This window comes from Arthrobacter sp. B10-11, assembly GCF_033142195.1.
GTDB classification, from domain to species: domain Bacteria; phylum Actinomycetota; class Actinomycetes; order Actinomycetales; family Micrococcaceae; genus Arthrobacter; species Arthrobacter oryzae_C.
In genome coordinates this window covers 793,930-851,600 of sequence record NZ_JAWMTH010000002.1, presented here as the reverse complement: position 1 = coordinate 851,600, position 57,671 = coordinate 793,930, and the positions used below count along the sequence as shown (strand labels likewise).

The following is a 57,671-nucleotide window of genomic DNA, read 5'->3' as shown; positions in this document are numbered from 1 at the left end:
CCGGTGCGCCGAAGCCCGCGAGGGATTCCAGCAGGGCGCCAAAGCAGAAGGCGATCAGGATGGACAGGATGCGGAGGTCGTTTGAGATGGAGCGGATGGTCCGTCCCAGCACCTCGAACCACGGAGTGGCCACGGTGAGCCGGTAGATCCACAGCGCGTTCACCAGGATCCACAGGATCGGGAACAGGCCGTAGAAAATGCCGGCCGCGGTGGCGCTCAAAGCCTGGTTGACCGGCATCTGCCAGCCGGCAATCGCCAGCACCAGGGACAAGGCAAGGCTCGCGAGGGCGGCCTTGGGTGCCTTGACCTTGAAGACGCCCAGGAGGACGAAGAGCAGGACGAGGGGGAGCGCTGCGCAGAGCGCCGAAAGCACAAGGGACCCGGCGATCGGGTCAAGGATCTGCTGAAACATGTGTCTCCAGATTGTGTTAGGCGTCACAACACCGTGGCGCCCTACGATTGTCTAACAAGTACACATGATGGTCAAGGCCTCCATGCTGACTTGTCTGGCAAGATGGGGACTGAATCTAGTGTCCTTGGCGGGAATGGAGCTCCGGTGGCCGGCCGAATTACAGCAGTTTCGATCGTGGACGCGATCGCCGCGGACCTCCGGAGCCGGATCTTTTCCGGTGAACTCGGTCCCGGCCATACCCTCACCGAAACAGACGTGGCCACGTCCTACGAGGTGGCGCGTCCCACGGCGAAGGCGTCCATTGAGAAGGTCGTCGCCGAAGGGCTGCTGGACCGCGGGACCCACAAGACCGCACGCGTGGTGGAACTCGGACCTGATTCTGTGCGGGATATTTATCTGGCCCGCGCCTACTTGGAAAGCGAAGTGCTCCGGCGGCTCGCACGCACCAAGGAGGTGCCGGAAGCAGCCCGGCAGGCCAACCGGGACATCGCCGCGCTGCGGACCGGAGCCCCGCTGGACGTCATTGAACCGGACATGCGGTTCCACACCAGTCTGATCGACGCCGTGGGCAACGAGCGCATCAGCAGGATGTACCGCTCGCTCGTGGGCGAGGTGAAACTGTGCATGGTCCGCATCCAGTCCCTGCACCTGCTGGACACCGCGCTGATCCAGGCGGAACACCAGAAAATCCTCGAACTGATCGAGGCAGGCCAGGGGGAAGCCGCTGCCGACCTGCTGGACGAGCACCTGGGGCGCGCCCGCGAACGCCTTGTCTCCGCCATGGGCGGAACTGCCGGACCGGAGGCCGAGGTCCCCTCCGGACTGCTGCCCGAGTAACGTGTCCCGCCGTTAGCGGGCGCGCTCCACCCGCTTCTCATCCCAGACCGGTTCCGCGGATTCATACACCCTGCCGTCGGAGCCGAAGACCAGGAAGCGGTCGAAGGTCCGGGCGAACCAGCGGTCGTGGGTGACAGCCAGGACCGTCCCCTCGAAGTGGTCGATGGCGCGCTCCAGGGCCTCGGCCGAGTGCAGGTCCAGGTTGTCGGTGGGCTCGTCGAGGAGCAGCAGCGTGGCACCGGAGAGCTGCAGCAGCAGGATCTGGAAACGCGCCTGCTGCCCGCCGGAGAGGGACTCGTACTTCTGCTCCGACTGTGCGGCCAATCCGTAGCCGTCCAGGGCACCGGCAGCGGCCTCGCGTCCCAGCCCGGAGCGGTGCTCGTCGCCGCGGTGCAAAATTTCCAGCAGGGTCTTGCCCAGCAGATCCGGACGGACGTGCGTCTGTGCGAAGAATCCGGGCCGGATGCGGGCGCCGAGTTTCACGGTGCCTTCATGTGGCACTTCTGCGATGTCGACGTCGGACACCGGCAGGTGCTCCCGCTCCGGATCCGTTCCCCCGGTGGCCAGCAGGCGCAGGAAGTGGCTCTTGCCGGAGCCGTTAGAGCCCAGCACGCCCACACGGTCGCCGAACCACACTTCGGTGGAGAACGGCTTCATCAGCCCGGTCAGCTCCAGCTTTTCGGCAACAATCGCGCGCTTGGCGGTACGGCCGCCCTTCAGCCGCATCTGCACGTTCTGTTCGATCGGCAGTGCCTCGGGCGGGCCGGCTTCCAGGAACTTCGCCAGCCGGGTCTGGGCGGCGTGGTACCGGTTGGCCATGTCGGAGCGGAACGCAGCCTTGTTCTTGTACATGTTGACGAGTTCCTTGAGCTTTACGTGCTCCTCGTCCCAGCGTTTGCGCAGCTCCTCGAAGCGGGCGTTGCGGTCCGCGCGGGCGTCGACGTAGGAGCCGAAGCCGCCGCCGTGGATCCACGCACCGGCGCCGTTGATGCCCGGTTCAAGGGTCACGATGCGGCCTGCGGCGTTGTTCAGCAGCTCACGGTCGTGGCTGATGAAGAACACGGTCTTCCTGGACTCGTTGAGCTTGGCCTCGAGCCAGCGCTTGCCCGGCACGTCAAGGTAGTTGTCCGGTTCGTCGAGGAGCAGGAGTTCGTCGGGGCCGGCGAACAGTGCCTCCAGCACCAGCCGCTTTTGCTCGCCGCCGGAAAGGCTCGACGCCGGGCGGTGCTGCGCGCGGTCGAACGGAAGTCCCAGCGCTGCCATGCAGACTTCGTCCCAGACGGTCTCGACGTCATAGCCTCCGGCGTCTCCCCAGTCCACGATCGCCTGGGCATACTGCATCTGGGTGGGCTCGTCGTCGTGCTCCATCATGGCCAGCTCGGCGTCGTCGACGGCACGAGCGGCGGCGGCCAGGGCCGGCGGGGCGGCGGACACCAGGAGGTCGCGGACAGTGGAATCATCCCGGACCTGGCCCACGAACTGTCGCATGATGCCCATGTTGCCGGACCGGCCGATCACGCCTTCATCGGGGACCAGGTCGCCGGAAATGATGCGGAACAGCGTGGTTTTGCCTGTTCCGTTGGGTCCGATCAGCGCAGTCTTGGTGCCGTCCGGGACCTTGAAGGTCACCCCGTTCAGCAGCTGGGTGCCGTCGGAGAGGAAGTAGTCGATGCCGGAAACGTCAATATGGGCCACGTATTCAATCTTCCCACGGCTGCCCGTGCAGGAGTTTTACTCCGGGCTAACCCGCTGCGACCAGGAACTCCTTGAGCAGCGGACCGGATGTTGTGGCTCCCAGGCCCCCTTCTTCGACAAAGACGGCCACGGCGAGGTCGCCGTGTACGGCCACGATCCAGGCATGCGTCTTCGGCGGGTTCTCCGTGCCGAATTCAGCCGTGCCTGTCTTGGCCCCCACGGGTTCCCCCGGCACGGAGGCCAGGAACCCTGCGTGCCCGGAAGTGACCACGGCCCGCATCATGTCCGCCAGGGCGGCGGCCTCCGCTGCCGTGACCGGCTTCTCCGCGGCCTTCGCGGGGGCAGGAGCAGTGGAGGACAACGACGGCGCCGTTCCCTCCGCCGTCGCGGTTCCGGACCCTTCCGTGGCTGCCGTTCCAGTGGCAGAGCCGTTGCCGGCGTCGGCGTCGGCGTTCAGCACGAGAGTGGGCGACACGGGGGAGCCCTTGGCCACGGATCCGGCCATCACCGCAGCCGCCAGCGGGGAGAGCAGCACCTTGCCTTGTCCGATCATGGACGCGGCGTGCTCGGTGCCCTCGGCCTCCCCCGGCACTGACCCGAGGAACGCGTCTGCCCCGAGCGCCGGCGCCTCGACCGCAACGCCGAGAGAGGTGGCCGCGGATTCAAGCTGGGCCTGGCTGACGGACTCGCGGGCTGCGATGAACGCAGTGTTGCAGGAGTGCGCGAACGCGTCCCTCAGGGTGACGGATCCCAGCGAGCCTTCCGGATAGCCCTCGGCGTTCTTGAACGTTCGTCCGTCCACGGTGAGCGTCGGCGTGCATTCGACTTTCGAATCCGGCGTCAGGCCGTTGCGGATCATGGCCAGCGCGTCCACCATCTTGAAGGTCGAGCCGGGAGCGTACTGGCCCAGCAGCGCCGTGTTGTAGCCGTTGCTGCCCGGTCCCGAGGCTGCGGCGAGGACGGCGCCGCTGGAGGGGCGCAGGGCAACGATGGCAGATGCCGGGCCGACATCCGCCAGGACGTCTTCGGCGAGCTGCTGCAGCTTCGGGTCCAGCGTGGTCTTCACCGGGGTTCCCGGCTTCATCTCAACCTGGAACAGGATCCGGCGGCCCTGGTTCGGCAACGCCTGCTTCTCCTCGGCGGTGAGGCCTTCCTTGACGGCAAAGACCTGGACGCCGTTGGTGCCGCGGAGCTGAGCGTCGTACTGCTGCTGGAGCCCGCCGGTGCCGGTGGTGTCCCCGGCCTTGAGCGCCCCGCCTGATTTTTCGATCTGTTCGGCATTTGCCTCGGCGGCCGTGCCCAGGAGAGCGCGGGCGAAAGTCCGGGTAAGTGCCAGCGGCAGGAGGTCGGGGACGGACCGGGCGCCGGGAATCTGGGCGATCTGCTCGTCCGTGACGGTCCGGCCGTCCTGGCGCAGCGTGATGGCGGCGACGAATGCCTCGGGGCCGGCCGCCTCGACCTGCTGCGTGTAGGCGGCCGGATCCACCCCCACCAGCTGGGCGAGTTTCGTAGCGGACGCGGCGGGGTCGGCGGACACCAGGCGCGGCTTGTCGATGCCGACGTACACCACGGGCCGGTAGGTGACGAGTTTCGCGTCGCCGGCACCCAGGATTTCCGCCCGCTGCGGGGACTGGTTCGCGGTTCCAATGACTTCACCGTCGGCCAACTCAGGGGCCAGCAAGGCGGGCGTCCACACGGTCAGCCATTTGTCACCGGACTTCTTCAGCTCAGCAGAGGCGGTGTATTTCCACTCGCCGGAGCCGATCTTCCAGCTGTAGTTCAGCGGAACGGTTGCGGTGTCTTTCTCCAGTTTCAGCTCTCCGGCCTCGACCGCCGGCTTGGCGGGATCGAGCGCCTGGAACACTTCCTTCAGCTGTTCGTTGGCTGCTGCGGCATCCTTGCCCTCGAAGGCGACGGACCCGACGTCCAGCGCCGCGACCCCGGCAGCGAGCTGCTTCGCGGCGTCCTGCGCGCCGGCACGGCCGTCGTCGCAGGCCACCAGCGATCCGCCGATAATGAGTCCGACAAGGGCAAGCGAAAGTTTCTGAAAGTTCCCCACGGCGCCATTATGCCCGCAAGCCCGGACAAAGTACTTGTCACATGGCGGCCGGCGTCAATCAGGACGTCGATCAGGCCAACGTCTGTCAGGCGGGGCGGATGATCCGGCGCTGCGTTGCCACTGAAATCGCGGCAGTGCGGTTGTCCACGCCGAGTTTCCCGTAGATGTGCACCAGGTGGGTCTTGACGGTGGCTTCGGAGATGAAGAGCTGGCGGGCGATGGCACGGTTCGGCAGTCCGGTAGCGAGGAGCTGCAGCAACTGGATTTCCCGGGCCGACAGTGCCGGTTCCGGATCGCGGATCCTGCCCATCAGCCGCGCGGCAACCTCCGGAGCAAGCGCCGTCCCGCCGGCGGCTGCGGAGAGCACGGCCTGGCGGATGTGCTCGGGCGGCGCATCCTTGAGCATGTACCCGCTTGCCCCGGCTTCGACGGCGGCGAGGATATCGGCGTCGGAATCATAGGTGGTGAGGATCAGCACCGGCGGGGCGGGCGTGCCTGCCTCACCGGCCTTGATCTTTCGCGTGGCGGTGACGCCGTCCATGCCTGTGCCCATCTGCAGGTCCATGAGGACCACGTCCACGGGCTCGCCGAGGGTGCGGAGCCGGGACAGCTGGGCCAGCGCGTCGGCGCCGTCGCCGGCTTCGGCGGCCACCGTGATGCCCTCGAAGTCGCTGAGCATGGCACGGAGCCCGGCGCGGACCACGGGGTGGTCGTCCACCAGCAGGATACGGACTCCGGTCATTGCGGTTCCTGACTGTCCACCAGCGGGAGCCGGATGGCCACCACCGTTCCCTCGCCCGGGGCGGACTCGATGTCCAGCGTTCCGGAGAGCGCCGCCACGCGTTCCCGCAGGGATTGGAGGCCATAACCGGAACCGTCCTTTCGCTGGGGACCGCCCCCTGCCCCCGCCGCCTCCGGGCGGAACCCGACGCCGTCGTCGTAAATATCCATGGCCACTTCGGTGTCCATAAAGGACAGGGTCACGACGGCGGTGCTTGCCTTCGCGTGGACCCAGACGTTCGCAAGGCTCGCCTGTGCTGCGCGGAGGAGGGTGGTGGAGTACGGGTTGGGTAGCTCGACGGGGGTGCCTTCGAGGTCGAAGCGGCACCGCAGCCCTGCCCCGCGGGCCGCCGCCTCGGCCTCGGTCTTTTCGCAGAGCCGGCGGAGGCTGCCGGCGAGGGACACGTGCTCGAGCTCCGGGGATTGCAGGCCGCGGACGAAGTTGCGTGCCTCGGCGAGGTTGGCGGACGCCGTCTCCTGAACGGTCCGGAGCCTGGCCCGGGCCGTGTGCGTGTCGCCGTTGTCGAGGGCTTTTTCGGCCGAGCGGCCCATCAGCACAATGCTGGAAAAGCCCTGGGCCAGGGTGTCGTGGATTTCGCGGGCCAGCCGCGCCCGCTCGGTCAGCGTTCCGGCGTCGTGCTGGCTGCGGGCGAGTTCCCCGCGTGTGCGGCGCAATTCCTCGGCTGCAAGCCGCTGGTTCTCCGCTTCGAGGTAGAGCGCCCGGTAGGCAAGGCCGGTGACCACGGCGAAGGCCGCGCCGAAGACCGGCCCCAGGACCATCGGCAGCTCCAGGCCTTGGCCTGCTGCCCCCCGGTTGTGGAACCAGAGCGCCACCACCACCAGCGCCGTGGACGTCGCAATCACGGGCAGCGCCACGCGCCGGGGAAGCACGTGCAGTTGGAGGAAGAACAGCGGAAAGGCCAGCCAGACGAAGTCCGCACTGGACCAGATCAGCACCAGCCACAGGACCGAGACGGCACCGAGCCACCATTTGGCATAGGGCCGCGGATCAAAGCGGTTCGTGTCAGTGGAGTGGCGCTTCTCCAGGACGGTGCCGGTGAGGTAGACGGCGGCGAGCAGTGCGGCGAGGACCAGCGGCAGCCAGCCGGACGGCGCCGGAGCGGCCATCAGGACGCGGGCCATGGCCACCGCCAGCAGGACGGCGAAGCCGACGTGGAGGCAGGTCCTCAGGAGCCGCAGGATTATGGCGGAACCGCTGGGTTCACCCTGTATCAACGCGTGCCTCGCATCAACCCAGCGTATCCTCCGGAGCCCCTGTTTCCGGGCGAAACGAGGCAGGCCGGCCGGAGATCAACCATTTGGTTGATCCGCTGCTGCACCCCCTGTCTGCAGACGGCCCACCGGGCGGCCGATGTGCGTTGTGGCGTACGGCGGAAGAGTGGAAAGGAGCCACCTCCCACGAAAGGAACCCCGTGTTTCTCGCCATTCGCGATCTCCGCTTTGCCAAAGGACGCTTCGCCCTCATGGCATCCGTCATCGCCCTGATCACCCTCCTGCTTGTCATGCTCTCGGGGCTGACGGCAGGCCTCGGAAACCAGTCGACGTCGGCCATCGCCGGGCTGCCGGCCGACCAGATCGTGTTCGGCGCCCCCGCGGGGACTCCGGCCAAGGCATCCTTCACGGAATCCGAGGTGACCCGGGACCACGTGGCAGCCTGGTCCGGACAGGAAGGCGTGTCCGGTGTAGAGGTGCTCGGCATCAGCCAGGTCCGTGCGCAGGCCGCCGGAACATCCGGCGCGCCCGGAGGCTCGGCGAACGTGGCTGTCTTTGGAGGTGGCAGCGGACTGTCCGCTGCGGACGACGGAACCGTCGTTGTCGGCGAGACCCTCGCCGCGGATCTGCACCTCAGCCGCGGCAGCCTCCTGGATGTGGGCGGCACTGAACTTGCAGTTGTGGACATCGTTCCCGACCAGTGGTATTCACACACGGGTGTCGTCTGGACATCGCTGGACGACTGGCGGCAGCTGGCCCGCTCAGGCAGCGAATCTGTCGGCACCGTGCTGGCAGTAACGTTCGACGCCGGTTCACAGGTTGACGTGGACGCTGCCAATGCGGCGGCCGGATCAGTCAGCGCCACCAGGGACGGTTCCTTCCAGGCCCTGGGGTCCTTCAAAAGTGAAAACGGGTCGCTGGTGCTGATGCAGGCCTTCCTCTACGGCATCTCTGCCCTCGTCATCGTCGCGTTCCTGACGGTGTGGACCGTCCAGCGCACCCGTGACATCGCCGTGGTCAAGGCAATGGGCGGGTCCGCGGGCTACGTGCTCCGGGACGCGTTGGGGCAGGCCGCCGTGGTCCTGGCCGCCGGCACCATCGCCGGCGGCGGACTGGGCCTGGCGGGCGGCTTCTTCGCTTCCCGGGCTGCCCCGTTCCTGCTCACCCCGGCCACCACGCTGGTACCCATGGCCGGCATCCTGCTCCTGGGCCTCGGAGGAGCGGCGGTGGCGGTCCGCGGCGTCACCCGGGTGGACCCGCTGCTTGCTCTCGGTGGCAACTAATTCTTAACCTTCACGGCCCTACATTCCTCGAAAGGAATATTCAATGAATGCTCCGCTCAACCTCGTCAACGTGACCCTCGAATACCCGGACGGAGGCACCAGCCTCAAGGCCCTGGACCGGGTCAGCCTGGCGCTCGGCGCCGGCGAATTCCTCGCGTTGGTGGGCCCCTCGGGTTCCGGAAAATCCTCCTTGCTGGCAGTTGCCGCGGCGCTCATCCGTCCCACGTCTGGTGTGGTGAGCATCGACGGGCATGAAGCCACTGGCCTGCCGGACGCCGAGCTGACGGCGCTGCGGAGGAAGAGGATCGGCATCATTTTCCAGCAACCGAATCTCCTCCCGTCCCTGACGGCGTTGGAACAGCTGCTCCTGGCGGACCACCTGCGCGGCAAGCCGTTGGCTGCTGCCCGCCGCCGTGCAGCGGAGCTCCTGGACGTCGTCGGACTCGGGCCGGTGCAGGACAAACGCCCGCATCAGCTCTCCGGCGGGCAACGTCAGCGCGTCAACATTGCGCGCGCCCTGATGGGCCTGCCGAAGGTACTGCTCGTAGATGAACCGACGGCGGCCCTTGACCAGGAACGAAGCGGCGGCATCGTCCGGCTGCTGCGCGAGGTCACGGACGAATTCAGCGTGGCCACGGTGATGGTTACCCACGACACGGAATTCGTCCCGCTGACAGATGCCGTAGCCAGCATGCGCGACGGGCGGCTCTCGGCTCTTCAGCCCTCCGGCAACGCCGCTTCCCGGGCGTCGTCGTAGGCATCCCTGGCGTCCAGGATGCTGGGGACATTCGATTCGGCCCATTCCCGGAGGACTGAGAGCGGGCGGAGCAGGGACAGGCCCAGACCGGTCAACTCGTAGTCGACCCGGGGAGGGACTTGGGCATAGACGGTCCGGGTGACCAGGCCGTCCCGTTCCAGCGTCCTCAGTGTCTGGGTCAGGACTTTGGGCGTGATGACGTGGACGTGTTGGCGCAGTTCGGAGAATCGCACGGGTCCGTTGGCCAGCACCTGCACCACCAGGGACGCCCATTTGTCTCCGATCCGCTGGAAAACAACCCGGGACGGGCACTGCGGATCCATGATGTCGGCACCGGCCGTGGCGGCAGTCAGAACGGTATCCATTCAACCCCTCGTTTCTTCTGGCTCCTAGGTATCCTCAAGATACTATGAGCTCCTACGGTACCCAATATGAGGGACGGCGTGAAAATCGCGGTGTACGGCGCCACCGGGATGGTGGGCGCCCAGATCGTCAAGGAATCACTGCAGCGCGGCCACGAAGTCACGGCTGTTTCACGGTCTGGCGCATGAAAGCAGCCTTCGAAAGCGCCGGATCGACGCGCCTGGTGGTGGTGGGAGGGGCCGGCGGGCTCGTCCATCACCATCCCCGACTTCGCCGTGGCGCTTCTCGACGAGCTGGAATCACCGGCCCACCGCCGGACGCGCTTCACGGTGGCGAACCCGGACATGGGCACGGACACCGCCGCGGGTCCCCACTGAGGAGGTGCGCTACAGGCCCAGTTCCGGCAACGGAAGCCCGAATATGTCCCTGAGGGCATATCTTGCGGCGTGGAAGCCTGGCATGCCGGTAACCCCGGGCCCCGGGGGTGTCGAGGAGGAACACAAGTACACACCGGCAATTGGCGTCCGCCAGGGCACGGGGCTGATCACTGGCCGCTGGATCAGTCCGCGGAGGTCCATGAGTCCTGCAGCGAAGTCGCCGCCGACGTAGTTCTGGTTGTACTCCGCCAGGCCGGCCGCCGTCGTCACGTGCACTTGCATCACAATGTCCCGGAATCCCGGCGCAAAACGTTCCAGCTGCGCCGTCACAGCCTCGGCCATATCCACCGTTGACCCGGCCGGCACATGGCAGTAGGTCCAGAGGATGTGCCGGCCTCCCGGGGCGCGGGAATCATCGAAGCGCGACGGCTGGGACACCAGGACGTAGGGCCGTTCCGGGTGCTTTCCCGCGGCCACCTGGTTTTCGGCATGGGCCATCTCGGCCCGGGTGCCGCCCACATGGACAGTTCCGGCGTCGGCCAGTCCTGCCGCAGCCCATGGAACGGGCCCGGACAGGATGAAGTCCACTTTGCAGGCGGCATTTCCAAACCGGAACGAAGCCAGGGACCGGCGGTATCCGGCCGGCAGCCTGTCCCCGCCCAGCCTGAGCAGTGCCGGCGGGGCAATATCCAGGAGTGTCGCCTTGGCTGCCGGCAGCTCCGCCAGTGACTCGATCCGCCGCCCGGTTTCCACCGTCCCGCCGTGCGCTTCAATGTCACGGACCATGGCACGGGCGATCGACGCCGAACCGCCGACCGGAATGGGCCAGCCCTGCGCATGGGCCAGGGTCCCGAGCATCAGCCCGGCCCCGGCGGGTGCCAGCGACGGCAGCCCTCCCACGGAATGGGCGGCAACGCCGGTGAGGAGGGCCGGTGCCAGCTCGTCCCTGAACCTTGCGTTCCACGCCGGAGAACCCTGCTCCAGTGCCCGCAGACCGAACAGGACTGCGGCAAGGGGGTCGCGGGGGATCCGGAGCAGCTGGTTGAGGGTGAAATCCGCAACGCCGGCGGCCCGGCGCACGAGGGGCGCCATCAGGCGGCGGTAGGCGGGACCGTCCCGTCCGAGCCCTGCGGCAGTGCGGTCCAGCGAACGGTACGCCAGGGCCGCCCGGCCGCCGTCCAGCGGCGAGCCGAACGAGAGCTCCGGCGTGATGAGATCGATGCGCCGCGACAGCTCGAAGGCCTGGAAGAACGGTGAGGCAAGGGCCATCGGCTGGACTGCCGAGCAAATGTCGTGAAGATGGCCGGGCTGCATCAGCTCCGATGTGCGCAGGCCACCGCCCGGGCTGGCCGCCGCCTCGAACACATGAACCTCAAGGCCGGCGCGGGCCATCGTCACCGCAGCGGCCAGGCCGTTGGGCCCCGAACCGACGACGGCAACGTCAGGCATCGCTGGCCGTCCGCCGCCAGGGGAGTACTGAAGCCGCGGGGTCTCCCGGGTTGATCCGCAACCGGTCCCGTGCGCCGTCGAACGGCCCGCCCTGCGGATCATCCATGGCGTGCCGGCGGATGACGTCGTAGCCCGGGTCCCAGATATCCCAGCCCACGCGGACCATCAGGTACGCCGTGGCGATCATGTGCAGGCCCACCGCCAGTACGTAGTAGGGCATATCGATATTGTGCTGCGTCGGGCCGCCGCTGGTCACCTGTCCGAGGTACATCCACACGGCCGCCCAGTGCATGCCCTCTATGCCTTGCCAGATGAGGAAGTCACGCCAGCGCGGGCGAGCCAGGGCAAGGAGGGGGATGAGCCAGATGACGAACTGGGGTGAGTACACCTTGTTGGTCAGGATAAACGCCGCCACGATCAGGAACGCCAGCTGGGCCAGCCTGGGGCGGCGCGGTGCCGTCAGCGCCAGCACGGCGATGAGAACGCAGCTGATGAGGAACAGGTTGAGCGCGAGGGTGTTGATCGCTTCAGGTCCCAGGGCAGGCCATTGCAGGCGCCCGGCCACCAGGTTGTAGGCGAACCAGGGGGAGCTGTAGCCGGCCGGGCGGTCCTCCGTGAATTGGTAGAAGTACTTCCAGCCCGAGGGGTTCATGGCGGCAATCGGGAGGTTCACGGCCAGCCAGGCCGCGGCGGCCGCTGCAGCGGTAACCAGCAGGGGTCTGATCTTTCCGGACCGGAGCGCCAGCAGGAGAATGGCCCCGAACACGAGCACGGGGTACAGCTTGGTGGCCGTGCCCAAACCGATGAACACCCCGGCCAGCACCAGCCGGTTGCGGGAGAAGAAATACATGCCGACGGCGAGCAGGCCCACCGCCCACATGTCCCAGTTGATCACTCCTGCCAAGACGATGCCGGGAGCTACGGCCACCATGGCGGCGTCCCACGGCCGGCGGCGGCTCATGCGGGCCGTCGCGAGTACCGTGACGACCCAGACGGCGGCGATGAGGGTGGCGTTGACGTCAAAGTAGCCCAGAATGCGCGCGTCGGTGGCACCTTCTCCGGGGACCATCATGGCCGTCAGGCCGGCGATGATGCCCATCAGGACGGGATATTCGAAGAAGCTGCCTTCGCTGAAGAAGGGGAAGGTGCCGTCGCCAAGCCCGCGGTTGCGGAAGAGTTCCGGGAAATCCGAGTAGCAGGTGGAATAGAACTGGCCCGGTGAATCCCAGCCGTTTGCGCGGCAGTAGTTCTTGGCCACGATGCTTGCCAGGGCAGCCAGCACCGTGAGGATGATGAGGACGCGTTCAACGGTGAAGATCCCGGGTGAGACGATGCCCGGCGCTGCCCGGTGTCCCATGGGGCCGCCGATCAGCTCGGTGAAGTTCCTGAGCAGGAGATCACTTCGGCTGGGGATAACCAGGCGGGACCGTTTTCGGTGGGCCGGCGGCATTGTCTCCTGCATCCCTCGAGCTTACCGTCGCCCCCTGTAGTATCGGGCCCCGCCGTCCGGGGACGGTGTATCGTCAAACGTGTGCGCCGTGTGGATCTTTCCCACGATGGCCCCTTCCGCTCTTTCGTTCAGGAGCAGACTCGAGGTCGGTCTGTTCCGCCGCAACCATCAGGCCTCAGGGGGCATCCTGTTGTGAATCAGCTTTCCCGCGTCCGCGACCGGCAGCGCCTACGGCAGGCTGCGCCGTCGGACGGTGCGCAGCTTCCCTGGGCGGGCCGGTGGCCGGCGCCTGCCGGCATTGGAGTGCTGGCCCTCCTCATCGCGTTTGTCGGTTCCTGGAATCCGTCTTTCTGGGACGACGAAATAGCCACGATTTCGGCAGCCGGACGTTCGCCGGCCGACCTGGTGGAACTGTTGCGGTCAGTGGATGCCGTTCACGGCTTTTACTACTTCTTCATGCATGCCTGGACGTCTGTTTTCGGGTTCTCCGAAGTGGCCATGCGCTTGCCTTCGGCGCTGGCCGTGGGGCTCGCCTGCGCCGGAACCGTCATCATTGGACGAAAACTCGGCTCGGAGTCCATCGGCGTTGCCTCCGGACTGGTCCTGGCCGTTCTTCCACGCATGGTGTGGGCAGGAACGGAGGCCCGGCAGTCCGCGTTCACCGCGCTGTTGGCCGTGGGGCTCACCCTTCTGCTCATCAGGGCCTGGGAATCGAACCGCCCCATCGACTGGGTGCTGTACGGCCTCTGTGCGGTGGCCGGCGTGTGCATGTTCATGTTCTTTGCGCTGGCCGTCGCCTCGCACGCCTTGGCCGCCATCATCCTTCGCAAGCGGCCCCTCGCGGTGCTCATCACGTGTGCGGCAGCCGGGGCGGCCGTCCTGCCCTTTCTGCTCTTTGCCATGACCCAAAAAGCCCAGGTCGAATGGATCCAGAACCGCTCGCTGCTGGAAAACCTCACGATTGCCGCCGTCAAGCAGTTCTTCTATGGGGACGACCGTCCCACGGGCAATCTCCCGCCGCAGTGGGTTCTCGCTTTTGTCCTGGTCCTCGGCCTCACCCAGGTCGGCCTCGTCGCCTGGGGGCTGTGGTCTGTGCGCAGCATGTCCTCCTACCGTCCCCTGGTGGTCCTCAGCCTGACGGGCGTGGCGCTTCCCATGCTTGGCCTTCTCCTGGTGAGTGTGGCCCTGCAGCCCGTTTATGTTGCCCGCTACCTGACATTCACGGCTCCGCTGTTCGCCCTTCTGGTGGGCCTGGGCCTTGACCGGCTCCGCGCAGGCCGCAGGTGGCTCCTGCCGATCGCCGCCACCCTGGTTGTCCTGGGCAGCCTCGTTCCCCAGCTCACGATCAAGAGCTTCGTTAACGAACCAGTGGACACAGAACGGCAGATTGCAGGCCTGATCGCCTCGCAAACAAGCAAGCCGGCCAGCATCGTGTACCTCCACCCCGAACTGCGGGACATGGCCCTTGCCTATCCGCAGGATTTCCGGCTCATCACCGACCTTTCGCTTGCTGAAAGCCCGGCGGATTCGGGCACCCTCTGGGGCACGAATGCAGCAGTCACGGCTGACCAGCTGAGGAGCCGCGGAGACGTCTGGTTCGTTGGTGCCGGGGGCGGAGCTCCCAATGATCTGTCCGCCTTCGAAGCGGCGGGATGCCGGCAGACGCAGAACGTGACCTTCCAGCGGATGGCCCTGATCTCGTTCACCTGCCCCTGACGGGACGTCAACCTGGCGTCCGCTCACATCCCGGCGGAACCGCGCCAACAAAAAGCCCACGCGTCGCCGCGTGGGCTTTTTGTGGAGATATTCCTTGTGCCTGGATGTCGGTTGTCGCCACCGGGTCCTCCTCGATATTTCCGTTGCCGGCTGCAGCGCGGCGTGGACAGGACGGAGAGAAGGTCCCGGGTCAGCGGATGACGCCGCCCATCTGGTGCAGTACGACGTACACGTCTTCACGGTTCTGGTCGAGGAGCTGGCCGTTGAACAGCGTCCTGTCCTTCAGGGCCGGCTGCCAGCCGAGGCGTAGAACCCTCGCAAGCCTTTTCATCATGGGTACCTCCTCTCGCGGTGTTGCCGGGCGGCGTGTTTGCCGGTGGTCTGTTTGCCGGCGTCGGTCACGGTCGGCCTGTTGCGCGGTGCTGGCGGTGATGCTCACTCTGGTTCCTTTGATGGTGTTTTCGCCCGAAATTGGGCACGACAAATAGAGCCGCTAATTTGAAAGAATTAATTGCGGTAATTAGGGCATAGGAATGCCCGGTGAATATGCCCCGGTTATTAAATCCAAAGCAAGGGGTGGATTTCGCCAGGCGAAGGGTGGCCCCGGACGCAGCAACGCCGCTCTCCCCAACAAGAAGCCGGGTTCCGAACTATGGGGGTGTTGCGTCACCGCGAGGGGGCCGCGTGGACAGCCGACCGCCGGTAGCTTCCCCGATAGGGAAGGCGGTCACCGTGGGTTCCGGCTGCAAAAGCCGGAAATCAGCAGGTTAGGAGGCAGTCACTCCGCGAAAAGGGCGCGAGGCAGCAACGGAGGCCGGGGTGGCGGTGATGGTCATCTTCCATCCGCTAGTCAAAGTAATCATTTTCCCAACCTCCTTTTCTGCTATGCCGCTGAGCAGTTGACTAACTGAGCAGCGCGCGCCGACGACCCTGGCAAATCGCACTGGAGTCAGGAATAAAATTACACTACCCAAAGGGCATTTGACTACTGAATTTAGAAGATTCCCCGAAGTATTTTATAAATCGTCTTTATAGTCCCCAGCGGACCACTGCGGGGGTTTTCTTGTCCCAGCCCAGCGTGCAGACTTTCGCTGTCCCCAGGATGAAATGCCGGCCTTCGTGCGGATCCAGTCCCAGCCAGCGCGCAGTCAGGATCCTGGAGAAGTGTCCGTGGGCCACAATGAGCACGTTGTCCAGTCCGGATTCCAGCACCCGGGCCACTATTTTGTCCGCCCGGCCGGCTACTTCCTCCAACGCTTCGCCGTTGGGGACGCCGTGGGTCCAGATCAGGTACTCCGGGTTGTCCTTGCGGATCAGGTCGGAGCTGATCCCTTCGTAGTCGCCGTAGTTCCATTCCACGGCGAGGGGTTCCTGTTCGGCGTCGGGAAAACCCGCCAGCTCCGCCGTCCGGCGTGCCCGCCGCAGCGGTGAGGTCAACACCAGGTCGAAGTCGACGGCGTCAAGGACCTTCCGTGCCTCAACGGACTGCTGCTCGCCCTCCACCGTCAGGGGAAGATCGGTGAGCCCGGTGTACTGGCCGCTCTTGGACCATTCGGTTTCGCCGTGGCGCAGGATCCAGAGCTGGGGGCGGGCGTTGCTGTTCAGTGAAACCACTTAGGACTCCTCGGTAGTGGAAAGTTCGACGCCGGCGGCTGGCTGGGGTTCGGCGGCCTCGGGCTGCTGCGCCCACCACTCGCGCAGCCTGGCCTCAGCCACGTCGCGGTCGAGCGGGCCGTGCTCCATGCGCTGGTCAAGCAGGAATTTATAGGCCTTGCCCACCACCGGCCCCGGCTTCAGTCCCAGCAGGGCCATGATCTGGCCCCCGTCCAGGTCCGGCCGGACCGCTTCGAGCGATTCCTGCTCCCGCAATGACGCGATGCGTGCTTCAAGATCGTCATAGGCGAAGGACAGCCGGTCCGCCTTGCGCTGGTTGCGGGTTGTCACATCGGACCGGGTCAGCCGGTGCAGCCGCTCCAGGACGGGTCCGGCGTCCGTCACATAGCGGCGAACCGCGGAGTCGCTCCAGCCGGCCTCCCCATAGCCGTAGAAACGCATGTGCAACTCGACCAGGCGTGCCACGGCCTTGATGGTGTCGTTGTCGAAGCGGAGGGCCTTCATCCGTTTCTTGGTCAGTTTGGAGCCCACCATGTCGTGATGGCGGAAGCTCACCGCACCGCCCGGTTCAAAACGGCGCGTGGCCGGCTTGCCGACGTCGTGCATGAGCGCTGCAAAGCGCAGGACAAAATCGGGGCCGGGCACGGCGCCGTCGGAATCCGTTTCGAGGGCTGCGGCCTGCTCCAGCACCTGGAGGGAGTGCTGGTAAACATCCTTGTGGCGGTGGTGTTCGTCGGCTTCCAGGCGCAGCGCGGACACCTCCGGCAGGACGAATTCGGCCAAGCCGGTGTCCACCAGGAGGTCAATGCCCACCCGCGGGTGCGTGCCGCAGATGAGCTTCACCAGTTCCTCGCGGATGCGCTCCGCCGAAATGATGGTGATCCGTTCCGCCATCTGCTCCATTGCCTGCTTAACGTCCTCGCGAACCGCCACGCCAAGCTGCGAGGCAAAGCGGGCCGCCCGCATCATGCGCAGCGGGTCATCGGAAAAGGACGTCTCCGGCGCGCCGGGAGTAGCCAGCACGGAGGCATGGAGGTCGCGGACACCGCCGAACGGGTCCACGAGCTCCATCGAGGGCAGCCGCAGCGCCATGGCGTTGATGGTGAAGTCCCGGCGCAGGAGGTCATCCGTCAGCGACGACCCGAAGGCCACCATGGGCTTCCGCGACTCGGGATCATACGCTTCGGCGCGGTAGGTGGTGATTTCAATCTGGAAGCCTGACTTCCGCATCCCGATGGTGCCGAATGCCCTGCCGATTTCCCAGAAGTTGTCCGCCCACTTACGGATCAACGCGAGGGTCTGCTCCGGCGTGGCGTCCGTGGTGAAGTCAAGGTCAGGGGAGAGCCTGCCGAGGAAGAGGTCACGCACAGGCCCGCCCACCAGCGACAATTCATGTCCGGCGTCGACGAAGCGCTGCCCGAGCTCAAGGACCACCGGGTCCACCTTGAAATCGACGGTGTGCGGGTCGGACTTTTGATGTGCGTGCGCCATAGTTACTTAAGCTTGTCAGAAAACCACGCCAACAAGCACCAATAGCGGCCGCCGAACCGCGCCGTTACGCCGGTGGTTCGGGAATCCACGTCACACGCAGTCCACTTTCTTGTCATGTTCCGGTCATCAGGAACGGGCAAGAGTCGTTAGAGTGGACTTCATGGCCCATCCCGTACCGAGTGCTCCTGGCAGGAGGACAAACCCACCGTTGCCGTCGGCAATCGGTGCCCATGTCGCGCCCGCCCCGCACCCGGGGCCTGCCTCGCTGCCCACCGTCGAGGAAATCTCCGCCGGCGGCGTTGTTGTTGATACGTCCGACGGCGAACTCAGGGTTGCGATCATCGCCCGCCTTAACCGCGGAGGCCGCCTCGAATGGTGCCTCCCGAAGGGCCACCCGGAGGGCAAGGAAAAGAACGAGGAAGCGGCCGTCCGCGAGATCGCCGAGGAAACCGGCATCAGCGGAAACATCCTGGCCCCGCTGGGCAGCATCGACTACTGGTTCACCGTCAGCGGGCACCGGGTCCACAAGACTGTGCACCACTACCTGCTCCGGGCCACGGGCGGCGAGCTGACCATCGAGAACGATCCCGACCAGGAGGCAGTGGATGTCGCCTGGGTGCCCATCCACGAGCTCGCCCGCAAGCTGTCCTTTCCGAATGAGCGCCGCATCGCCGACCTCGCCAGAGAAGTCCTGCCGGAACATCTCTGAGGTCCTGTGACTGAATCCAAAACTGTCCAGCAAGGCGAGGCCCGTTCCAGTGCGATCATGGCTGCCGGAACGCTGGTCTCCCGTTTCCTCGGCTTTGGCAAAACGTGGATGCTGGGGGCGGCCCTTGGCCTGGGCTCCACGGTCAATGACACGTTTATCAATGCCAACAACCTGCCGAACCTGATCTTCCTGCTGGTGGCCGGCGGCGTGTTCAACGCTGTCCTGGTTCCCCAGATCATCAAGGCCAGTAAAGCGCCGGACAGGGGATCGGACTACATCAGCCGGCTGCTCACGCTGGCTGTCCTGGTGCTTCTCACCCTGACGCTGCTGGTGACGCTCCTGGCTCCCTGGGTCATCGAACTCACCACCCAGGGATACTCGCCGGAACAGAAATCCCTCGCGGTCTCCTTTGCCTTCTGGTGCCTGCCCCAGATCTTCTTCTATGGCCTCTATGCCCTGCTGACGCAAGTACTGAACGCCAACGGGGCATTCGGGCCGGCCATGTGGGCTCCCATCCTGAACAACATCGTGGCCATCGCCGGGCTGGGCGTGTTCATCTGGATCCTCGGACCCAACCTCACGAATCCCCATACGCTGGACAACTGGGGACCCACCCAGACGTTCCTGGTGGCCGGATTCTCCACCATCGGTGTGGTTGCGCAGACGGCCATCCTGCTGATTCCGGTGTTCCGGCTCAAGCTGGGTCTCCGACCGAAGTTCGGGTGGCGCGGGGTGGGCCTGGGACAGGCAGCCAAACTCAGCGTGTGGACGCTGCTGACCGCCGCCGTCGGACAGCTGGCCTTCCTTTACGTCATGCGTATTGCCACCATTCCGGGTACCGAGCGGCTGCGGCTGGAACGGGCAGGGGATCCGGCGGCCGATTTCCTCCCGGGCAACGCCGTGCTGGAAGTGGCCAGCCAGCTGTACCTGCTGCCGCATTCCATCATCGCGCTCTCGCTGGCCACTGTGCTCTTTAACCGCATGACCCGCGCCTCCCAGGACGGTGACCGGGCCGGGCTGCGCGACGCCCTGTCCCACGGCCTCCGCACCATGGCGGTGGCCACGGTCTTCGGGGCACTGGCCCTGTTCGCGCTGGCCGGCCCGCTGGGCATGTTCTTCTCCGGTGGCAAGGTGCAGGACGGCGTGATGCTGGCCCAAACGCTCACCATCCTGGCCCTCAGCACCCCGTTCATGAGCGCCAATTTCATGATGTCCAGGGTCTTCTACGCCAATGAGGACGCCCGCACGCCGTTCTATATCCAATTGGTATTGGCGATCGTCAACGTCGTGGCGGCCTTCGCCATCCAGTTCCTGCCCTTCGACCAGATCATCTTTGCCATTGCCATCCTCTACACAGGCGGCAACATCCTCTCGGTGGTGGTGAGCGCGTTCTTCCTCCGCCGCCTGCTGGGACACCTGGATGGTCCCCGTGTTGCCAATTCCTATATACGGATGGGCTACGCAGCGCTCGGCTCCGCACTGGCGGGTGCCGGCGCGCTGTGGTTCATGGGCAGCTACAGTGCCGACGGTTTCGCCTGGAGCGGCAGGATCGAAGCCCTGGTGACCATCGTCGTCGTCGGTCCTGTGATGCTGGTGGCGTACCTGTTCCTGCTGAAGCTATTCCGCGTCACGGAACTGCGGGACCTGCTGCAACCGCTTCTCGGCCGGCTGGGCCGCAGCTCGGCTCCCACCGCACCGGCGGAAGCCGCCGGTGGCGCGGCTGGCGGCACCGGGCCGGCCACCGCTACTGGCCGGGAACGCACGACGCCGGAACGCGCCACCGTTTCCGTGGACACCGGCCTGATCCCCAGGATTTCCGGCGAATTCGACGCCGCCTCGTTCCGCGCGGGACCGCAGGTTGAGGAGCCAGCAGCCCGTGCCGAAGCGCAGCCAACCAATTCCCCGGGCGGTTACCTCCCGGCTGAAGACCAGCCCAGCACGGCACGGGGGAGCATCATGCGCGAGGAAATCCCGCTCCCGGGACGCCGGACCTTCCAGGGAACAGCCGGCCGGAACCCGTACTTCAGCAGGCGGTCCGATAGGGCCCGGCGCAGGAAGAAAAGGTGACATCACCCCGGTTTCCCTGTGCCTGTCTCCCGCGGCCGTCACACACCATCGGCTAGGATCAGAAGCTAACTAGGGTAGTAGTAACAGACCAGAAATTAACCGGCTAACCGGCGTATCCGCTTTGGCATGATTGAGGCGGCGATTCCCCGGACAGTCTAGGAGGAACCCGTGTCCCACCCGATCGATGTTGGATCAGTGCTCGGCGGCCGCTACAAGGTCACCGCCACCGTATTGACCTCACACGACCATGATCTGGTGCTGGACGGTGTTGACCAGGTCCTCAACCGTCCGGTGAGCATCCTGGTTGCGGGTCCTGACAACACGGAGCAGGTGGCCCAGAGCGCCCGCGAGGTTGCCACCGGGGAACGTCCCGGCCATGTGCAGATCCTGGACCTGGGCGTCAGCGAATCCACCACCTACCTGATCACCAACCACACGTCGGCTGCCGATCTCCTGGACCTCGTGGTTGCCTCCAATCCGCCGTATGTGGAGCCCTTTTTCACGGACACCCTGGGCAGCGAAATTTTCGGGCAGGCACGGTCCCACGAGCCGGAAACCTATGACGGCCAGTACGACGAAGAAGAAGTCGAAGCCGGTTACATCAATTACGGCAACAACCAGCAGGCCGGCCAGGACCGCAAAGCGTCGTCCCCGCCGGCAGTGCCCCCTGTGGTGCCGCCCCGTGCCGCACCCGTGCGCCCGGCGTCGGCCCCCTCCGTCGGCTCCTCCGGAGCCGGTACCGCCGGTTCACGCGGAGCCGGGGCTGGTTCTGGGGCTGGTGCAGCCGCTGCCGCTGCCGGAGCGGCAGGACTCGCTGCCGGAGCAGCAGCAGGCAAATCGGCCCTCGGGCCTACTACTGCACCGCAGGCGACCACCCCTCAAAGGGCCGTTCCGCTGCAGTCCGGTGCACAGCAGTCCGGTGCGCAGCAGTCCGGTGCCAACGGTGGGAAGAACACCGAAGCCATCAGTACCCAGGCCCCGGCCGCGGAATCGCCCAAAGTCTCCTTGTGGGCGAACGACGATGACCACTACCCGGAGGAAGAAGAACGCTCCACCGGGCCGGCCAGAACCGCCCGGGAGCGGATGGCAGCCACATTCCCGGCGTTCGCCGGCCGCGGCGGCGGCGATGAAACGGACGATTACTATGACGACGAAGAGCCTCCGGAGCGCGAGCCGCGGTCCATGCGCTGGCTCGTGGGAGGGCTGCTGGCTGCCGTACTGGTGGTGGGCCTGATCTTCGCCGTCTCCAATTTGGGAAGCCTGTTCAAGACCGAACCCCAGAGCAATCCCGTTCCGGGAACGACCAGCAGCTCCTCCGAGCCGCAGGCCAGTGGTGAGCCCTCGTCAACGCAGACTTCGGCGCCGGTGGCAGGTCCGCCGGCCGTTGAGGGCGTGTCCCGACTTGGCAACTTCGATTTTGCCGCCACCTACGACGGTGACCTGACGAAGACGTTCGACGGCAACGCGGCCAGCTACTGGTCCGACATGGAGTTCGCCACGGACAACTGGGGCGGCCTTGCTACCGATGTTTCCCTGGTGGTGAAGCTGAAGAGTCCGTCAAAGGTGTCCTCCATCACGCTCAACCAGCTGGGCGGCTCCGGGGGCAACATCAGCGTCCTGACGAACGACCGTCCGTCCATGGAAGGCGCCAAGCAGGTTGGCACCAACAGCTTCACGTCACCTGACCTGACCATGCCGCTTTCGGAGCCTGTCACGGCTCAGTATGTGATTGTGTCCATCAAGAACCTGCCCAAGCTGGCGGCACCGAAGACGCGATTCGGCTATGGCCTGCGCCTTGCCGAAATCAAGGTTCAGTAGCAGCAGACACCCGGTAACACGGAGCCCTCCAGACCAGCAAGGCGGTACCCTGAGTGGTGGCGCCTTGCTGGTCCACCTCGTTGCCCGGAATATTCAGGTTCAACAATCGGTTGTGCCATGTGGCCGGCCAGCAAAAGCAGGCGCATCGACTAAGGAAGAGGTTCACCGTACAGTGAGCACCGCAGAAAACACCGCGTCCCAGGTACGTGATGTCATCATCGTCGGCTCCGGCCCTGCAGGCTACACCGCCGCAGTCTATACGGCACGAGCCAACCTGAAGCCGCTGCTGCTTGCCGGTTCCGTCACTGCCGGCGGGGAACTGATGAACACTACCGATGTGGAGAACTATCCCGGGTTCCCTGAAGGCATCATGGGTCCTGACCTCATGGAGAACTTCGAAAAGCAGGCCGCCCGCTTCGGCACAGAGATCCAATTCGAGGACGTCACTGCGCTGGAACTCGAAGGCGAGATCAAGACGGTCACCATCGCCACGGGGGAGACCTTCCAGGCCCGCGCGATCATCCTGTCCACCGGATCGGCATACCGTGAGCTCGGGCTTCCCAACGAGAAGCGACTTTCAGGCCACGGCGTTAGCTGGTGTGCAACCTGCGACGGTTTCTTTTTCAAGGACCAGGACATCGCTGTCATCGGTGGCGGCGACTCCGCCATGGAGGAAGCACTGTTCCTCACGAAGTTCGCCAAGTCCGTCACCGTGGTTCACCGCCGCGACACCCTGCGGGCTTCCAAGATCATGGGCGACCGCGCCCAGGCGCACGAGAAGATTAACTTTGTGTGGAACACCGGCGTTGAGGATGTCATCGGGGGAGACAAGGTCACCGGCCTGAAGCTGAAGAACCTCGTGGACGGTACCGAGTCCGAACTGGCTGTAACCGGCGTCTTCGTTGCGATCGGAAACGATCCGCGCACCGAACTCGTCAAGGACACCTTGGACATTACCCCGGAGGGAACCATCGCCGTCGACGGCCGCAGTTCCAAGACGAGTGTGCCGGGTGTGTTTGCGGCCGGCGATGTTGTGGACCCCACGTACCGCCAGGCCATCACTGCCTCCGGCTCGGGCTGCGTTGCAGCCATCGACGTCGAGCACTACCTCGCAGACTTCCACGCCTAACAGCGCACTATTGATCCGAAGGGAAACAACAAGGTAATGAGCAACGCAAAAGACGTAACGGACGCAAGTTTCAGCACGGATGTACTGTCGGCCGACAAGCCGGTCATCGTGGACTTCTGGGCTGAATGGTGCGGCCCCTGCCGTAAACTCGGTCCCATCCTGGATGAGATTTCTGTCGAGTACAGCGAGAAGGTCAACGTGGTCAAGGTAAACGTTGATGACAACCCGGCGATCGCAGCGGAGTACGGCATCACCTCCATTCCTGCCGTCTACCTGTTCCAGGACGGCGAAGTGAAGAACACCGTTATCGGCGCCAAGCCGAAGCAGTTCTTCGAAAAGGAATTTGCTGACGTCCTCTCGTAGTTCGTAGACTGCCTGCCACTAGCGGTGGCCATCACCACACCACGGTGATGGCCACCGCTTTTTGTTTGTCCCGCGACGCCGTCTCAGCGCGTGGTCGTTGGTTACGCATGGTCGTTGGAGGGATGGGGCGGCCGGGAGCGGGGGAGAGCATAACTCGCCTAGCTTTTCCCCGACTGGGACTCCAGGGGTGTGAGCCCTTTCGATACCCAACTTCGCTGAGTTGTGGATTTCATCCATCTTCATCAGAAAGCCCTCCACGGTAGCCTGCCTCCGAACAGGGCTGGACTGGCCCTGCGCCAGGGCAATACAACGAATTCCCGGACTCTGAGGGCCATTAGTTCGCCTGGTTCATTGGTTCGGGGGACCAATGCCTCATCGGCACCGTTGCCAAGTACCGCTGAGAGGGAGGCTGCTACTCGTGGAAGGCCCCGGTGCGGTGGACACATGAGTGAGCCAACGCTTGTGTGCGCCTAGATCGGTGCAACTACCAACTACTTCAGCGGCGTGGCGCGGAAGTTTCACGTGAAACATGCAGCGCACTTCCGGTCTCAAGTACCGTAGCCCAAAACAGAACTCGGCCCTGAACCCTGAATGCCCTGGGGAAGAGTCGTCTACAAAATCATCATGCGGACAGGTGTCCCGTTGCCGGAGGCACGATCAGCTCGAGTGGGAATCACCCGCAATTAGGTATCGGCCGCAAGTTTCACCCCACATAGCTTGTTCTCATTGGAACAACACGTCCGTAGCAGACCGAATGCGGAATCGCGGTACCTCACGACATTCAAATACGAAGTACTTCCGAAGCGAAGATCCTTACGAATTACTTCCGAAGCGAAGTTCCTGTGGTCCAGCAGGAGACAGTTCGAGTGCGTTTCCAGGACCACGAACAGCGGGAAGCTGGCAACCACGGCTCAAGTTCCTAACGCCAGGGGCTGCAACTGCCCTTGGCGATGCCCACTGCCCGCAATATGGACCATCACGAAACTCGACTTTTAGATCGCGATTCCATGCTGCGGTGGTGCTCGTTTCAGCCGCCGGAATCGGGATTCTGGAGTGGCATGCTGAGGCCGGGCGTACACCCTCCGACGCAGCTTCCGGAGCGACCTGTTTGGCCACTTGCGACCGCAAGGCAGGGGCCGACGGCGGGGCCGGACGATCTTCAGAGTTGGCGGAAAGTCGGCGTTAATCGACCATGGCGTGGGGCGGTGCGCCTGACCCATTGACGCTCCGGCTCTCGTTTGCATGAACGTGGATCACCACCATCCCGATGTTTCACGTGAAACGTTGGGACGGGGTACAACCAGTCAGGACCACAGAGCAATTTGTCGCTCGATTCGATGCCGCGTCTAGGATTGCTCCGCATAGTCGGAACGCGACATGTAAATTCGGCCGGTGACCAATTCTTACATAACCACCGTATGCCCGCCCTCAAGTGTGTACTGAACTTGGTTGAATGATGCGGTAAGGGCACAACCGGAGCGCTTCCATTCAGGTTCAAGCGCCCGTCGCGTATGCGGGTAAGGCCAAGGCCGGGTGCGTCGACTGCTAAGCACCGATCGGAGACTACGTGGGACAAATATCGAAACCGCAATACGCTTCCAAGCCGTCCGACCAGAAGCGCGTAACCGCTAGCACGAGGTCTCGAGTGGCCGGCGGCCTGTCATCGTTTCACGTGAAATGCAGAGCCGGACGTTTCACGTGAAACGTCAGGCCTAGCTATCCGCGAGTCATGGCTACTCAGAGTTCTGCCGTAGCTATCGGACTGCGGATCCAAGTTGCGCGGACCCAAGGCTCCCCACACCTCTCCTTGAAACAAATGCCCCCTAGCTAGTTTCCACTACAGCGAAGCCGCGACGCCCAACCAGTCCACGGACGACACACCTGGCCGAGTACAAGAGCTTTTCCCAAGACTGTTCAACACCGCAGTCAGGGCTTTCATCCAAGGGGCTGCCCCGGCCTGCGGTTCGGTTGTCCCTGACGCCAGTTTGCTCCAGCCTGAGCCAGAAGCTACGGTGCGAAAGACCAAAGGCGCGAGGACGCTGTCGAAGATCAACCCGTCTATAGCTGAGCGCTGAGATCGTATCGATCCGCTGCTGCTCCCACCCAGGATTGCGAAAGGGGCCATTCCAAGAGAATCACGGTATGGTGCTTGCTCATCGATGTTTCACGTGAAACCGACACGATCTGCGGATGGAAACCAATCGAACTTGTACAGCCTGCTTGTGCAGCTTGCTTGTGCAGCCTTTTCGATCAATGGTGTCGAGCCCACGTGCAACTGTGGAGATGCCCACTCGTCAGACACGGAGTTAGTCCAATCATTGGCCAGCAATTGGTAGCTCCCACTGACTTAGGGTTTAGCGATAACGCGTTCGCCTAACGTGAGCCGTGTTCCGGCCGCGCCGCGATTCATAGGCGATGTGACACTAGTAGCTTAGCCGCCTGTAGGGCGTCCCCATGCCGCGGGGGTAGGGCTCGGATATCCCGTGCCGGAACCAGATGGAAGACCCTGTCGCGACGTGCCAGCGCCGGTCCTCAACGGATCATCTGAAATTACCTGCATCGGCGTCATGCCACGCCAGTCAAGTCACACCCACCAATCACTACGAATCGTGGAAGACATCCGTACGCCGACTCTGGAGACCGATCTATGAGCTCAGTGCTACGTCGGGGTTCTCTGAAGCGACTAGCTCCTATGAGGGGGAGTGCGCTCCTACTCATAGGAACTTCGAAGGAATGCCTAGCTGCCCGCCGGTCATCTCCGCGTCGCTTGAATCCTATCCGTCTGGCAGTATCTGCCCTATTCCCAGCACGGGTCCTGAACTCTTCAATAGCTTCGGACATGATTTTCCTAGGCGCCCGGCGTGCCGCTACAGGAGCCCCCCATTCCCGGTATCCGGTTATGCGCCTAGACTGCCCAATTCGAAGATGATGGAGCGCGGCACAACATTCCAAACCTATGGCTTGTGCGCCGGCCAATCTCGTGGCGGCTCGGATCACGGCCCATCATTCCAGACCTAGGCCCTGGACGCCGGAAAGATCACGTGGTGTCTAGGCCGTCTAGGAGTCCGAGTAGACGCGCCACCTTGCCTCTTGCCATGCCGTCACATCCGAAAGTCGTGAGCAGATTGAGCTACGCAGATGGGGGCACAACGCACTCGTCTTTGCGATGCTGTCTCTCCCGTCAGTTGGTTCAATCAGCCAGAGACAGAAAAGAATTTGGCTTCGAGCCCTCTTGGGCCGGTTTAGTCCCGAGCCTCAACCACCCCAGGTGCACCCAAACCGAAAGAAGCTTATTGGAATCCGGGTGCATTTTTCAGCTCGCCATGACTTCACGTTTGCAGTGCGGACCGCAAATCAGGGGTGGATACGCTCTGCAGCCAGGGCCGTTCCTAGGCATTATTGTTGGCAAGTTCGGAAGCATCCGTACTGGCCGGGTATCTCCGGCACATCAAAACAGGGCAACTATGGAGCCAGGTTTTCCCCAGCCCAGTGAGCCTTTTCCACACAAGATATCCACAGCATTATCCACATAGTCTCCCGGTGGCAACGACCTGTGATTTTCCACATTGAGCAAGCTCACATCTTGGGCCGCTCTCATGTGAATGGAGTCGCGTTAAGCGCCCTGTGAGGATAGACGATGCACTCGTCTCATGAGGTGCGCAAAAGACCGGAAAAGCGCCGTATATCTGGTGAAAACGCAGAAATTGAGGGATATTTCATAACCTCCACTGATCAAGCAGGATGTTTCACGTGAAACGCGGCCACACCATGACGGCGATCGACGTAGTGGATCCTGCCAGTCCCGCGCCGGGAGTGCCCACCGCGCACAAAGCCAGCCCACATTGTCCACATGGTTATCCACAGCGATATCCACTGAGTTATGCACCGGCCAATGCACAGAATCACAACATGCTTGGCGCCTCCGACACTGCCCAGGGAGGCGAAGGCACCTGCTGCAGTTGACGCCACACCCACATCCGAGACTATAGAACTTCACAACGACCGGTGGATAGGAAGTGCCTCCGGATCCATAAATCCGTTCGTTGTTTGGCTTTCCCTTCTGGCCCAACGCAACGCAACTGCACCTCCCACGGTCGATGGTTAGGGAAAACTTCCAGCGTGATACCCAGTGCCTGTCATGAATAGTTGGCCCGGCGGGGAGCTTCGTGTGACTGGCTCTAGTGCGGTTTCCAGAACCGGGGCAGCACGAGCGCCCTAAGGCAGCACGGGCGTCAGACTGTTGAGGATGCTCGCAAAGTCAGCTGTGGGGACCACGGACAGGGGACTACGGACGGGGTCAATCCGGAGACTGTGGACCGGGCGCGACGTGTCCGAGTTTTAAGTGACCCGGGGTCTGGCAGTTCGACGTATGACCCCTGCGGCCGGCGGAACGAATGCAGCCATCCGTTCCCACGGGAATCTCGCGTAACTATTCCCTCCCCACCTGAATGTCATTGAGCAACTAGGTGGACCTTGTCCAACTAGGGCGTTCGTGTTGCAGTGAGGTCATGTTGGCTAGGCGTGCCTGTCGCAAGCAGCTGACAGCCAAGCCCTGGGACGGGTCTCGCCTCCGATGGCTTCCGTGCGCTTTGTTAATCCATCACTGAGGACCATGGCAAGTCAAACAATCTGCCGGCCGGGGGACCGCGGCCAATAAGTATGACAACATCGAACCTCGGCCTGCCCCTTCGTTTCACGTGAAACACTGCCGTCTCGTGTCCAGCCATGGAATAACTGCCCAAGCGTACCAAACCGCGCGAACCAGACCGCGGAGAGGGCACCGCCGCCGCTCACCCGAAGCGTTTCGGAAAGGATCGACCGTGGCCCGACACCAGCACGCGGGAAGGCGCCAACATCATCCCGACTGGGGCCAAACTACATCCGTCCTCTGACAAACCTTGAATGAGGGCCTCGTATGAGTCATGGAAGAGCGCCCAGTGCGGGGATCAAATGGCCGGGCAAAGTTGGGAATCACCCACAAAAGGAATCGACCCAGGCACCGATACTTGGTGCAAAAGACAAGACGTGGGCCACCCCCCTTTAGGTACCGAAATTCCAGGTAGCCCCGCAGTAGCAGCCGGGCGATTCACGGGCTCTCCACGACACAGGAGACGCGTCTAGCGGGATGGCTGGTTGAGTACATTGTCGTCAGGGTATACCGCCGATCTTCACGAATGTTTCACGTGAAACTGAAGAGCCCTCCGAAAGGGCACGTCGGGCTTCTCCAAAATCCTCGGCACCAACATCTCAGCCGCGGTGGGCATATCGCACGTAGGACAGCCCAGGGACGTGGCCGGCTAAGCTGGGCCGGCTCGCAGGGTTTCTACTTTGTCGGACTCCCTAATCGACTGCGGGTATCAGGTCTGCTCTTGCCGTCGCTGCTGCTTGCTGCGCGAACATCAGCCGGTCGCCTCCCGTAGGCAGAATGCCTGTGCACCGCCTCCGCAAACCTTGCCCGAACCACACTTCATCACAAATCCAACCCGGTGGGGAGGCCCTGCCGCCCTCGCGAACCATCCAAAAGAGACCGATTCACGTACATCGGCCTACGGACGCCATCCGGCGAATGAGTCCTGCCGCACCCGGAAGGCCTGAACGCAGTCCCTGCTAGGTCTGCGGTTCCGGAGAGCGCCTGCGGGGAGTGATCGAAGCTATTGGTGGCCCTCTGGAATACCGAGGCCCTGGCATCATCTGGAAGCCCCTGAGGGCACCATAGATGGAGCCATAGGCTCGGGCCGGGGACCTAGCTGGATAGTCCGCAACATATCCGCGCCAAAGAGCCCGCTGGCACTGCCGAACCCCATAGAAGGACTCTGCTGTATCGTCCCCAAGGTCCACCGCACTGGACTTCTCCGGGTCGACGCACTCGACTACTACGGAACTGGACCACTAGGGATGCGCATCACTGGCCTGCTCCGCTGTGTGCATGTGAATGGCAAAAAGTCAGCTCGGCGGGTACAAAAGCGGGGCCTGTTTCACGTGAAACAGGCCCCGCTCAAGAAGTGCGACGATACTTAGTTTTCTGCACCCGGTGTCAGTACATCCATGATCCGGTTCAAGTCCTCCACGCTGGCGAACTCGATACTCACGCGACCCTTCCGGGCGCCGAGCGAGATCTTTACGTTGGTATCCAACCGATCCGACAAGGAAGACGCAAGGTAGTCCAAGCGCTCATGACGGGCACCCGGGCGTGGAACGTTGCTCTTGGCCGGCGTACCCGGGCTCTGGTAGAGCGTTACGGCTTCCTCGGTTGCCCGGACCGACATTCCCTCTGCAACGATCTTCTGTGCCAAGCGTTCCATCGCCGCCGCATCGGGCAGCGCAAGAAGCGCGCGGGCGTGACCTGCCGACAGAACGCTTGCAGCCACCCTACGCTGCACCAACGGCGGCAGCTTGAGCAGTCGCAGCGTATTTGAGACCTGGGGCCGCGACCGGCCGATGCGGTCGGCAAGCTGCTCATGCGTCGTGCCGAAATCCTCCAGCAGCTGTTGGTAGGCTGCAGCTTCTTCAAGCGGGTTCAGCTGGCTGCGGTGAAGGTTTTCGAGGAGTGCGTCCCGAAGCAGGTCATCATCAGTGGTATCCCTGACGATTGCCGGGATAGTTTCAAGGCCCGCGGCCTGCACTGCCCGCCAACGACGCTCACCCATGACGAGCTCAAAGGGTTCGCCACCTTTTTCGGTTGAGGTACGGACCACAATTGGCTGGAGGACGCCTATTTCACGAACAGAGTGAATGAGCTCCGCCATGTCGTCCTCGTCAAAGACGGAACGCGGCTGTTTGCGGTTGGGATGGATGTCGCCCACCGGAATTTCAGCGAACCTGACACCGGGGACTTCCACGAGTTCCGGGAGGGTCTCTGTGGTAGCAACCGCCGGAGCTGAACCGGCTCCGTTCTCTTCAATCTTGTCAGAATCGACTGACTTGGCTGCCGGTTTCCGGGAGGGCGTCTTCGTTTCGGCAGGCGTCGTTTTGCCGGCGGGCTTCTCGGCTGGACTGGACGATGACGGAGCTGCGTCTTCATCGATGGCAACCGCCGCTGCGTTCGTGGGCGTCTTCCTGGCTTCCGGAAAGAACAAGTCCACTGGCCGTGAAGGCGCGGCACCATTGCCGGAAGCGTTAGCCGGAGCGGAACTTGGAATGAGTGCGCCAAGACCACGACCGAGGCCGCGTCGCTTATCGCTCATAGGTAAATCCCTCCAATGGAAGAGTCCGGCATACCCGACTCTGGCTAGTGCAATTGTTGAAAATTCTAACGTTCAGCGATTTCCGCTGCGGCTTCCAAGTAGGAGAGTGCTCCGCTGGAGGACGGATCATAGGTCATCACAGTCTGCTGGTAACTGGGCGCCTCGGAGATCCGCACCGAGCGCGGCACGACGGCCCCAAGGACCTGGTCCGGGAAGTGCTGGCGGACTTCGGCAGCCACCTGCGCGGCAAGGTTGGTGCGGCCGTCGTACATGGTGAGAAGAATGGTGGACACAACCAGCTCGGCGTTGAGGTGCTTCTGGATCATCTCAATGTTCTTCAGCAGCTGGCTGAGGCCTTCCAAGGCGTAGTACTCGCACTGGATGGGGATCAGCACTTCGCTGGCGGCGCAGAAGGCATTGACCGTCAGCAGTCCGAGGCTCGGCGGGCAGTCAATGAAGATGTAGTCAAGGCGGGGTTCGCCGGCCTTCTGGCGCTCCTTGGCATACACGTCGATGGCGCGGCGGAGGCGCTGTTCCCGGGCCACGAGGGACACCAGTTCGATTTCGGCGCCGGCCAAATGGATAGTGGCCGGCGCGCAGATCAGGTTGTCGATGTCCGGGCAGTGGGCCACGACGTCTTTGAGCGGTACGTCATTGATCAGGACATCGTAGATGCTGTCCACGTCCGCGTGGTGTTCAATACCCAAGGCTGTGGAGGCGTTCCCCTGGGGGTCAATGTCAATGACCATGACGTTCAGTCCGGCGGCAGCGAGGGCGGCTGCGATATTGACGGTGGTGGTTGTCTTACCAACCCCGCCCTTCTGGTTCGAAACCGTAAAGACGCGGGTCTTCTCCGGCTTCGGAAGCTGCCGGCCGATCAATCGTTCCCGGCGCCTGTTTTCGTGGGCCAGGTCGCGGGCGATCGGGCTGGAGTCATCGATCGAGTCCATGACATTACCGGACACCGAAGCGCCAGTTTCACGTGAAACCGCCGCCGACTTAGAGCGGCTCGCAACCGAATTCAGGTGATTCCACGCATCGGTCGGCGCGATGGAGGGCGCGACCATGGCCCGCGCGGACCCCAGGGACACGAACGGGGGTATCCGCTGTGTGGAGGCTTCGCTACTGGTCACTGTGACACACTCACTCTCATTCGGCTTTTTCTGCCGTTCACTAGCCTAACCGCTTCCCCCAAAAGTCCTGTGGCACCGGGCCAGAGGCTAGGCAATCTTTTGCGTCTTATTAACGATGATTCGGACCACAGTGGTGGGTTCCTCAAGGAGATCCTCGCCGACCACCACCACAGAAGTCTGCACACCACCGAGCTTGCGGATGGCCTTGGCCGCCTTCTCGATCTCCTCGCCGGCACTGCGGCCCTTGATCGCCACAACCTCACCCTTCCCCGCAAGCAGGGGGATGGTCAGTCCGGCAAGGTTGGACAACGCGGAAACCGCCCGGGCGGTGACCACGTCCGCATTCACCATGCCCACGGCCAGTTCAGCGCGGGTCCGCATCACCGTCACGTTGCTCAGTCCGAGATCGTCCACGACTTCCTGGAGCCAAATCACCCTGCGTTCCAGGGGTTCGATCAGGGTCAGTTCAAGGTCGGGACGCGCGATGGCCAGGCACAGCCCCGGCAGACCGGCGCCGCTCCCAACATCAGCAACGTGACTGCCCGGGGCGATTTCCCGCTCGATTACGGCGCAGTTCAGCACATGCCGGCTCCACAGCCGCGGTATCTCGCGGGGGCCGATCAGGCCGCGCTCTGTCCCGGATGTAGCCAGGTGTTGCACGTAACGTTTGGCGAGCTCGAGCCGATCACCAAAGATGGCCTCGGCTGCCCTGAGCTCCGCAGCAGTAATTTCAACCATTGTCTGCGTCCCGGCGTCTTCAGTCTGCGGAAACAACGATGTGCCTCCCGGCACCTTCGCCTTCAGATTCGCTGACGAAGCCGAGGTCGGCCACGGCATCGTGGACGATCTTCCGCTCGTAAGCGCTCATCGGTTCCAGTGCGACAGCGTTGCCGGACTCCTTCACGGAGGCAACAGCGTCCTCTGCGATCTTCTGCAGGTGGCCCGCACGCTCCTGGCGGTACCCGTTGATGTCCAGCACCAGACGGGAGCGGTTCTCCGTGGCGGAAAGGACCGAGAGGCGGGTCAGCTCCTGCAGGGCTTCCAGCACCTCGCCGTCCCGGCCAACCAGGCTTTCGAGGCCTGCTGACTCTTCCTCGGCCACGATGGAAATGTAGGTCCGTCCGTTGCGGACCTCAATGTCGATGTCGCCGTCGATGTCGGCAATGTCCAGCAGTTCCTCAAGGTAATCTGCTGCGACGTCGCCTTCTTCTTCCAGCCGGCTCGCGGATGAACCTTTGTCCGAATCCTGGGTCTCGTCCCGGGCGTCGTCCTGGTCTTCAATGGCCTCGGCGGAAACGGCGTTTTCGGTGCTATCGACAGACATTACTTCTTCTTCCTGTTCTTGCGTTGTGGCTGGATGCGCTGGCCCTTGGCCTCGGCGACCGCGGCGGCGGCGGCGGCTTCAGCCTCGACGTCGGCTTTCTTGCCTCCCAGGATGGGCAGGGCCGGAAGGCCCTTGGCGGCACGGCGTTCGGCGAGGGCCTTGGCGGCGGGGGATCCCGGCGTCGGCATGCGGCGGATGACGAAGAACTGCTGTGCCATGGTCCACAGGTTGGTGGTGGTCCAGTAGATGAGGACACCGATCGGGAAGTTGATTCCGCCCACGCCGAAGACGATCGGCAGGATGTAGAGCATCATTTTCTGCTGGCGCATGAACGGGCTGGCCATGGCCTCTTCGGACATGTTCTTGGCCATGATCTGCTTCTGCGTGATGAACTGCGAGGCCGTCATGGCAAGGATCATCACGATGGACAGGATCCACACGGAAGTCAGGTTCCCCTCGCCACCGTGCAGCAGCGATGCGGAGAGCGTTGCCCCGAAGATGGTGGACTCATCAAACTGAACTACCTGATCGTGGCTCATCGCCCCGATACCGAGGCCCTTGTCACGGGCCGTGCTGATGCCGGAGAGCACGGTGAACAGTGCGAAGAAGAACGGCATCTGGATCAGCATGGGCAGGCAGGCCGAGAACGGGTTGGTGCCGTGCTTCTTGTACATGGCCATCTGTTCCTGCGCCATGGCCTGGCGGGAAAGCTGGTCGGTCTTGCCCTTGTACTTGTCCTGGAGCTTCTTCAGGTCAGGCTGCAGCAGCTGCATGCCGCGCTGGGCCTTGATCTGCTTGACGAACACGGGAATCAGGGCGGCACGGATCACCAGCACCAGCCCGATGATGGACAGGGTCCATGTCCAGCCGGAAGCCTCCGGCAGGCCGATGCTGCTCAGGCCCTCGTGGAAGCCCACCATGATGATGGAAACAAGCCACTTGAACGGAAACATGATTGTTTCAAAGAAGTCCATACGATATCCCTATTCGTTAGGCCGCAGTGCGGCCTTCTCCATCAGACTGCGCAGCCAGGTACTTGTCCGGGTTGTTCAGTACAACAATTGTGGGGGTCTGGTGTTCAGGCCAGTGGCGGTGACCGGCGGGGACGTGGTCCACGCCGCCGGCGTTCCAGGGATGGCAGCGCGCCAGGCGCCGGACTGCCAGCCAGCTTCCTTTGACGGCACCGTGCACGGTGATCGCTTCGAGGGCGTAGGCCGAGCACGAAGGAAAGAAGCGGCAAACCTGGCCGTACAAGGGCGAAATCACCTTGCGGTAGGCCATCAGCAGCAGTATGAGAAAGTTGCGGGGCAGGTTCCAGAGCGTCTTGCCCACCAGGGCCGCTGCCGGTTTGAAGAAGCGGACGACGGCGGCTACGGAGTTACGCACGCGGTGTCCCTTCCTGTGTTGTTTGCCGTGAAACCGCTGACGCGGCCCGAGGAAGGCGGCCGCCCAGCCGTTTCATGGTCGTTTCCAGAGCGGCGTTGTAGTCCGCCAGCAGTTGGTCCCAGCTGGCAGACGAGGCCGCAGGCAGTGCCCGGACCACAATGGCGAACCCGGTACCGTATTCCTGCAACGACAAAGCACCGGCTTCCCTCAGTCTCCTCTTAACGAGGTTCCTGACAACAGCGTTCCCAACACTCTTGGAAACGATGAATCCGATCCGGCTTGGTTCGTCAGCAGCAATAGCTACCGTATATAACACTACGTTCCGGCGTCCATTGCGGACGCCGGAACGTACAGTTGTTGAAAAATCGGTTGAGGTCCTCAGACGGTTCCTGGTGGCTAGCACCGTCAAACTCGCAAAGGGATGTTGACCGACGAGTCAGTGTATTTAGGCCGACAGTTCGGTGCGGCCCTTGCCACGACGGGCTGCCAGGATGGCACGGCCGGCACGGGTACGCATACGAAGGCGGAAGCCGTGCTTCTTGGCTCGACGGCGGTTATTCGGCTGAAAAGTCCGCTTGCTCACGTTAGTTACTCCAGTGGATCAAAGGTGCGCCCACCCGATCAAAAAGGGGAAGAACTGGCCGACGCTAAGTTTTGTATATGCACGCTGCCCTCGGCTCGTAGGACGCAGAACGTCAGAGAGATTCAAATGAGGTCGAAAAGCGGACACAAAGGACTTCACAACGTTAGGCCAAAAAGCGTCCCCTCGTCAAACCGGGCTGACTCTCACCGCACTCCACCGGCTGTGGTTAACCCCTGCCCACAGCCTGTGGATGAAGTGGCTCACAGGACCCGTTTTCGAACCACACCGGTGTAATTATCCACAGGACTCGACCCAGCTATCTTCTAGGCTTTTCATCCCCTAGAGTGGCTCAGTAGCCGATTATCCACGCTCTGTGCATAACCCTGTGGATATAAGCCGGAACCAGCCCCTGGTTCAGGACTTGTGGCTGCAGGTAATGCAGGCAAGCAAGTTTGAGGAACTGATTGATGACAGTAGACGAAGCCAACCACGCGAATACTGTCGGAAGTTCCTGGCGGCGGGTTGTGAGCCTTCTGGAGCAGGACCACCGGGTTTCACCCCGGCAGCGCGGCTTCGTCATCCTCGCCCAGGCGCAGGGACTGATCGGTTCCACGCTGCTGGTGGCCGTGCCCAACGAACTCACCCGCGAAGTGCTGCAGACCCAGGTCAAGGAAGCCCTTGACGACGCCCTGCACAACGTTTTTTCCGACGACATCCGGTGCGCCATCGACGTCGACACCGATCTGGTGCCCCTGCACACTGAGCCGGAGCCCGCCGTCGAACTTTCCCTGGCGACTGACCCCACCGTGGAACAGAAGCCGCAGCCCATGCTGCCGAGCACATCCCACGAGTTCGGCCGGCTGAACCCGAAGTATGTGTTCGACACCTTCGTGATTGGTTCATCGAACCGGTTTGCCCACGCGGCCGCCGTCGCCGTCGCCGAGGCCCCGGCCAAGGCCTACAACCCGCTGTTCATCTACGGGGATTCCGGCCTGGGCAAGACCCACCTGCTGCACGCGATCGGTCACTACGCCCGCCGGCTCTACAGCGGCATCCGGGTCCGCTACGTGAACTCCGAGGAATTCACCAACGACTTCATCAACTCCATCCGCGACGATGAGGGCACCAGCTTCAAGACCACATACCGGAACGTGGATGTCCTGCTGATCGATGACATCCAGTTCCTGGCCGGCAAGGACCGCACGCTGGAGGAGTTCTTCCACACCTTCAACGCGCTCCACAACAACAACAAGCAGGTTGTCATCACCTCCGACCAGCCGCCCAAGCTGCTCGCAGGATTCGAGGACCGGATGAAGTCCCGCTTCGAATGGGGCCTGCTGACCGACATCCAGCCGCCGGAATTGGAAACCCGGATCGCAATCCTCCGCAAGAAGGCCCTCAGCGAAGGCCTCTCAGCTCCGGACGACGCACTGGAATACATTGCATCGAAGATTTCCAGCAACATCCGCGAACTTGAAGGCGCCCTTATCCGCGTCACCGCCTTCGCCAGCCTGAACCGCCAGCCTGTGGATGTCGCCCTGGCTGAAATGGTGCTCAAGGACCTGATCACGGACGACGGCGCACAGGAGATCACCTCGGCGCAGATCCTGACCCAGACGGCCGACTACTTCAAGCTCAGCATGGAAGAGCTCTGCAGCAAGTCCCGGACGCGCACGCTGGTGACCGCCCGCCAGATCGCCATGTACCTGTGCCGCGAGCTGACGGACATGTCGCTTCCCAAGATCGGGCAGGAGCTCGGCGGGCGGGACCACACCACGGTGATCCACGCAGACCGCAAAATCCGTGAGCTGATGGCCGAGCGCCGTGTGATCTACAACCAGGTTACGGAGCTGACCAACCGCATCAAGCAGCAGCAGCGGGATTCCTAAGCCCGGCTCACGGCCCGTCTCCTTACCTTATTAACAGGGGCATGTGGATAAGCCTGTGGATAGTTAAGGGGACAACCGCGGTTAATGGGCTTAAAACCCTTAAGGCATCTGTGGATCAGCGAAACGGCCAAAAAAGTTGTCCCCATCCACACCCTGTTTAAAACCTGCTTCACCCACAACGGATGAACAGGGCTTAACCGCGGGATCGTGCCGTGAAACAGGGTTATCCACAGTTTCCACAGCAGTTATTAACACTACTAATCCCAAAAAATTGAAATTCCCTCAAACAACAATCTCGTTCCCTGCCGCACACAACATCGGGTCCTCGGCCCGAAAGGGCCAGCGTCCCTGCCGGGGATGGGGAAAACCTGGATCTTCCGGCTAAGCTGTCAGCAGCGCTCCCATCCTTGGGTCTGTTTGTGGTTCAGCAAGCGCGGACCATGCAGGTTCCGGTGTCCGGGGGCAAAGGTTTTGCGAACTCCCTGCGGGAGTTCCCGTTCAGAAAATGGCAGCAGCAATGAAAGGCGGCACCCTTCCGTGAAGTTCAGAGTCGAACGGGACGTCCTGGCGGAAGCCGTCACATGGACCGCCCGGTCGTTGTCTCCGCGGCCGCCGGTTCCGGTGCTTTCCGGGCTCCTCCTCAAGGCCGAAGCCGGCACAGTGAGCCTCTCGAGCTTTGACTACGAAACCTCGGCCCGCCTTGAAATCCCGGCTGACATCAGCGTTGAGGGCACCATCCTGGTTTCCGGACGCCTTCTGGCTGACATCTGCCGCAGCCTGCCGTCCGCACCCGTCGACGTCGAAACCGACGGCAACAAAGTCACGCTCACCTGCCGCCGCAGCAGCTTCCACCTGGCCACCATGCCCGAAGCCGAATACCCTCCGTTGCCTGCCCTGCCCACCATCAGCGGAACAGTCCCGGGCGATTCCTTCGCCCAGGCCGTATCCCAGGTGATCATCGCTGCCAGCAAAGACGACACCCTACCGATCCTGACCGGCGTCCGGATGGAGATCGAGGACGACCTCATCACCCTGCTGGCCACGGACCGCTATCGGCTGGCCATGCGCGAAGTGCCCTGGAAGCCGGTCACCCCCGGCATCTCCACCAGTGCCCTGGTCAAAGCGAAAACGCTCAACGAAGTGGCGAAGACACTGGGCAACAGCGGCGACATCAACCTCGCCCTGGCGGATGACGACAGCCGGCTGATCGGCTTCGAAAGCGGCGGACGCACCACCACGTCCCTGCTGGTGGACGGCGACTACCCCAAGATCCGTTCGCTCTTCCCGGACGCCACCCCGATTCACGCCACTGTGCAGACCCAGGAACTCGTCGAGGCCGTACGGCGCGTATCCCTCGTCGCCGAACGCAACACGCCGGTCCGGCTTGCTTTCACCGAAGGGCAGCTCCACCTCGACGCAGGCACCGGCGAGGACGCCCAGGCTTCGGAGGAACTGGAAGCACATCTGACAGGCGATGAAATCACGGTTGCTTTCAACCCGCACTACCTCATTGAGGGCCTGAGCGTGATTGAAACAAAGTTCGTCCGGTTCTCGTTCACCACCGCGCCCAAGCCGGCCATGATCACCGCGCAGGCTGACGCCGACGGCGAAGACCAGGACGATTACCGGTATCTGGTTATGCCGGTGCGCCTTCCCAACTAGGTAGCAGCTGATGTCGTTATGGGCAGCCAAAACGACATCTAATGCGACCCAGTTGGGACCACCATCGCAGCCCCTCCACCACACCAGCGCAGAAAAGAGTTCCTCCCGTGCATATCGGACTGATCGGCCTTGGCAAAATGGGTTTCAACATGCGCGAGAGGCTGCGCAAAGGCGGCGTCGAAGTCACCGGCTTCGACCGCAACCCTGACGTGACCGACGTTGCCACGGTGGACGAACTCATCGCGGCTGTTCCCGCTCCGCGTGTCATCTGGGTCATGGTCCCGGCCGGTGAAATCACCGACGCCGTGATCACCGAACTGGGGTCCAAGCTCGACGCCGGTGACCTGGTGATCGACGGCGGAAACTCCCGCTTCACCGAGGACCAGAAGCACGGCGCAGCGCTGGCCGAGAAGGGTATCCGCTTCGCCGACTGCGGAGTATCCGGCGGTGTGTGGGGGCTGCAGAACGGTTACGGATTGATGGCCGGCGGCGACGCCGCAGATATTGAACGGGCGATGCCCGTTTTTGACGCGCTCCGTCCCGAGGGCGACCGGGCGGATAGCTTCGTCCACGTTGGCGGCGTCGGCGCGGGACACTACGCCAAGATGGTGCACAACGGCATCGAGTACGGACTCATGCAGGCGTACGCGGAAGGGTACGAACTGCTGGCGGCCAAGGACATCGTCACGGACCTGCCGGGAACCTTCCGCGCCTGGCAGAAGGGAACGGTTGTGCGTTCCTGGCTGCTGGACCTCATGGTCAAGGCCCTGGACGAGGATCCGGGCCTGGCCTCGATCGACGACTACGTCGAGGATTCCGGGGAAGGCCGCTGGACCGTTGAGGAGGCAATTGCCAATGCTGTTCCGGCGCCGGCCATCACAGCGGCGTTGTTTGCGCGCTTCTCCTCCCGCGAGGATAACTCCCCGGCCATGAAGATGGTGTCGGCACTGCGGCACCAGTTCGGCGGGCATGCCACCCGTCCGGCCAAGTAACGGCTTTTCGAGCAGTCCGGGAATCCTGAAGACGGCGTGTACCTAGAAAAGCTTTCGCTGACCGATTTTCGCAGTTATGCCCAGGTGGACCTCACCTTCGAACCCGGGGTGACGGTGCTGGTGGGGTACAACGGCATCGGCAAGACCAACCTGATGGAGGCCATCGGGTATCTGGCCACGCTCAGTTCGCACCGGGTCAGTTCCGATGCTCCGCTGTTGCGTTTCGGCACCGAGCGGGCGCTGATCCGGGCCAAGCTGGTCCGCGGCGAGCAGTCCACCGTGCTGGAGCTGGAAATCAACGGGAGCCGCGCCAACCGCGGCCGGATCAACCGCAGCAACCCGGTCCGTGCCCGCGACATCCTCGGTATTTGCCAGACGGTGCTTTTCGCGCCTGAGGACCTTGCCCTGGTGAAGGGAGATCCTTCCAACCGCCGGCGTTTCCTGGACGAGCTGCTGGTCAGCCTGATGCCGCGCCACGCCGCCACGCGCACTGACTACGACCGGGTCCTCAAACAGCGCAACGCCCTCCTCAAATCCGGCCGTGCCGGGAAGTTCACCGCCGGGCACGAGGCCACCCTGGATGTGTGGGACCAGCACATGGCCCGGGCCGGCGCGGAACTGCTGCACGCGCGGCTGGCATTGGTGGAAACGATCCGTCCCCACCTGAAGGCGGCCTACGCCCAGCTGACCGACGGGTCAAAGGAGGCGGACGCGATTTATCGGTCCACCCTCCAGGGCATGATGGACGACGACGGCGCCGGGCCGGCCTACGCTGCGGAAGCCGCCGCCGTCGAACGCGTTGAGGACCTCCGGCAACTGTCCGTCGACGAACTGGCCGACCGTTACGTTCAGGCTTTTGCGGCGTCGCGCCGCAAGGAACTGGAACGGGGAGTCTCCCTCGTTGGTCCGCACCGCGACGACGTTGAGCTCATCCTCGGCGAGGCGCCCGCGAAGGGGTACGCCTCCCACGGCGAAACGTGGTCCATGTGCCTTTCCCTGCGCCTGGCGTCCTATTACGTGATGCTCGACGACGCCCGTACGGGCGGGTCCGCCCCGATCCTGATCCTTGACGATGTGTTTGCCGAGCTCGACGTCCAGCGCCGGCGTAAACTGGCGGCAATAGTATCCGGTGCCGAACAGGTGCTGGTGACCGCCGCCGTCGATGCCGATATTCCGGAAGAACTGGCCGGGCGGCGGGTGAAGGTGGTCCCCGGAGGAATCGATGAGTCGGAAAACCGATGAATAAAGATGCTGGCGGCCTGCAGCCGGGCCGTGATCCCGACGATATCGATGCGCCCCAGGCCGCGCTCAACCGGATGCGCGAGGCCGCGGCTGCCCGCGGCGAAATCCGCCGGAAGTCCCCGCTTCCCGGAAACGCAGCCAAGAAGCCGGGACGCAGCGCCGCCGGAACGCGCGGTTTCACCGAGTTCCATGGCACGGGCCGCGATCCCCTGGGACTGGGCAAAGTGGTGGGACGGCTCGTGGCGGAACGGGGCTGGACGTCCCCGGTTGCAGTCGGATCGGTAATGGCGGAGTGGAGCACCCTGGTGGGTCCGGAAATTTCGGCGCACTGCACCCCGGAGAGTTTCACCGACACCACCCTGCACGTGCGGTGCGATTCCACGGCGTGGGCCACCCAGCTGCGCCTCCTGAGCTTCAGCCTGCTGGAGAAGTTCCGCACCGAACTGGGCGAGGGCGTTGTCACCAAAATCCAGGTTCTGGGACCGGCGGCGCCGAGCTGGCGGAAGGGCGGCCGGACAGTCAACGGGCGCGGTCCCCGGGACACCTACGGATAGCGGAGGACCATGGCGGCCGGCGCGATGCCGGCGGCAGCTCCCCGCGACTCTTGAAAAATGGCCAAACGGCGTGTAGGGCGCCCTGATGCCCCGTGGCCGTATAGGAACCCAGAGGCATAACCCCTGGAGCCTTGCAGGCGGAGCCAATGGCCTGCCAGCACCATATTCCCGCGCGTTTGCGGCCCTGGAATGCGGGATTACGCTCTCCAACACGGTAGAATCGTGGTAGATAACTGGGCGCCGGTGAAACGTTGACTGAGTCCGTTTTCCGGCGCTTTTGCTGCGGTCGGGGCGCGGTTCCGCCAGTCAACCAAGTAATCGGCGTTATCAGTGACGTGCCTGTTGGCAGGAACCCCTTCTATCGGAGATGGTGACGGCCGGCCATACGAATACAGAGGAGTCGAAAGCGCCTGTGGCTAACGACAATGCAGATATCCCGGCAGTGGAACCCGCAGCTGAGGATGCCCGTACAACTGATGCGCCGGCGAAGGCAGCCGAACGCAAGGAATACGGTGCGAGCGACATCACCGTCCTTGAAGGACTTGAAGCTGTCCGGAAACGTCCCGGCATGTACATCGGTTCCACGGGTCCCCGCGGACTCCACCACCTGGTGTATGAAGTGGTGGACAACTCCGTAGACGAAGCACTCGCGGGGTACTGCACCCACATTGAGATTGTTCTCCAGGCCGACGGCGGCGTCAAAGTGGTCGACGACGGACGCGGCATCCCGGTGGACATGCACCCCACCGAGCACAAGCCCACGGTTGAGGTCGTCATGACCATCCTGCACGCCGGAGGAAAGTTCGGCGGCGGCGGCTATGCCGTCTCCGGCGGCCTGCACGGCGTGGGCATCTCCGTGGTCAACGCACTCTCCAGCCGGGTGGACACCGAAGTGCGGCGGCAAGGCCACGTCTGGCGGATGTCCTTCGCTGACGGCGGCAAGCCCCAGGGCAGCCTGGTCCAGGGTGAAGAGACGGACACGACAGGCACCACCCAGACCTTCTACCCGGATGCCGGCATTTTTGAGAGCACGGAATTCGACTTCGAGACCCTCCGTGCCCGTTTCCAGCAGATGGCGTTCCTCAACAAGGGGCTGCGCATCACGCTGACGGACGAGCGCCAGGGCCTGCATGAGACGGCCGAGGACGAGGATCTGGACCTCGATGCCGTTCCCACCGAAGGTGAAGTAGCCGCCGAATACCGGACGGTTGTCTACCAGTACGACGACGGCCTGCTGGACTACGTGAAGCACCTGAACTCCGGCAAGAAGGTTGACGTGGTCCATGAGGACGTCATCGCCTTCGAAACCGAGGACACGGAACGAAAAATCGCCCTCGAAATGGCGATGCAGTGGACCAACGCGTACTCCGAGAGCGTACACACCTACGCCAACACCATCAACACCCATGAGGGCGGGACCCACGAAGAGGGCTTCCGCGCCGCCATGACCTCGCTGATCAACCGCTATGCGCGGGAGAAGAACATCATCAAGGAAAAGGACGACAACCTCACCGGTGACGACATCCGCGAAGGCCTCACGGCCGTGATTTCCGTGAAACTGGCGGAACCGCAGTTCGAGGGCCAGACCAAAACGAAACTCGGAAACTCCGAAGTCAAGGGTTTCGTCCAGCGCGTGGTCACCGACGGCCTGGGCGACTGGCTGGAGCGCAATCCAGGGCCGGCCCGCGACGTCATTCGCAAGGCGATTTCCGCAGCGCAGGCCCGCATGGCCGCCCGGAAGGCACGTGACAACGCCCGCCGCAAGAGCCCGCTGGAGTCATTCGGCATGCCGGGCAAGCTGTCAGACTGCTCCTCCAAAGATCCGGAAAAATGCGAGGTCTACATTGTGGAGGGTGACTCCGCCGGCGGTTCGGCGAAGCGCGGCCGCAACCCGGAGACCCAGGCCATCCTCCCGCTGCGCGGCAAGATCCTGAACGTTGAGCGCGCCCGGTTGGACAAGGCACTCGGCAACAACGAGGTGCAGTCCATGATCACCGCCTTTGGCACGGGCATCGGCGAGGACTTCGACCTCGCGAAGCTGCGCTACCACAAGATCGTGCTCATGGCCGATGCCGACGTTGACGGCCAGCACATCACCACGCTCCTGATGACGCTCCTGTTCCGTTACATGCGCCCGCTGATTGAAAACGGTTATGTGTACCTGGCGCAGCCGCCGCTGTACCGCATCAAGTGGTCCAACGCTCCGCATGACTACGTCTACAGCGACCGTGAACGCGACGCCCGGCTCGTGGCCGGCCAGGCCGCCGGGCGCCGGATTCCGAAGGACAACGGCATCCAGCGCTACAAGGGACTTGGCGAGATGGACTACACGGAACTGTGGGACACCACCATGGACCCGGACCACCGGACGCTCCTCCAGGTGACCATGGACGATGCCCTCGCTGCGGACCAGATCTTCACCGTGCTGATGGGCGAGGACGTTGAATCCCGTCGAAACTTCATCCAGCAGAACGCCAAGGATGTCAGGTTCCTGGATATCTAGCAGGCGCTGGTAAGCGCCCTAAATATTCCTGAATTGACATATACCTGAAACGGAAAATATAGACAATGAGTGACGAAACACCCGAGGTTCCCGGCGACTCCGCCGGTCCCGTCGAGCCCGTCCTGGAGGGCGACGTGCTGGTCGACCGCGTGGAACAGGTGGACCTGCAGACGGAAATGCAGCGCTCCTACCTCGACTACGCCATGGCCGTTATCGTGGGCCGCGCGCTGCCGGACGTCCGTGACGGACTCAAGCCCGTCCACCGCCGCGTTCTCTACGCCATGTTCGACGGCGGCTACCGCCCGGACCGCTCCTTCAACAAGTGCGCCCGTGTGGTGGGCGAGGTCATGGGCCAGTACCACCCGCACGGCGACACTGCCATCTACGATGCCCTGGTACGCCTGATCCAGGACTGGACCATGCGCTACCCGCTGGCCCTCGGGCAGGGCAACTTCGGCTCGCCGGGCAACGACGGCGCAGCAGCCCCGCGGTACACCGAAACAAAAATGGCACCGCTTGCCATGGAGATGGTCCGCGACATCGACGAGGAGACCGTCGATTTCCAGGACAACTACGACGGCAAGAACCAAGAACCCACCATCCTGCCGGCGCGCTTCCCCAACCTGCTGGTCAACGGCTCCTCGGGCATCGCCGTCGGCATGGCCACCAACATTCCGCCGCACAACCTCCGCGAGGTCGCGGACGGCGTGCAGTGGTACCTGTCCAACCCGACGGCCAGCCGCGAAGAGCTGCTGGAAGAGCTCCTGCTGCGCATCAAGGGACCGGATTTCCCCACCGGTGCGCAGATCCTGGGCCACAAGGGCATCGAGGATGCCTACCGGACCGGACGCGGCTCCATCACCATGCGTGCCGTGGTCAACGTGGAGGAGCTCCAGGGCCGCACCTGCCTGGTGGTCACCGAACTGCCGTACCAGGCCAACCCGGACAATCTGGCCATCAAGATCGCCGAACTGGTCAAGGACGGGAAGATCTCGGGCATCGCCGACCTCCGTGACGAGACATCCGGCCGTACGGGCCAGCGCCTCGTGATCGTGCTCAAGCGCGACGCCGTAGCCAAGGTGGTGCTGAACAACCTCTACAAGCACACCCAGCTGCAGGACAACTTCGCGGCAAACATGCTGGCGATTGTTGACGGCGTGCCGCGGACACTCAGCCTGGATGCCTTCATCCGCCACTGGGTGGCGCACCAGATGGACGTTATCGCCCGCAGGACCCGCTACCGCCTGCGCAAGGCGGAAGAAGAGGCGCACATCCTGCGCGCCCTCCTCAAGGCACTGGACATGCTGGATGAGGTCATCGCCCTCATCCGCGCGTCCAACACCACCGAGGCGGCCCGCGACGGGCTGATGGAGCTGCTGGACATCGATGAGCTGCAGGCCCGCGCCATCCTGGACATGCAGCTGCGCCGCCTGGCAGCCCTGGAACGCCAGAAGATCCAGGACCGCCACGCCGAACTCGAAGCCCTGATCGCCGAGTACAACTCGATCCTTGCCTCGGAAGAGCGCCAGCGCGAAATCATCAGTACCGAACTGGCCGAGATCGTGGCCAAGCACGGAGACGACCGCAGGACCCACATCCTGATGGGCTTCGACGGCGACATGTCCATGGAAGACCTCATTCCCGAAGAGGAAATCGTGGTCACCATTACGCGCGGCGGCTACGTCAAACGCACCCGCAGTGACAACTACCGCTCGCAGCAGCGCGGCGGCAAGGGCATCAAGGGAGCCCAGCTGCGCGGGGACGACGTCGTGGAGCACTTCTTCGTGACCACCACCCACCACTGGTTGCTGTTCTTCACCAACCTGGGCCGCGTTTACCGGGCCAAGGCCTACGAACTGGCTGAAGCCGGCCGGGACGCCAAGGGCCAGCACGTGGCCAACCTGCTGGCATTCCAGCCGGATGAGCACATCGCCCAGGTGCTGGACCTCCGCGACTACCAGCACGCCCCCTACCTGGTGCTGGCCACCAAGCGTGGCCTGGTCAAGAAGACCCGCTTGGAGGATTACGACACCAACCGCTCCGCCGGTGTGATTGCGATCAACCTGCGTGACGGCGACGAACTCGTCTCCGCCCAGCTGGTCTCGGAAACCGACGACCTGATGCTGGTCTCACGGATGGGCCAGTCCATCCGCTTCACGGCCACGGATGATGCGCTGCGCCCCATGGGCCGCGCCACCTCCGGCGTGACCGGCATGAAGTTCCGTGAGGACGATGAACTGCTGGCGGCCGACGTCGTCAAGGACGGCTCGTTCGTCTTCATCGTCACCGAGGGCGGGTACGCCAAGCGGACCGCGGTGGAGGAGTACCGTCTCCAGGGCCGAGGCGGCCTCGGCATCAAGGTTGGCAAATACCAGGAAGAGCGGGGCCACCTCGTGGGTGCCCTCATCGTCCAGGAAGAGGACGAAGTCCTGGTGGTCATGGAGGGGGGCAAGGTGGTCCGTTCCTCGGTGGCCGGTGTGCCTGCCAAGGGTCGTGACACCATGGGCGTCATCTTCGCCAAGCCGGACAAGAACGACCGCATCATCGAAGTGGCACGGAACAGCGAACGCGGACTTGAAGGCGAGGAGGCAGAAGCCACCGACCCGGAAAACCCGGCCGAAAGCCCGGCTGCGGCCGGGGATGACGTAACGTTGGCAGAAGGTGCCGGACCAGATAACGGGTCCGCAGAGGCAGATTCAGCACCGGCCGTGGAATCCGACGAGTCATCGGACAACGCTGAGCTGGACGAAGAAAATACCGGAGGTAACGAGTGAGTAATTCCGACTCATATCCCAAGCCGAACAGCAACACTCCCGGCGGGATCAGGCAGCCGGCGTCCGCTCCGCGCGTGAACGCCCCCGTACGTCCCCAGCAGCGGCCTTCGACGCCGGGTGCCCCGGCACAGCGTCCGACGGTCCCCGGCCAGCGCCCGGCGCAGGGGCAGCGACCCGGCCAGGCGCCCCAGGGGCAGCGCCCCGGTGTGCCCGGCCAGACGCCCCAGGGCCAGCGTCCCGGAGTTCCGGGTCAGCGCCCGGGCCAGGGTGCCCCTGGCCTGGTCAAGCCGGCACCGAAGGCGAAAGTACGCCGTGCCCGGCTCCTGGTCAGCAAGGTGGACCCCTGGTCGGTGCTGAAGATGGCCTTCCTGCTGTCCGTTGCCCTCGGCATCGTGACAGTCGTGGCTGCAATCGTCTTGTGGACCGTCCTGGACCTGACCGGCATCTTCGACCAGGTGGACAGCCTGCTCGGCACGCTGGCAGGCTCCGAAGGCGGCGGATTCGAGTTGAAGAAGGTCGCATCCCTCGGCCAGGTGGCTTCCTTCGCGGTGATCATCGCGGTTGTCAACGTGGTGCTGCTGACTGCCCTGTCGATGCTCTCGGCGGTGCTCTACAACATTTCCGCCACCCTCGTGGGCGGCATCGGTGTGACCCTGACGGACGATTAGTCCGCGGAATTTTGCCGGAATTTGCCCGGTGAAATGCCTCGATTTGAGATCGGGCCGGGATGTGCTGTAAAGTCATGTCTCGGCCCGATGAGGCATCGGGGCGTATAGCTCAGGCGGTTAGAGCGCTTCGCTGATAACGAAGAGGTCCCAGGTTCAAGTCCTGGTACGCCCACGGAACCTGCACAGGTTTTGGAAATGGTTCGGATAACACCGGACCGGAACGGGGTGCATGTGAAGAAGTTGCTGGTAGTTGCAGTAGCTATCGCAGGCGCGCTGCTCGTCAAGAAAGTGCAGGAATCCGAAGCCCGGAAAACGGTCTGGAGCGATTCGACTGACAAAGTCGAATAGTCCGGTTCCCCGGTACGGACGCTGGTAAGAAGCGTTCCGGAACTAGGGTATGATTGACGGGTTGCTTCTTATGGGGGCATGGCGCAATTGGTAGCGCACCTGCTTTGCAAGCAGGGGGTTCGGGGTTCGAGTCCCCGTGCCTCCACCATAAGGAAGGTCCCGGACCGCGGAAACGCGGTCCGGGACCTTTTGTTTTGTCCGCTGTCCCCGGGCTGGCGGCGCCACACCGCAGCACCATTACTGTTGGAACAGTGAACTTCTTCCTTGCCGCTTTGGGTGTGCTCGGTGTGGCCTCTTCAGGACCGCTCATTGCCGCAACGCTGGGTGCCACGACGGTCAGCGCCCTCGCCATCGCCTTCTGGCGGAATGCCATCGGGGCCGCGGTGATGGCCGCTCCGGTGCTGGTAGCCAATCCCCGGCAGTTCGGGATGGTGACGGTCCGCGAGTTCCGCTGGTCGGCGCTTGCCGCCGTCGCCCTGGCACTGCACTTCGCCTGTTTCATCACCTCCCTCCAGCTGACGTCCGTAGCAGCGGCCACGGCGCTGGTTTGCCTTCAGTCCGGCTGGATCGCGGTCTTCCAGCTGTTCCGCGGCGTGCGCCACCGCTGGCAGGTGCTGGTGGGCCTTGGAATGGCTTTCGGCGGCGTTGTGGCCATCACGGGGTTCGACATGGGCACCTCCCCGGATGCATTGCTGGGAGACCTGCTGGCCGTGGCAGGCGGCGCCCTGGCCGGCCTGTATACCCTCGCAGGCGGCAAGGCACGCGCGACCATGCGCACGGGGACCTACACCACGCTTTGCTACGGCATGTGCGCCGCCTTGGTGGCACTGCTGGCACTCCCGTCTCAACAGCCGCTGGTGGGCTTTGACGCCGCCGGCTGGCTGGGGATCCTCGCCATCACCGTATGCGCCCAGCTCGTGGGGCATACGGCCTTCAACCATCTGCTGGCCACCATGAGCCCGCTGCTGGTATCCATGATCATCCTGCTGGAGATCCCTGGTGCGGCGCTACTGGCGGCGCTGTTCCTGGACGAGACCCTGCCGGGCGGCACCTATGCGGGACTGGCGCTGATCCTGGTGGGTCTCGCCGTGGTGGTGGCCGGCCAGCGCCGCAGAAAGCCGGTACGCGCCGGCGAAGCCCGGCTGGCTGAACTGGGAACGGACTGAATCCCGGGCGGGCCACCCGATAGGCCGGGTTGCCGGCCTGCGGCTGAACCTACTGGCCGCCGCGGCGAACAGGCTGGGCGGAGTTCACTGTGTGAATGGCGCGCAGGAGCTTGGCCGGGAAGTAGACGGAGAAGAACACCACCATGGGCGCCTTGAGGGCCATCTTCTTGACGTTGTGTGCCTTGTAGGTCCGGTCGAACCGGGTCACGTAGTACCGGTAGTCACGGGGTGAGTCCTCGAGGCGGCGGGCGGACATGCCGGACACCATCTGCGGCCAGTACTGTACGCGCAGGTCATGTTCAGCCAGGTGCAGGGACAGGTCGATGTCCTCGTGCATCTCGTCCTTCTCATCCCGGCATGTTTCGTCGCGGATGGTCTCCCAGGCCGAGCGGCGCAGCGCCATGTTGGAACCGAAGAGGAAGTGGTATTGGTGCTTGGCCAGCTTGAGCATCAGCTGGCGCATTTTGTCGTCCGCCTTGAGGCCGAAGCGGCGCATGGGCATGTCGTAGTACACCACCGGGCCGGTAGCCGCCTGGACGGACGGGTCAAGGAACGCCTTCTGGACCTGTTCCACCCAGTCCGGTTCCACCACGGAGTCTGCGTCGATCCGGCCAAGTACATCGCCGGTGGCATGGTTGAGGCCGAAGTTGCGGGTGGGGATGAGGCCCTGGTGCTGGTCCTGGCTGAGCAGGATGACGGGGCTGTCCGGATATTCCTGCTGCATCTGCCGAACGATGTCCGCCGTGCGGTCCTTGGACATATTGTCCACGACGATGATCTCCGCCGCAGGAACCGACTGGTAGATCGCCGCAATAAGGCACTGCCTGATAACGCTTGCCTCGTTGTAAGCCGGTATGACGATGGATACGCGCGGCATAAGCGGAGCGTCCTGCGAGGCATCCTCGGCGGATCTATCGGGTGACATCATCACAAATTTAGCACCCTTGTGTGCCACAGCACGGGACGGCGGGTGAAGGCCAGGGAAACAACAGAGGAGCCCCGCACCGTTTGGTGCGGGACTCCTCTGCTGCAGAGCCGTCCGGTGACGGCCGGGTTTTAGCTGTCGGTAGCCTTGGTGGAACCGTTGTTCATGCTGGAAGCGATGTTCCTGGTGGCAGTCTTGGCATCTGTGGCAACCGTGGCTGCCTCATCCTTCGCATCCTCAACGCTGTCAGCAGCCTTCGCGGCGGCGTCGTCCGACGCGTCAGCAGCCGAGTCCGCGGCGTCAACAACCTTGTCGCCGGCGGCGGCCGTAACGCTTGCGTCGGATGCCGCGTGTACGTCACTGACGGTCGTGGCAGGAACGGGGGCGGGTGCGGGCGTTACGGGAGCGGGAGTCTTCCAGGGATCCTCAACCGGCTTGGACGCCTTCCAGGCAGCCACGCCGGCGGCGACGGCTGCCGCGATGACGCCGAAAATCAGCAGTCCGCGGTGCTTGGGCTTCTGCGGCTTGGCTGCCTCCCCCGTGACAACGCGGGTTGCCTCGGCTGCAGCAGCCTTGAGCTGGTGGCCGGCGGCCTGGGCCTGGTCCTGGATGGTGTGCACCACGCCGGAGTCCGCAAGCCTCTGTGCGACGGCGTCCACGTGGGAAGGTGCGCTTTCCAGGGTGCGGTGAACGGCCTCCGAAGCGTGCCCGATCTGATCCGAGAGCCTGGGCAGATATTCCACCACGACGCGGTCGCGGGCATTCAGGATCACCGGGGCGGCCTTGTCCAGTGCCTCGTGCAGGCGGGGCGTGGTGCCCTCGACGGCGTCGTGGATTTTCGGCGCGAGGTGGGCGAGCCCGTCCTGGATGCGCGGCGTCACGGTGGCAACGCCGTCGGCCAGGTTGTGGGCTGCCGATTTGAGCCCTTCCTGGATCTTCGGGGAAGCGGTGTCAATGCCGTGCTGCAGGCGGGGAACCGCCCAGTCCACGGCTGCTTCTACGCGGGGGGCTGCCCAATCCTTGGCGTTCTCTACCGCGCTGCTGACTGACTGCTCCAGGTCACGGGCAATACGATCCGATTTCTTCACAACTACCTCCCGATTAATGTGACGGTTCTGTTGTTAGCCTACGTGGATTGCCCCGCACCGGCTATTCATCAGGGGCATTTCGGGCCGATTTCACCTAGCGCGGAACTGCCGGGCAGGCCTGATGTGCAATAGCCCGACGTGGAACAATGGGCCTATGACTGCCATCGCAACTGCAAAAGCAACCATCCACACGAGCCTCGGCGACATTGTCGTCAACCTCTTCGGCAACCACGCGCCCAAGACGGTCAAGAACTTCGTCGGCCTGGCCACCGGCGAGCAGGCCTGGACCCACCCGGAAACCGGTGAGGACAAGACCGGCACCCCCCTGTACAACGGCACCATCTTCCACCGCATCATCAAGGACTTCATGATCCAGGCCGGCGATCCCCTGGGCCGCGGTGTCGGCGGACCGGGCTACAAGTTCGATGACGAAATCCACCCCGAGCTGACCTTCAACCAGCCGTACAAGCTGGCCATGGCCAACGCCGGCATCCAGATGGGCAAGGGCACCAACGGCTCGCAGTTCTTCATCACCACCATCCCCACGGACTGGCTCCAGGGCAAGCACAGCATCTTCGGTGAAGTTGCCGACGAGGAATCCAAGAAGGTTGTGGACGCCATTGAAGGTGTCCGCACCGGCATGGGCGACCGCCCGGTCGAGGACGTCGTCATCAACAGCATCGACGTCGAGCAGCTCTAACACCCCATGAGTTACGGAATTCCGGCGGCCGTGCCGTCCGCGCAGATACCGGTGTGCCCCCGGCACCCGGACAGGCCTTCCTATGTCCGGTGCCAGCGCTGCGGGCGCCCGGCATGCCCGGAGTGCCAGCGGGCGGCCGCCGTCGGATTCCAATGCATTGACTGCGTCAACGAAACAAAACGAACGACGCCGGCAGCCAGGACCGTCTACGGCGGCACCGCCGTCGGCGGCCGGCCTGTGGTGACGTTCGGGATCATCGCCATCTGCGCCCTTGTCTATGTGCTGCAGTGGGTTGTTCCCAACGACGGGATGTACCAGGACTTCGCCTTCGCCTCGGTCTACGCCACCACCGAGTACGGCGTCTTTGAGCCCTGGCGCATGCTCACCTCCGCCTTCCTCCATTCCCAGGGATTCATCCTCCACATCGCGCTCAACATGTACATGCTGTGGATGTTCGGGCAGGCGCTGGAGCCCCTGCTCGGCAGGTTCCGCTTCCTCGCCCTGTACGTCATCTCGGCCATCGGCGGATCAGTCGGATTCCTCCTCCTGACACCCGTCCTTCCCCCTTCGGGAGTGGTGGGCGCATCAGGCGCGATCTTTGGACTGTTCGGCGCCATGCTGGTGGTCCAACGCCACCGCGGCGGCGACACTAGGCAGCTGTGGGTGCTGATAGCCATCAACGGTGCCATCGGCTTTATCGTCCCGCAGATCGCCTGGCAGGCCCACCTTGGCGGCGCGGTGACCGGTGCGGCCTGTGCCGCAGTCATCGCCTATGCCCCGCGCGGCCCACGCCAGCGGGTGTGGCAGGCGGCAGGCCTGGTGCTTGTCCTCGGCCTGCTCATCGGCGCCACCTGGCTGAAAACGGCCGTCGCCTAGACACGGCGGCATTTTCCCCACAGCCCCTCGCAGCCTTCCACAGCGGCCCGTGTGTACTCCGGGCCGGGGCTCCGGCATCTGTGCCGGCAGCAACTGTCGTCTTTCTTGGCCGTGCCCTCGCGGCATCCACCCTTGCCCCGGATCATGCGGGGGGTTTTCCACAGGAGTTATCCACATTGTGTGTAACTTACATGCTTGTAGTTCAGGGGTGCTCCCCCGCGTAATCCCTGCCAGCTGGCGCTTAGGGCCGCGGCCGGCCACGACTCAGCCACGTCTTGTCCACATCTGTGGATAAAGATGTTCCTGGAGACTGTGGTTAAGTGGACAAGTCTGCTGCCCGGGCCGGATGGCGATTAAGCCGCGCGCCCCTCTGGAGGCCGGACTCGGAGGGCAGGGAGCTCGTCAACAGGTTATGCACACTGTTAATAACTGCAGTGTCGGAAACCGTCCGCGGGAATTCGGTGCTCCCGCACCAAGACAGCGTCCTCCGGGGACAATTATCCCCTAGGTTATCCCCACCTGTGGATAACTTCTGGGGATACCGCTGTTGTTAAGTGGATAACTTCCGTGAAGGGCGTGATCGCCGATCGAGAAGCCGACGGAGCAGGTTATCCACAGGGAATCCACACTGTTAATAACTTTTGGACGTTATGAAGAGCCCGAGTGAGGGTCCCTGGCGGGCCATGACCCGCGGAAGTGGCGCTCGATCGGTCCGGAATTATCAACATTGTGGATAACTTTCCCCACAGGGCTGGGATAACTTCAGGGTAATTCGGTCCATACGCCAGATGAACCGCGGCGGTGGCTGTCCACAAGATGGGTGTCAATCATGCCGATCGCTTCCATCAGCGCATGCATCGTGGTGGGTCCCACAAAAGCGAAGCCCTTGGCCCGCAAGGCCTTGGAAAGGGCGATGGATTCCGGCGACGTGGTGGCGACCTCGGCATGTGTCCGGGGACTGGGGGTGGCCTCGGGCTGGAAGCTCCAGACGAAGTCCACCAGTCCGCCGTCCTTGCGCAGCGCGATAGTGGCATTGGCATTCGTGATGGCCGCCCTGATCTTCATCCTGTTGCGAACGATGCCGGCGTCAAGCATCAGGCGCTCCACGTCGTCGTCGGTGAAAGCCGCAACCGCTTCCGGCTCGAAGTTGTGGAACGCCGCGCGGAACGCGGGCCGTTTCCGCAGGATCGTTGCCCAGGACAATCCCGCCTGGAAGGCCTCCAGGCTGATCCGCTCGAACAGCCCCTGCTCGTCACGGACGGGCATGCCCCATTCGGTGTCGTAGTACTCCTGCAGCAGGGGATCCACAGCGGCCCAGGGCGGGCGGGCCAGGCCGTCGCTTCCGATGATGGTGCCGCGTTCGTCCGGGGTCATGTGGGTTCCTTAGCTTTGGTGCACGCTGTTGCTGCCTCCAGCATATTCACGCCGCTGCCGCGGACATGTCCACTGGCAAGGCACCGCTGATAGCCGAACGAGCACTCTCACATTATGCTGTGGCTCTGATCACAAATTACTGGGAGGTACGTGTGAGGAAAACCAAAATTGCCGTGGCCGGCTTGGCGGGGGTCGTTCTCGGGATGCTCAGCATCCAGGCCCCTGCCGTCGCCGCACCGCCTGTCGACGACGGATCAACCGGATCCGCCGCCGCAGTGAGGCAGGACAACCGTCCCGGACCGCGGTCGAAGGAACTTGTCGAGCGGCGCAAGGCCGCCATCGACAAGGTGGCCAAGGGACAGGCAAAGGCCAATGATGACGGCGTGGTCCAGCTGGCGCCGGACAAGTTCGCTGAAATCGAGACCGTCAAGCAGGACAAGATCTTTACCGTCCTGGCCGAGTTCGGTGACCAGGGCTCGGGCCGCTACGGAACAGCACCAGGCCCGCTGCACAACACGATCGCCAAACCGGACCGTTCCGTTGATAACACCACGCTGTGGACCAGCGACTTCAGCCCCGCGTACTACGAAGAACTCTTCAACGGCAGCGGCGAATCGATGAAGGGCTACTACGAGGCCGTTTCCAACAACGCGTACTCGGTAACCAACACCGTGACGGACTGGGTCAAGGTGCCCAACAACGGGTCCTTCTATGGGGACAACGCCACTGAGGACACCGGCGGTGCATGGGCTTTTGTCCGGGATTCCGGCAACGCCTGGTGGGATTCCCAGGTGGCGGCCGGCAAAACCCCGGCCGAAATTGACGCGTACCTCGCACAGTTCGATGTGTGGGACCGCTACGACTTCAACAACAACGGCAACTTCGACGAGCCGGACGGCTACATCGACCACTTCCAGGCAGTCCATGCCGGCGAGGGTGAGGAAGGCGGGGGCGGCGCCCTGGGCGAGGACGCGATCTGGTCCCACCGCTGGTACGCCTTCGGTAACCAGTTCGGTTCCACCGGACCTGACGGAAACCTCGCCGGCGGAACCCGGATCGGTTCCTCGAAGTACTGGCTGGGCGACTACACGACCGAACCCGAAAACGGCGGAGTTGGCGTCTTCGCCCACGAGTTCGGCCACGACCTGGGACTGCCGGACTTCTACGACACGTCCGGCGCTGCCACCAACAGCACAGCCTTCTGGACCCTCATGAGTTCAGGGTCCTGGCTGGGCCACGGTTCCGCCGCCAACGAAGGAATCGGCACCACCCCTGGCCTGATGGGACCCGAAGAGAAACGCTTCCTGGGCTGGCTGGACCACAGTGAGGTAGGGCTCGGCACGAGCGGCGACTTCGTCCTGAACCCGTCCCAGCTCCAGATTGACGGTAAGGACCAGGCCGTCCGGGTCAACCTGCCGGATAAGACCACCACCACCAGCTACACGGTCCCCTCCTCGGGGACCACCGCGTGGTGGACCGGCAGCGCGGACAACCTCAATGATTCCCTGACCCACGCCGTCCCGGCTCAGTCGCGGGTGACCGTCACGGCGAACGTCTGGTACGACATCGAGGCAAACTACGACTACCTCTACGGTGAATACTCCACAGACGGCGGCAACACCTGGCAGTCCGCCGGGCGTCCGCTCAGCGGATCGGCAGCCTGGGGCCAGGTGCGCTACTCCTATGACGCGGGCGGCCTCGAATCACTCTTCCGCTTCAGGTACCAGACCGACGGTGGCGTCCACAACCCGGGCGCGTTCATCGACGACGTGAAGATTTCGGCCGGAAAGACCGTAATCCTCAGCGACGACGTCGAATCCGGCGCCGGAAAGTGGACCGCCGAAGAGCCGTGGCAGCTGAGCACCGGTTCCGTAACGAAAACCACCCCGCAGTACTACCTCGTGGAGAACCGCGAGTACGTGGGTTTTGACGCCACGCTGGCGGAAGGACCCTACGCCTTCACCAGGGGCATCAGCGCCCCGAACTGGGTGGACTTCTTCAAGTACCAGAACGGCATGCTGGTCTGGTACATCGACGAGTCGTACGCGGACAACAACGTGTCGGCCCACCCCGGTGCCGGCCTGGCGCTGCCGGTGGATGCCCGGCCCGCACCCTTCAAATGGTCCGACGGCACCATGCCGGGCAACAGCCGCCAGCCGTTCGACGCCACCTTCGGACTGGAAGCAACGGATCCGCTGTGCATCGCCAAGGAAGTGCAGTCCGGCACAAAGCGCACCCAGGAGGTCAGCTCACTTGACGCCTGCGCCGTGAGCAGCGCAGCGATCAGTGTCTTCAAGGACATTGACCCGCTGGCTTACTACAGTGCGGACAACCCCTACGGAAGCGTCAAGGTCGCAGGCCACGGCGTGGAGATTTCCGTAACGTCCGACGCCGGTTCCGATCTTGGGATCCGGGTGGTCAACCCGGCCCGGAAATGAGCCGATAAAACAAAAAAAGTCGGACCGGCACGTTGTGCCGGTCCGACTTTTTTGTGTGAAAGGTGCGTATCAGGAACGCCAGCGGGTGGTCATCAGGAAGCCTGCAATCGCAATACCGAACCCGGCAACGATGTTCCAGGATTCCCATTCCCTGACAGGGAGGGCGCCCTCGCTGATGTAGAAGGTGATGATCCACAGCAGGCCGATGATCATCAGGCCGAACATGACGGGCTTGAACCACACGGCGTTGGGCTTGTAGGCCTGCGATGCAGAAGCCGGCTTTTCAGCTGCGGCGTTCCTCTTTCGTGGCTTTGACTCGGGCACGGGTCCTCCTCGTCGGGCTGAATCAAGGGCGGAGCCTTCGGCTTGATATCCTGCAGGAAGGAACATGCCGGCGGGGTTGGCGCCTTTGGTCAGGTCTGAATTCTTACTAGCAGCCAATTCTAGCTGTAGTTCAGAACACACCGGCGCCAGCCCCGAGCCGCCAATTGAGGAGACCACGTGGTGTTGCTGGAGAAGGAGACGACCGCCGCCGTGCCGGCACGCGGCGTCGGCGTTCTCCGGAAACTCATCCAGGTTGTCGGCGAGCTACTGATCACGGTGGGAGTCATCCTGCTCCTGTTCGTCGCCTGGCAGCTTTGGTGGACCAACGTGGAGTCCGATGCGAAGCAGGGCGAAGCCATCAGGAACTTCGCCCAGGAGCTGGGCGGCCCCCCGGCTCCCGCAGCATCCGGCGCCCCGGACGCGGCCGCATCCGGTCCTGCCGACTACGGTCCGCCGAAGGTCGCCGAAGCGCCAGGGCACGGCCAGACCATTGGCATTATGTATATCCCCCGTTTTGGCGCGGACTACACCCGGCCCATCGTGCAGGGAACCTCAACGGACGTCCTGGACACGCTGGGCCTGGGCCATTACAGCGACACCGCGATGCCCGGGGCAACCGGAAACTTCGCCGTGGCCGGCCACCGCCAGACGCACGGGGCCGTGCTGGACAACATCCACACCCTGGTTCCCGGCGACAAAATCTACGTCCAGACCAGGGACGGATTCTACGTCTACGTCTTCCGGAACATCCAGATTGTGCTGCCTTCGGCCACCGATGTGCTGCTTCCCGTGCCCACCCAACCTGCCGCCCGGCCAACGGAGGCCTACCTCACCATGACGAGCTGCAATCCGCGTTTCGGTTCGGAAGAACGCATCATTGCATATTCCCTCCTGGATCGCTGGCAGCCCGCGTCGGCGGGACCGCCGGCTGAAATT

At 63.6% G+C, this 57,671-nt stretch carries 46 protein-coding genes, 2 tRNA genes and 1 pseudogene (2 of these 49 only partly in view); 26 read left to right on the top strand and 23 right to left on the bottom strand.

The window, feature by feature from the left end:
• Positions 1–412 carry the 5' portion of an L-lactate permease gene (locus tag RW112_RS09610; RefSeq protein WP_317781520.1) on the bottom strand. Its footprint begins 1,328 nt before the window's first position, so only the first 412 of its 1,740 coding nucleotides appear in the window; the start codon lies at positions 410–412; its stop codon lies off the left edge, out of view.
• A 144-nt stretch (positions 413–556) separates the two neighbouring features.
• Between RW112_RS09610 and RW112_RS09605 the strand changes: the two genes are divergently transcribed.
• Complete coding sequence (locus tag RW112_RS09605) at positions 557–1,249, top strand: GntR family transcriptional regulator (protein ID WP_317781519.1); 693 nt, start codon at positions 557–559, stop codon at positions 1,247–1,249.
• A 12-nt stretch (positions 1,250–1,261) separates the two neighbouring features.
• On the opposite strand, the gene RW112_RS09600 is transcribed toward RW112_RS09605, so the two are convergent.
• From RW112_RS09600 to RW112_RS09585, 4 genes are all read right to left on the bottom strand, one after another.
• The gene (locus RW112_RS09600; protein WP_317781518.1) at positions 1,262–2,944 is read right to left on the bottom strand and encodes an ABC-F family ATP-binding cassette domain-containing protein; all 1,683 of its coding nucleotides are present in this window, start codon (positions 2,942–2,944) and stop codon (positions 1,262–1,264) included.
• 46 nt (positions 2,945–2,990) lie between these two features.
• Positions 2,991–5,003: a penicillin-binding transpeptidase domain-containing protein gene (locus RW112_RS09595; protein WP_317781516.1), complete on the bottom strand. Its 2,013-nt coding sequence runs from the start codon at positions 5,001–5,003 to the stop codon at positions 2,991–2,993.
• An 85-nt stretch (positions 5,004–5,088) separates the two neighbouring features.
• Positions 5,089–5,745: a response regulator transcription factor gene (locus RW112_RS09590; protein WP_317781514.1), complete on the bottom strand. Its 657-nt coding sequence runs from the start codon at positions 5,743–5,745 to the stop codon at positions 5,089–5,091.
• A complete protein-coding gene (locus tag RW112_RS09585) occupies positions 5,742–7,019 on the bottom strand; it encodes a sensor histidine kinase (protein WP_317781513.1) in 1,278 nt (425 codons plus the stop codon). The genes RW112_RS09590 and RW112_RS09585 overlap by 4 nt, the downstream gene beginning before the upstream one ends.
• 197 nt (positions 7,020–7,216) lie before the next feature.
• On the opposite strand from RW112_RS09585, the gene RW112_RS09580 reads away from it, so the two are divergent.
• Entirely contained in the window at positions 7,217–8,299 is a 1,083-nt protein-coding gene (locus RW112_RS09580) for an ABC transporter permease (protein ID WP_317781512.1), read from the top strand.
• Positions 8,300–8,342: 43 nt separating this feature from the next.
• Positions 8,343–9,056 (top strand): ABC transporter ATP-binding protein, encoded by a 714-nt coding sequence (locus RW112_RS09575; protein ID WP_317781511.1) that lies wholly within the window; start codon positions 8,343–8,345, stop codon positions 9,054–9,056.
• On the opposite strand, the gene RW112_RS09570 is transcribed toward RW112_RS09575, so the two are convergent.
• The gene (locus RW112_RS09570) at positions 9,017–9,421 is read right to left on the bottom strand and encodes a helix-turn-helix domain-containing protein (protein ID WP_317781510.1); all 405 of its coding nucleotides are present in this window, start codon (positions 9,419–9,421) and stop codon (positions 9,017–9,019) included. The genes RW112_RS09575 and RW112_RS09570 overlap by 40 nt on opposite strands.
• A gap of 78 nt (positions 9,422–9,499) precedes the next feature.
• On the opposite strand from RW112_RS09570, the pseudogene RW112_RS09565 reads away from it, so the two are divergent.
• Positions 9,500–9,604 (top strand): annotated as a pseudogene (locus tag RW112_RS09565) (NAD-dependent epimerase/dehydratase family protein); the annotation flags it as partial.
• Positions 9,605–9,805: 201 nt separating this feature from the next.
• On the opposite strand, the gene RW112_RS09560 reads toward RW112_RS09565, so the two are convergent.
• Both RW112_RS09560 and RW112_RS09555 read right to left on the bottom strand, forming a co-directional pair.
• Positions 9,806–11,245 (bottom strand): NAD(P)/FAD-dependent oxidoreductase, encoded by a 1,440-nt coding sequence (locus RW112_RS09560; RefSeq protein ID WP_317781508.1) that lies wholly within the window; start codon positions 11,243–11,245, stop codon positions 9,806–9,808.
• Positions 11,238–12,707 (bottom strand): glycosyltransferase family 87 protein, encoded by a 1,470-nt coding sequence (locus RW112_RS09555; RefSeq protein WP_317781507.1) that lies wholly within the window; start codon positions 12,705–12,707, stop codon positions 11,238–11,240. Before RW112_RS09555 ends, RW112_RS09560 begins: the two co-directional genes overlap by 8 nt.
• Positions 12,708–12,887: 180 nt before the next feature.
• Here RW112_RS09555 and RW112_RS09550 point away from each other — a divergent pair, with 180 nt between their 5' ends.
• Positions 12,888–14,411 (top strand): glycosyltransferase family 39 protein, encoded by a 1,524-nt coding sequence (locus tag RW112_RS09550; RefSeq protein ID WP_317781505.1) that lies wholly within the window; start codon positions 12,888–12,890, stop codon positions 14,409–14,411.
• 190 nt (positions 14,412–14,601) lie between these two features.
• On the opposite strand, the gene RW112_RS09545 is transcribed toward RW112_RS09550, so the two are convergent.
• The 3 genes from RW112_RS09545 to RW112_RS09535 form a co-directional block, all read right to left on the bottom strand.
• Entirely contained in the window at positions 14,602–14,745 is a 144-nt protein-coding gene (locus tag RW112_RS09545; RefSeq protein WP_305942909.1) for a hypothetical protein, read from the bottom strand.
• Between the two features lie 695 nt (positions 14,746–15,440).
• The gene (locus RW112_RS09540; protein ID WP_305942910.1) at positions 15,441–16,025 is read right to left on the bottom strand and encodes a histidine phosphatase family protein; all 585 of its coding nucleotides are present in this window, start codon (positions 16,023–16,025) and stop codon (positions 15,441–15,443) included.
• On the bottom strand, positions 16,026–17,516 hold the full coding sequence (locus tag RW112_RS09535; protein ID WP_317781502.1) for a CCA tRNA nucleotidyltransferase: 1,491 nt from the start codon (positions 17,514–17,516) through the stop codon (positions 16,026–16,028).
• A gap of 208 nt (positions 17,517–17,724) precedes the next feature.
• Between RW112_RS09535 and RW112_RS09530 the strand changes: the two genes are divergently transcribed.
• The 5 genes from RW112_RS09530 to trxA all read left to right on the top strand — a co-directional run bounded on the left by RW112_RS09530 (position 17,725) and on the right by trxA (position 23,602).
• Positions 17,725–18,225: an NUDIX hydrolase gene (locus RW112_RS09530; protein ID WP_305942912.1), complete on the top strand. Its 501-nt coding sequence runs from the start codon at positions 17,725–17,727 to the stop codon at positions 18,223–18,225.
• Between the two features lie 6 nt (positions 18,226–18,231).
• A complete protein-coding gene (murJ, locus tag RW112_RS09525) occupies positions 18,232–20,292 on the top strand; it encodes a murein biosynthesis integral membrane protein MurJ (protein ID WP_317781500.1) in 2,061 nt (686 codons plus the stop codon).
• Between the two features lie 168 nt (positions 20,293–20,460).
• Positions 20,461–22,110 carry an ABC transporter substrate-binding protein gene (locus tag RW112_RS09520; protein ID WP_317781499.1) on the top strand — a complete coding sequence of 550 codons (1,650 nt, stop codon included), beginning with the start codon at positions 20,461–20,463 and terminating at the stop codon, positions 22,108–22,110.
• Positions 22,111–22,282: 172 nt separating this feature from the next.
• The gene (gene trxB, locus RW112_RS09515; protein WP_317781498.1) at positions 22,283–23,239 is read left to right on the top strand and encodes a thioredoxin-disulfide reductase; all 957 of its coding nucleotides are present in this window, start codon (positions 22,283–22,285) and stop codon (positions 23,237–23,239) included.
• A 36-nt stretch (positions 23,240–23,275) separates the two neighbouring features.
• Positions 23,276–23,602: a thioredoxin gene (gene trxA / locus RW112_RS09510; protein ID WP_214955833.1), complete on the top strand. Its 327-nt coding sequence runs from the start codon at positions 23,276–23,278 to the stop codon at positions 23,600–23,602.
• Between the two features lie 6,014 nt (positions 23,603–29,616).
• Here the strand turns inward: trxA and RW112_RS09505 are convergent.
• The 8 genes from RW112_RS09505 to rpmH all read right to left on the bottom strand — a co-directional run bounded on the left by RW112_RS09505 (position 29,617) and on the right by rpmH (position 35,212).
• Positions 29,617–30,786, bottom strand: a complete 1,170-nt coding sequence (locus RW112_RS09505) for a ParB/RepB/Spo0J family partition protein (protein WP_317781497.1) — start codon at positions 30,784–30,786, stop codon at positions 29,617–29,619.
• Between the two features lie 65 nt (positions 30,787–30,851).
• Positions 30,852–31,919 carry a ParA family protein gene (locus tag RW112_RS09500; RefSeq protein WP_317781496.1) on the bottom strand — a complete coding sequence of 356 codons (1,068 nt, stop codon included), beginning with the start codon at positions 31,917–31,919 and terminating at the stop codon, positions 30,852–30,854.
• Positions 31,920–32,006: 87 nt separating this feature from the next.
• Positions 32,007–32,657: a 16S rRNA (guanine(527)-N(7))-methyltransferase RsmG gene (gene rsmG, locus RW112_RS09495; RefSeq protein ID WP_317781495.1), complete on the bottom strand. Its 651-nt coding sequence runs from the start codon at positions 32,655–32,657 to the stop codon at positions 32,007–32,009.
• Positions 32,658–32,676: 19 nt separating this feature from the next.
• Positions 32,677–33,243, bottom strand: coding sequence for a protein jag (locus RW112_RS09490; RefSeq protein ID WP_317781494.1), 567 nt, complete (start codon positions 33,241–33,243; stop codon positions 32,677–32,679).
• On the bottom strand, positions 33,243–34,217 hold the full coding sequence (gene yidC, locus RW112_RS09485; RefSeq protein ID WP_317781493.1) for a membrane protein insertase YidC: 975 nt from the start codon (positions 34,215–34,217) through the stop codon (positions 33,243–33,245). The genes RW112_RS09490 and yidC overlap by 1 nt, the downstream gene beginning before the upstream one ends.
• A 16-nt stretch (positions 34,218–34,233) precedes the next feature.
• Positions 34,234–34,629, bottom strand: a complete 396-nt coding sequence (yidD, locus tag RW112_RS09480) for a membrane protein insertion efficiency factor YidD (RefSeq protein ID WP_317781491.1) — start codon at positions 34,627–34,629, stop codon at positions 34,234–34,236.
• The gene (gene rnpA / locus RW112_RS09475) at positions 34,622–35,032 is read right to left on the bottom strand and encodes a ribonuclease P protein component (protein WP_305943507.1); all 411 of its coding nucleotides are present in this window, start codon (positions 35,030–35,032) and stop codon (positions 34,622–34,624) included. The genes yidD and rnpA overlap by 8 nt, the downstream gene beginning before the upstream one ends.
• A gap of 42 nt (positions 35,033–35,074) precedes the next feature.
• Complete coding sequence (rpmH, locus tag RW112_RS09470) at positions 35,075–35,212, bottom strand: 50S ribosomal protein L34 (RefSeq protein WP_003800212.1); 138 nt, start codon at positions 35,210–35,212, stop codon at positions 35,075–35,077.
• Between the two features lie 467 nt (positions 35,213–35,679).
• Here rpmH and dnaA point away from each other — a divergent pair, with 467 nt between their 5' ends.
• The 12 genes from dnaA to RW112_RS09410 all read left to right on the top strand — a co-directional run bounded on the left by dnaA (position 35,680) and on the right by RW112_RS09410 (position 49,010).
• Positions 35,680–37,101: a chromosomal replication initiator protein DnaA gene (gene dnaA / locus RW112_RS09465; protein ID WP_043479795.1), complete on the top strand. Its 1,422-nt coding sequence runs from the start codon at positions 35,680–35,682 to the stop codon at positions 37,099–37,101.
• A gap of 537 nt (positions 37,102–37,638) precedes the next feature.
• Positions 37,639–38,763, top strand: a complete 1,125-nt coding sequence (gene dnaN, locus RW112_RS09460) for a DNA polymerase III subunit beta (RefSeq protein ID WP_317781489.1) — start codon at positions 37,639–37,641, stop codon at positions 38,761–38,763.
• 107 nt (positions 38,764–38,870) lie between these two features.
• A complete protein-coding gene (gene gnd / locus RW112_RS09455) occupies positions 38,871–39,755 on the top strand; it encodes a phosphogluconate dehydrogenase (NAD(+)-dependent, decarboxylating) (protein WP_317781488.1) in 885 nt (294 codons plus the stop codon).
• Positions 39,756–39,791: 36 nt separating this feature from the next.
• A complete protein-coding gene (gene recF, locus RW112_RS09450) occupies positions 39,792–40,997 on the top strand; it encodes a DNA replication/repair protein RecF (RefSeq protein ID WP_317781487.1) in 1,206 nt (401 codons plus the stop codon).
• Entirely contained in the window at positions 40,994–41,551 is a 558-nt protein-coding gene (locus tag RW112_RS09445; protein ID WP_317781486.1) for a DUF721 domain-containing protein, read from the top strand. The genes recF and RW112_RS09445 overlap by 4 nt, the downstream gene beginning before the upstream one ends.
• 412 nt (positions 41,552–41,963) lie before the next feature.
• Positions 41,964–44,054, top strand: a complete 2,091-nt coding sequence (gene gyrB, locus RW112_RS09440; protein ID WP_317781485.1) for a DNA topoisomerase (ATP-hydrolyzing) subunit B — start codon at positions 41,964–41,966, stop codon at positions 44,052–44,054.
• A gap of 65 nt (positions 44,055–44,119) precedes the next feature.
• The gene (gene gyrA, locus RW112_RS09435; protein ID WP_305942928.1) at positions 44,120–46,828 is read left to right on the top strand and encodes a DNA gyrase subunit A; all 2,709 of its coding nucleotides are present in this window, start codon (positions 44,120–44,122) and stop codon (positions 46,826–46,828) included.
• Complete coding sequence (locus RW112_RS09430) at positions 46,825–47,496, top strand: DUF3566 domain-containing protein (protein ID WP_317781484.1); 672 nt, start codon at positions 46,825–46,827, stop codon at positions 47,494–47,496. The genes gyrA and RW112_RS09430 overlap by 4 nt, the downstream gene beginning before the upstream one ends.
• A 98-nt stretch (positions 47,497–47,594) precedes the next feature.
• Positions 47,595–47,668: transfer RNA gene (locus tag RW112_RS09425), tRNA-Ile, on the top strand.
• Positions 47,669–47,691: 23 nt separating this feature from the next.
• Positions 47,692–47,844, top strand: a complete 153-nt coding sequence (locus RW112_RS09420) for a DLW-39 family protein (RefSeq protein ID WP_317781483.1) — start codon at positions 47,692–47,694, stop codon at positions 47,842–47,844.
• 72 nt (positions 47,845–47,916) lie between these two features.
• A tRNA-Ala gene (locus RW112_RS09415) sits at positions 47,917–47,992 on the top strand.
• Between the two features lie 103 nt (positions 47,993–48,095).
• A complete protein-coding gene (locus tag RW112_RS09410; protein WP_317781482.1) occupies positions 48,096–49,010 on the top strand; it encodes a DMT family transporter in 915 nt (304 codons plus the stop codon).
• Between the two features lie 49 nt (positions 49,011–49,059).
• Here RW112_RS09410 and RW112_RS09405 read toward each other — a convergent pair whose 3' ends face one another.
• Positions 49,060–49,935, bottom strand: coding sequence for a glycosyltransferase (locus RW112_RS09405; RefSeq protein ID WP_305942932.1), 876 nt, complete (start codon positions 49,933–49,935; stop codon positions 49,060–49,062).
• A 131-nt stretch (positions 49,936–50,066) separates the two neighbouring features.
• On the bottom strand, positions 50,067–51,023 hold the full coding sequence (locus RW112_RS09400) for a hypothetical protein (protein ID WP_317781481.1): 957 nt from the start codon (positions 51,021–51,023) through the stop codon (positions 50,067–50,069).
• A gap of 154 nt (positions 51,024–51,177) precedes the next feature.
• Here RW112_RS09400 and RW112_RS09395 point away from each other — a divergent pair, with 154 nt between their 5' ends.
• Both RW112_RS09395 and RW112_RS09390 read left to right on the top strand, forming a co-directional pair.
• Complete coding sequence (locus tag RW112_RS09395; protein WP_028271893.1) at positions 51,178–51,723, top strand: peptidylprolyl isomerase; 546 nt, start codon at positions 51,178–51,180, stop codon at positions 51,721–51,723.
• Between the two features lie 6 nt (positions 51,724–51,729).
• Positions 51,730–52,599 carry a rhomboid family intramembrane serine protease gene (locus RW112_RS09390; RefSeq protein ID WP_317781480.1) on the top strand — a complete coding sequence of 290 codons (870 nt, stop codon included), beginning with the start codon at positions 51,730–51,732 and terminating at the stop codon, positions 52,597–52,599.
• A 762-nt stretch (positions 52,600–53,361) separates the two neighbouring features.
• On the opposite strand, the gene RW112_RS09385 is transcribed toward RW112_RS09390, so the two are convergent.
• A complete protein-coding gene (locus RW112_RS09385) occupies positions 53,362–53,973 on the bottom strand; it encodes a DNA-3-methyladenine glycosylase I (protein ID WP_317781479.1) in 612 nt (203 codons plus the stop codon).
• A 152-nt stretch (positions 53,974–54,125) separates the two neighbouring features.
• Here RW112_RS09385 and RW112_RS09380 point away from each other — a divergent pair, with 152 nt between their 5' ends.
• Entirely contained in the window at positions 54,126–56,411 is a 2,286-nt protein-coding gene (locus RW112_RS09380) for an immune inhibitor A domain-containing protein (RefSeq protein ID WP_317781478.1), read from the top strand.
• A gap of 69 nt (positions 56,412–56,480) precedes the next feature.
• Here the strand turns inward: RW112_RS09380 and RW112_RS09375 are convergent, their stop codons facing one another.
• A complete protein-coding gene (locus tag RW112_RS09375; RefSeq protein ID WP_305942937.1) occupies positions 56,481–56,735 on the bottom strand; it encodes a cell division protein CrgA in 255 nt (84 codons plus the stop codon).
• 177 nt (positions 56,736–56,912) lie between these two features.
• On the opposite strand from RW112_RS09375, the gene RW112_RS09370 reads away from it, so the two are divergent.
• On the top strand, positions 56,913–57,671 hold the 5' portion of the coding sequence (locus tag RW112_RS09370) for a class E sortase (protein WP_317781477.1). 36 nt of this gene lie beyond the right edge of the window; 759 of the gene's 795 nt are visible here — the first part of the coding sequence; it begins with the start codon at positions 56,913–56,915; the stop codon falls past the right edge of the window.

Bases quoted from the DNA above. Each gene is read 5' to 3' on its own strand.
- trxA (WP_214955833.1), top strand. From the start codon at position 23,276: ATGAGCAACGCAAAAGACGTAACGGACGCAAGTTTCAGCACGGATGTA.
- RW112_RS09390 (WP_317781480.1), top strand. From the start codon at position 51,730: ATGAGTTACGGAATTCCGGCGGCCGTGCCGTCCGCGCAGATACCGGTG.
- yidC (WP_317781493.1), bottom strand. From the start codon at position 34,217: ATGGACTTCTTTGAAACAATCATGTTTCCGTTCAAGTGGCTTGTTTCC.
- RW112_RS09570 (WP_317781510.1), bottom strand. From the start codon at position 9,421: ATGGATACCGTTCTGACTGCCGCCACGGCCGGTGCCGACATCATGGAT.
- RW112_RS09445 (WP_317781486.1), top strand. From the start codon at position 40,994: ATGAATAAAGATGCTGGCGGCCTGCAGCCGGGCCGTGATCCCGACGAT.
- RW112_RS09385 (WP_317781479.1), bottom strand. From the start codon at position 53,973: ATGACCCCGGACGAACGCGGCACCATCATCGGAAGCGACGGCCTGGCC.
- rsmG (WP_317781495.1), bottom strand. From the start codon at position 32,657: ATGGTTGAAATTACTGCTGCGGAGCTCAGGGCAGCCGAGGCCATCTTT.
- RW112_RS09535 (WP_317781502.1), bottom strand. From the start codon at position 17,516: ATGGCGCACGCACATCAAAAGTCCGACCCGCACACCGTCGATTTCAAG.
- RW112_RS09575 (WP_317781511.1), top strand. From the start codon at position 8,343: ATGAATGCTCCGCTCAACCTCGTCAACGTGACCCTCGAATACCCGGAC.
- RW112_RS09395 (WP_028271893.1), top strand. From the start codon at position 51,178: ATGACTGCCATCGCAACTGCAAAAGCAACCATCCACACGAGCCTCGGC.
- RW112_RS09560 (WP_317781508.1), bottom strand. From the start codon at position 11,245: ATGCCTGACGTTGCCGTCGTCGGTTCGGGGCCCAACGGCCTGGCCGCT.
- gyrA (WP_305942928.1), top strand. From the start codon at position 44,120: ATGAGTGACGAAACACCCGAGGTTCCCGGCGACTCCGCCGGTCCCGTC.
- RW112_RS09420 (WP_317781483.1), top strand. From the start codon at position 47,692: ATGGTTCGGATAACACCGGACCGGAACGGGGTGCATGTGAAGAAGTTG.
- RW112_RS09405 (WP_305942932.1), bottom strand. From the start codon at position 49,935: ATGTCACCCGATAGATCCGCCGAGGATGCCTCGCAGGACGCTCCGCTT.
- dnaA (WP_043479795.1), top strand. From the start codon at position 35,680: ATGACAGTAGACGAAGCCAACCACGCGAATACTGTCGGAAGTTCCTGG.
- RW112_RS09545 (WP_305942909.1), bottom strand. From the start codon at position 14,745: ATGATGAAAAGGCTTGCGAGGGTTCTACGCCTCGGCTGGCAGCCGGCC.
- RW112_RS09555 (WP_317781507.1), bottom strand. From the start codon at position 12,707: ATGCAGGAGACAATGCCGCCGGCCCACCGAAAACGGTCCCGCCTGGTT.
- RW112_RS09505 (WP_317781497.1), bottom strand. From the start codon at position 30,786: ATGAGCGATAAGCGACGCGGCCTCGGTCGTGGTCTTGGCGCACTCATT.
- RW112_RS09490 (WP_317781494.1), bottom strand. From the start codon at position 33,243: ATGTCTGTCGATAGCACCGAAAACGCCGTTTCCGCCGAGGCCATTGAA.
- RW112_RS09590 (WP_317781514.1), bottom strand. From the start codon at position 5,745: ATGACCGGAGTCCGTATCCTGCTGGTGGACGACCACCCCGTGGTCCGC.